At 69.0% G+C, this 55756-nt stretch carries 56 protein-coding genes, 1 tRNA gene and 1 pseudogene (1 of these 58 running past the window's edge); 23 read left to right on the forward strand and 35 right to left on the reverse strand.

Features of this window, described 5'->3' with window-relative positions; all coding sequences use genetic code 11:
• Positions 1-151 precede the first annotated feature (151 nt).
• Entirely contained in the window at positions 152-1255 is a 1104-nt protein-coding gene (locus tag B0I31_RS15360) for an FAD-binding oxidoreductase (RefSeq protein WP_106616085.1), read from the forward strand.
• A gap of 287 nt (positions 1256-1542) precedes the next feature.
• Here B0I31_RS15360 and B0I31_RS15365 read toward each other — a convergent pair whose 3' ends face one another.
• From B0I31_RS15365 to dnaK, 5 genes are all read right to left on the reverse strand, one after another.
• Positions 1543-2220 carry an alpha/beta fold hydrolase gene (locus B0I31_RS15365; RefSeq protein ID WP_106616086.1) on the reverse strand — a complete coding sequence of 226 codons (678 nt, stop codon included), beginning with the start codon at positions 2218-2220 and terminating at the stop codon, positions 1543-1545.
• 142 nt (positions 2221-2362) lie between these two features.
• Positions 2363-2791: a heat shock protein transcriptional repressor HspR gene (locus tag B0I31_RS15370; protein ID WP_106616087.1), complete on the reverse strand. Its 429-nt coding sequence runs from the start codon at positions 2789-2791 to the stop codon at positions 2363-2365.
• Positions 2788-3957, reverse strand: a complete 1170-nt coding sequence (dnaJ, locus tag B0I31_RS15375) for a molecular chaperone DnaJ (protein WP_106616088.1) — start codon at positions 3955-3957, stop codon at positions 2788-2790. Before dnaJ ends, B0I31_RS15370 begins: the two co-directional genes overlap by 4 nt.
• 17 nt (positions 3958-3974) lie before the next feature.
• Complete coding sequence (gene grpE, locus B0I31_RS15380; protein WP_106616089.1) at positions 3975-4697, reverse strand: nucleotide exchange factor GrpE; 723 nt, start codon at positions 4695-4697, stop codon at positions 3975-3977.
• On the reverse strand, positions 4694-6547 hold the full coding sequence (gene dnaK, locus B0I31_RS15385; protein ID WP_106616090.1) for a molecular chaperone DnaK: 1854 nt from the start codon (positions 6545-6547) through the stop codon (positions 4694-4696). The genes grpE and dnaK overlap by 4 nt, the downstream gene beginning before the upstream one ends.
• A 169-nt stretch (positions 6548-6716) precedes the next feature.
• Between dnaK and B0I31_RS15390 the strand changes: the two genes are divergently transcribed.
• Positions 6717-7280: a DUF5655 domain-containing protein gene (locus B0I31_RS15390; RefSeq protein WP_106616091.1), complete on the forward strand. Its 564-nt coding sequence runs from the start codon at positions 6717-6719 to the stop codon at positions 7278-7280.
• Here the strand turns inward: B0I31_RS15390 and B0I31_RS15395 are convergent.
• The 4 genes from B0I31_RS15395 to B0I31_RS15410 all read right to left on the reverse strand — a co-directional run bounded on the left by B0I31_RS15395 (position 7277) and on the right by B0I31_RS15410 (position 9741).
• Entirely contained in the window at positions 7277-8065 is a 789-nt protein-coding gene (locus B0I31_RS15395; RefSeq protein WP_181320184.1) for a DUF4097 family beta strand repeat-containing protein, read from the reverse strand. The two genes, B0I31_RS15390 and B0I31_RS15395, sit on opposite strands and share 4 nt — an antisense overlap.
• 230 nt (positions 8066-8295) lie before the next feature.
• Positions 8296-8865 carry a hypothetical protein gene (locus B0I31_RS15400; RefSeq protein WP_106616093.1) on the reverse strand — a complete coding sequence of 190 codons (570 nt, stop codon included), beginning with the start codon at positions 8863-8865 and terminating at the stop codon, positions 8296-8298.
• A 23-nt stretch (positions 8866-8888) separates the two neighbouring features.
• Positions 8889-9419 carry a TetR/AcrR family transcriptional regulator gene (locus B0I31_RS15405; RefSeq protein ID WP_106616094.1) on the reverse strand — a complete coding sequence of 177 codons (531 nt, stop codon included), beginning with the start codon at positions 9417-9419 and terminating at the stop codon, positions 8889-8891.
• On the reverse strand, positions 9409-9741 hold the full coding sequence (locus B0I31_RS15410; protein WP_106616095.1) for a DMT family transporter: 333 nt from the start codon (positions 9739-9741) through the stop codon (positions 9409-9411). The genes B0I31_RS15405 and B0I31_RS15410 overlap by 11 nt, the downstream gene beginning before the upstream one ends.
• Positions 9742-9880: 139 nt before the next feature.
• Between B0I31_RS15410 and B0I31_RS15415 the strand changes: the two genes are divergently transcribed.
• Complete coding sequence (locus B0I31_RS15415) at positions 9881-12154, forward strand: (Fe-S)-binding protein (protein ID WP_106616096.1); 2274 nt, start codon at positions 9881-9883, stop codon at positions 12152-12154.
• 130 nt (positions 12155-12284) lie between these two features.
• Here B0I31_RS15415 and B0I31_RS15420 read toward each other — a convergent pair whose 3' ends face one another.
• Positions 12285-12662 carry a phage holin family protein gene (locus tag B0I31_RS15420; RefSeq protein ID WP_106616097.1) on the reverse strand — a complete coding sequence of 126 codons (378 nt, stop codon included), beginning with the start codon at positions 12660-12662 and terminating at the stop codon, positions 12285-12287.
• 34 nt (positions 12663-12696) lie between these two features.
• On the reverse strand, positions 12697-13989 hold the full coding sequence (locus tag B0I31_RS15425; protein WP_146173853.1) for a hypothetical protein: 1293 nt from the start codon (positions 13987-13989) through the stop codon (positions 12697-12699).
• Between the two features lie 116 nt (positions 13990-14105).
• Between B0I31_RS15425 and B0I31_RS15430 the strand changes: the two genes are divergently transcribed.
• A complete protein-coding gene (locus B0I31_RS15430; protein ID WP_106616099.1) occupies positions 14106-15092 on the forward strand; it encodes a cation diffusion facilitator family transporter in 987 nt (328 codons plus the stop codon).
• On the opposite strand, the gene dcd is transcribed toward B0I31_RS15430, so the two are convergent.
• Positions 15089-15670, reverse strand: a complete 582-nt coding sequence (gene dcd / locus B0I31_RS15435; RefSeq protein ID WP_106616540.1) for a dCTP deaminase — start codon at positions 15668-15670, stop codon at positions 15089-15091. The two genes, B0I31_RS15430 and dcd, sit on opposite strands and share 4 nt — an antisense overlap.
• Positions 15671-15741: 71 nt before the next feature.
• Here dcd and B0I31_RS15440 point away from each other — a divergent pair.
• The 4 genes from B0I31_RS15440 to B0I31_RS15455 all read left to right on the forward strand — a co-directional run bounded on the left by B0I31_RS15440 (position 15742) and on the right by B0I31_RS15455 (position 18523).
• A tRNA-Gly gene (locus B0I31_RS15440) sits at positions 15742-15815 on the forward strand.
• Positions 15816-16147: 332 nt separating this feature from the next.
• The gene (locus B0I31_RS15445; protein ID WP_245949944.1) at positions 16148-17245 is read left to right on the forward strand and encodes an IS630 family transposase; all 1098 of its coding nucleotides are present in this window, start codon (positions 16148-16150) and stop codon (positions 17243-17245) included.
• 133 nt (positions 17246-17378) lie between these two features.
• Positions 17379-18101 (forward strand): DddA-like double-stranded DNA deaminase toxin, encoded by a 723-nt coding sequence (locus B0I31_RS15450; RefSeq protein WP_106616101.1) that lies wholly within the window; start codon positions 17379-17381, stop codon positions 18099-18101.
• A 2-nt stretch (positions 18102-18103) separates the two neighbouring features.
• A complete protein-coding gene (locus tag B0I31_RS15455; protein ID WP_181320185.1) occupies positions 18104-18523 on the forward strand; it encodes an Imm1 family immunity protein in 420 nt (139 codons plus the stop codon).
• 34 nt (positions 18524-18557) lie between these two features.
• Here the strand turns inward: B0I31_RS15455 and B0I31_RS15460 are convergent.
• Positions 18558-19381: pseudogene (locus B0I31_RS15460) on the reverse strand (IS5 family transposase).
• A 1367-nt stretch (positions 19382-20748) separates the two neighbouring features.
• Here B0I31_RS15460 and B0I31_RS15465 point away from each other — a divergent pair.
• Together B0I31_RS15465 and B0I31_RS40015 are read left to right on the forward strand one after the other, a co-directional pair.
• Positions 20749-21126, forward strand: coding sequence for a hypothetical protein (locus B0I31_RS15465; protein WP_106616103.1), 378 nt, complete (start codon positions 20749-20751; stop codon positions 21124-21126).
• A 248-nt stretch (positions 21127-21374) separates the two neighbouring features.
• Positions 21375-22394 carry a hypothetical protein gene (locus B0I31_RS40015; RefSeq protein ID WP_146173854.1) on the forward strand — a complete coding sequence of 340 codons (1020 nt, stop codon included), beginning with the start codon at positions 21375-21377 and terminating at the stop codon, positions 22392-22394.
• Positions 22395-22966: 572 nt separating this feature from the next.
• On the opposite strand, the gene B0I31_RS15470 is transcribed toward B0I31_RS40015, so the two are convergent.
• The 6 genes from B0I31_RS15470 to B0I31_RS15495 form a co-directional block, all read right to left on the reverse strand.
• The gene (locus tag B0I31_RS15470) at positions 22967-23920 is read right to left on the reverse strand and encodes a phosphotransferase family protein (protein ID WP_181320186.1); all 954 of its coding nucleotides are present in this window, start codon (positions 23918-23920) and stop codon (positions 22967-22969) included.
• A gap of 32 nt (positions 23921-23952) precedes the next feature.
• Complete coding sequence (locus B0I31_RS15475; RefSeq protein ID WP_106616105.1) at positions 23953-24351, reverse strand: DUF5313 family protein; 399 nt, start codon at positions 24349-24351, stop codon at positions 23953-23955.
• Positions 24348-24800 (reverse strand): MarR family winged helix-turn-helix transcriptional regulator, encoded by a 453-nt coding sequence (locus B0I31_RS15480; RefSeq protein ID WP_106616106.1) that lies wholly within the window; start codon positions 24798-24800, stop codon positions 24348-24350. The genes B0I31_RS15475 and B0I31_RS15480 overlap by 4 nt, the downstream gene beginning before the upstream one ends.
• Positions 24801-24822: 22 nt before the next feature.
• Complete coding sequence (locus B0I31_RS15485; protein ID WP_106616107.1) at positions 24823-25614, reverse strand: class I SAM-dependent methyltransferase; 792 nt, start codon at positions 25612-25614, stop codon at positions 24823-24825.
• Between the two features lie 29 nt (positions 25615-25643).
• A complete protein-coding gene (locus B0I31_RS15490) occupies positions 25644-26030 on the reverse strand; it encodes a hypothetical protein (protein ID WP_245949945.1) in 387 nt (128 codons plus the stop codon).
• 92 nt (positions 26031-26122) lie between these two features.
• Positions 26123-27637, reverse strand: coding sequence for a sodium:solute symporter family protein (locus B0I31_RS15495; protein WP_106616109.1), 1515 nt, complete (start codon positions 27635-27637; stop codon positions 26123-26125).
• Between the two features lie 331 nt (positions 27638-27968).
• Between B0I31_RS15495 and B0I31_RS15500 the strand changes: the two genes are divergently transcribed.
• Positions 27969-28601 carry a response regulator transcription factor gene (locus tag B0I31_RS15500; RefSeq protein WP_245949947.1) on the forward strand — a complete coding sequence of 211 codons (633 nt, stop codon included), beginning with the start codon at positions 27969-27971 and terminating at the stop codon, positions 28599-28601.
• A gap of 193 nt (positions 28602-28794) precedes the next feature.
• Entirely contained in the window at positions 28795-30633 is a 1839-nt protein-coding gene (locus B0I31_RS15505) for an acyl-CoA dehydrogenase (protein WP_106616541.1), read from the forward strand.
• Positions 30634-30828: 195 nt separating this feature from the next.
• On the opposite strand, the gene B0I31_RS15510 is transcribed toward B0I31_RS15505, so the two are convergent.
• The 7 genes from B0I31_RS15510 to B0I31_RS15535 form a co-directional block, all read right to left on the reverse strand.
• Positions 30829-31617, reverse strand: a complete 789-nt coding sequence (locus B0I31_RS15510; RefSeq protein WP_245949950.1) for a DUF1206 domain-containing protein — start codon at positions 31615-31617, stop codon at positions 30829-30831.
• 68 nt (positions 31618-31685) lie between these two features.
• Positions 31686-33923: a VanW family protein gene (locus B0I31_RS15515; RefSeq protein ID WP_245949953.1), complete on the reverse strand. Its 2238-nt coding sequence runs from the start codon at positions 33921-33923 to the stop codon at positions 31686-31688.
• A 100-nt stretch (positions 33924-34023) separates the two neighbouring features.
• Positions 34024-34317 carry a GroES family chaperonin gene (locus B0I31_RS15520; protein WP_073886419.1) on the reverse strand — a complete coding sequence of 98 codons (294 nt, stop codon included), beginning with the start codon at positions 34315-34317 and terminating at the stop codon, positions 34024-34026.
• Positions 34318-34353: 36 nt separating this feature from the next.
• Positions 34354-36213: an NHL domain-containing thioredoxin family protein gene (locus B0I31_RS15525; protein ID WP_245949954.1), complete on the reverse strand. Its 1860-nt coding sequence runs from the start codon at positions 36211-36213 to the stop codon at positions 34354-34356.
• Between the two features lie 81 nt (positions 36214-36294).
• The gene (locus B0I31_RS15530; RefSeq protein WP_106616111.1) at positions 36295-36672 is read right to left on the reverse strand and encodes a PIN domain-containing protein; all 378 of its coding nucleotides are present in this window, start codon (positions 36670-36672) and stop codon (positions 36295-36297) included.
• Between the two features lie 423 nt (positions 36673-37095).
• On the reverse strand, positions 37096-37242 hold the full coding sequence (locus B0I31_RS40630; protein WP_170211556.1) for a hypothetical protein: 147 nt from the start codon (positions 37240-37242) through the stop codon (positions 37096-37098).
• A gap of 252 nt (positions 37243-37494) precedes the next feature.
• Complete coding sequence (locus tag B0I31_RS15535) at positions 37495-38688, reverse strand: ATP-binding protein (protein WP_106616112.1); 1194 nt, start codon at positions 38686-38688, stop codon at positions 37495-37497.
• A 122-nt stretch (positions 38689-38810) separates the two neighbouring features.
• Between B0I31_RS15535 and B0I31_RS15540 the strand changes: the two genes are divergently transcribed.
• Entirely contained in the window at positions 38811-39434 is a 624-nt protein-coding gene (locus tag B0I31_RS15540; protein WP_106616113.1) for an SIMPL domain-containing protein, read from the forward strand.
• A 66-nt stretch (positions 39435-39500) separates the two neighbouring features.
• Here B0I31_RS15540 and B0I31_RS15545 read toward each other — a convergent pair whose 3' ends face one another.
• Together B0I31_RS15545 and B0I31_RS15550 are read right to left on the reverse strand one after the other, a co-directional pair.
• Positions 39501-40631, reverse strand: coding sequence for an OmpA family protein (locus tag B0I31_RS15545; RefSeq protein ID WP_106616114.1), 1131 nt, complete (start codon positions 40629-40631; stop codon positions 39501-39503).
• A gap of 65 nt (positions 40632-40696) precedes the next feature.
• Positions 40697-41965, reverse strand: a complete 1269-nt coding sequence (locus B0I31_RS15550; protein ID WP_106616115.1) for an acetyl-CoA C-acetyltransferase — start codon at positions 41963-41965, stop codon at positions 40697-40699.
• Between the two features lie 87 nt (positions 41966-42052).
• Here B0I31_RS15550 and B0I31_RS15555 point away from each other — a divergent pair, with 87 nt between their 5' ends.
• Complete coding sequence (locus B0I31_RS15555; RefSeq protein ID WP_106616116.1) at positions 42053-43369, forward strand: 3-oxoacyl-ACP reductase; 1317 nt, start codon at positions 42053-42055, stop codon at positions 43367-43369.
• A complete protein-coding gene (locus B0I31_RS15560) occupies positions 43369-44169 on the forward strand; it encodes a MaoC/PaaZ C-terminal domain-containing protein (protein WP_106616546.1) in 801 nt (266 codons plus the stop codon). Before B0I31_RS15555 ends, B0I31_RS15560 begins: the two co-directional genes overlap by 1 nt.
• Here B0I31_RS15560 and B0I31_RS15565 read toward each other — a convergent pair.
• Complete coding sequence (locus B0I31_RS15565) at positions 44159-44590, reverse strand: MarR family winged helix-turn-helix transcriptional regulator (RefSeq protein WP_181320187.1); 432 nt, start codon at positions 44588-44590, stop codon at positions 44159-44161. The two genes, B0I31_RS15560 and B0I31_RS15565, sit on opposite strands and share 11 nt — an antisense overlap.
• A 127-nt stretch (positions 44591-44717) precedes the next feature.
• Between B0I31_RS15565 and B0I31_RS15570 the strand changes: the two genes are divergently transcribed.
• The gene (locus B0I31_RS15570; RefSeq protein WP_106616117.1) at positions 44718-45644 is read left to right on the forward strand and encodes an alpha/beta hydrolase; all 927 of its coding nucleotides are present in this window, start codon (positions 44718-44720) and stop codon (positions 45642-45644) included.
• On the opposite strand, the gene B0I31_RS15575 is transcribed toward B0I31_RS15570, so the two are convergent.
• Positions 45641-46354: a TetR/AcrR family transcriptional regulator gene (locus tag B0I31_RS15575; RefSeq protein WP_106616118.1), complete on the reverse strand. Its 714-nt coding sequence runs from the start codon at positions 46352-46354 to the stop codon at positions 45641-45643. The two genes, B0I31_RS15570 and B0I31_RS15575, sit on opposite strands and share 4 nt — an antisense overlap.
• Positions 46355-46455: 101 nt before the next feature.
• Here B0I31_RS15575 and B0I31_RS15580 point away from each other — a divergent pair, with 101 nt between their 5' ends.
• Complete coding sequence (locus B0I31_RS15580; protein WP_106616119.1) at positions 46456-47100, forward strand: SCP2 sterol-binding domain-containing protein; 645 nt, start codon at positions 46456-46458, stop codon at positions 47098-47100.
• A 7-nt stretch (positions 47101-47107) separates the two neighbouring features.
• Positions 47108-48322, forward strand: coding sequence for an acyl-CoA dehydrogenase family protein (locus B0I31_RS15585; protein ID WP_106616120.1), 1215 nt, complete (start codon positions 47108-47110; stop codon positions 48320-48322).
• Between the two features lie 21 nt (positions 48323-48343).
• Here B0I31_RS15585 and B0I31_RS15590 read toward each other — a convergent pair whose 3' ends face one another.
• From B0I31_RS15590 to B0I31_RS42925, 3 genes are all read right to left on the reverse strand, one after another.
• A complete protein-coding gene (locus B0I31_RS15590) occupies positions 48344-48604 on the reverse strand; it encodes a tyrosine-type recombinase/integrase (RefSeq protein WP_245949956.1) in 261 nt (86 codons plus the stop codon).
• A gap of 201 nt (positions 48605-48805) precedes the next feature.
• A complete protein-coding gene (locus tag B0I31_RS42585; RefSeq protein ID WP_281262298.1) occupies positions 48806-48928 on the reverse strand; it encodes a hypothetical protein in 123 nt (40 codons plus the stop codon).
• Positions 48925-49593, reverse strand: a complete 669-nt coding sequence (locus tag B0I31_RS42925; RefSeq protein WP_342751484.1) for a hypothetical protein — start codon at positions 49591-49593, stop codon at positions 48925-48927. The genes B0I31_RS42585 and B0I31_RS42925 overlap by 4 nt, the downstream gene beginning before the upstream one ends.
• A 260-nt stretch (positions 49594-49853) precedes the next feature.
• On the opposite strand from B0I31_RS42925, the gene B0I31_RS15600 reads away from it, so the two are divergent.
• From B0I31_RS15600 to B0I31_RS15610, 4 genes are all read left to right on the forward strand, one after another.
• Positions 49854-50696: a GntR family transcriptional regulator gene (locus B0I31_RS15600; RefSeq protein ID WP_181320188.1), complete on the forward strand. Its 843-nt coding sequence runs from the start codon at positions 49854-49856 to the stop codon at positions 50694-50696.
• Positions 50693-51424 (forward strand): HAD family hydrolase, encoded by a 732-nt coding sequence (locus tag B0I31_RS15605; protein ID WP_106616122.1) that lies wholly within the window; start codon positions 50693-50695, stop codon positions 51422-51424. Before B0I31_RS15600 ends, B0I31_RS15605 begins: the two co-directional genes overlap by 4 nt.
• A gap of 46 nt (positions 51425-51470) precedes the next feature.
• The gene (locus B0I31_RS40020) at positions 51471-51968 is read left to right on the forward strand and encodes a hypothetical protein (RefSeq protein WP_146173855.1); all 498 of its coding nucleotides are present in this window, start codon (positions 51471-51473) and stop codon (positions 51966-51968) included.
• Between the two features lie 899 nt (positions 51969-52867).
• Positions 52868-53236, forward strand: coding sequence for a VOC family protein (locus tag B0I31_RS15610; protein ID WP_106616123.1), 369 nt, complete (start codon positions 52868-52870; stop codon positions 53234-53236).
• A 3-nt stretch (positions 53237-53239) separates the two neighbouring features.
• On the opposite strand, the gene B0I31_RS15615 is transcribed toward B0I31_RS15610, so the two are convergent.
• Positions 53240-54148, reverse strand: coding sequence for a helix-turn-helix domain-containing protein (locus B0I31_RS15615; RefSeq protein ID WP_106616124.1), 909 nt, complete (start codon positions 54146-54148; stop codon positions 53240-53242).
• Positions 54149-54271: 123 nt separating this feature from the next.
• Here B0I31_RS15615 and B0I31_RS15620 point away from each other — a divergent pair, with 123 nt between their 5' ends.
• The gene (locus B0I31_RS15620; protein WP_106616125.1) at positions 54272-55654 is read left to right on the forward strand and encodes a pentapeptide repeat-containing protein; all 1383 of its coding nucleotides are present in this window, start codon (positions 54272-54274) and stop codon (positions 55652-55654) included.
• Between the two features lie 17 nt (positions 55655-55671).
• On the opposite strand, the gene B0I31_RS15625 is transcribed toward B0I31_RS15620, so the two are convergent.
• On the reverse strand, positions 55672-55756 hold the 3' portion of the coding sequence (locus tag B0I31_RS15625; protein WP_106616126.1) for a dihydrolipoamide acetyltransferase family protein. It continues 1274 nt past the right edge of the window; the window shows 85 of its 1359 coding nt (coding positions 1275-1359); the start codon falls outside the window, past its right edge; its stop codon occupies positions 55672-55674.

Here is a 55756-nt window from a genome sequence, read left to right on the forward strand (position 1 = left end):
CCTCGTCGGGGATGGAAGCTTGACGAGGACGTAGCGCCCTTGCTGGCGCCGCCAGAAACGTGGAGACTGCGCCCGGACCATGACTGCGAACGCCGTGTTGAGCCCCATCCCGAGCCCGCCACACCGAGAACCTCCTCCTGGTGTCACCGCTATGGTGCGGATGATCCGGGAGAGCTTCGCGGTGGTGGAGCCGCGCGCCGAAGAGGTAGCCAAGTTCTTCTACGGCATGCTCTTCAGCCTCGCGCCGGCGACCCGTGAGATGTTCCCCGCGAACATGGAGGTCCAGCGCAGCCGCCTGCTGCGCGCCCTGGTCCACGTCGTGCAGATGGTGGACAGACCGGACGACCTGATCCCGTTCCTGCGGCAGCTCGGGCGCGACCACCGCAAGTTCGGCGTGGTGAACGTGCACTACGAGTCCGTGGGCACGGCGCTGCTGGCGGCGGTGAAGAAGTTCGCCGGGGCCGCGTGGACGCCGAAGGTCGAGATGGCGTGGGCCGAGGCGTACACGATCATGGCGCGGGCGATGCAGGAGGCGGCGGCGGCCGACGACGGTCCGGCCTACTGGCACGCCACCGTGCTGGAGCACCAGCGGGTGAGCTGGGACCTGGCGGTCGTGCGGCTGCAGCCGGATCACCCTGTCGGGTATCGCGCCGGGCAGTACGTGAGCGTCGAGACGCCGCAGCGCGCTCGGCTGTGGCGGTACTACTCGCCCGCGAACGCGCCCCGTGACGACGGCATCATCGAGTTCCACATCCGGTCGGTCGAGGGCGGGTGGGTCAGCCGGTCCGTCGTCGGGCACACCCAGCCGGGTGACGTGTGGCGCATCGGGCCGCCGATGGGTCGGCTCAGCGTCGACCGCAAGTCCGGGCGGGACGTGCTGATGGTCGCCGGCGGGACGGGTGTGGCGCCGATGCACGCGATCATCGACGAGATGGCGCAGTGGGGCGAGAACCCGCGGGTGCACCTGTTCATGGGTGGGCGGACCCGTGAGGACTTGTACGACTTGGACAACCTGCAGCGGTTCGCCATGACCAACCCGTGGCTGACCGTCGTGCCGGTGCTCGAGTCGGATCCCGGTGCGCGCGGCGTGGAGCAGGGCACGCTCGCCGACGTGGTCACGCGCTACGGGGCGTGGGAGGACCGGGACGTGCTGGTGTGCGGCTCACCGTCCATGATCCGGGCCACCGTGTCCCGGATGCTGGTCGCCGGCACCCCGCTCGACCGGATCAAGTACGACCCGTTCACCCTGGACTAACCCACTTCGCGAAACTTCTTCACGTTCGCCGCACGCCCGTGACCCGCCCCGGCCACCACCTGACCGCACAGCCGCTCACAACGCCGCAGGCGCCGATTCCAGCTGCGGCTGGCTGATTCGCGCCGGGTCACACCTGATTCGCGCACCGGGTCACGGCCGGTATACGCGCCGAATCACGGCCGGTTTGCGCGCCGGGTCACGGCCGGTTTGCGCGCCGGGTCACGGCCGGTTTGCGCGCCGAGTCGCTGCTGGTCACGCGCCGAGTCGCGGTTGGTTGACGCGCCGCGTCACGGCGGCCCGGGCCACGCCGCGCCCAGCACGGCCGCCAGGGTCTCCGGCCGACTGGTCTGCGGGCAGTGCCCGCCGTCGACCTCGATCGCCTCGACCCCGAGCCGCTCGCGCGCCGCACGCCGCATCCACGACGGCCGCAGCGTGCGGTCCTCGCGCGGCTGGACGTAGGTCGACGGCAGGTCGGGCACCTCGTGCACCTCGCGGTACGTCGCGGCGGGGTAGAACAGGCGCAGCGTCCGCAGGCCCGCGCGCACGCCGGCCAGGTCGCAGTCGTGGAACAGGAAGTACGAGGCCACGACGGGGTCCGCGGTGGGCGGGTCGGTGAGGGACCGCCACTCCGGGTTGAACATCTCGCCCGTGTCGACGGCCAGCTCGTCGGCCAGGGAGACCGGGCCGGGGATCATCGCGGCGATCCAGGCCAGGTGCGAGGCGCCGACGGCCCGGGCGATGGCGGGCATCAGCAGGCCGGCGCCGGAGTGGCCGACGAGGACCGGGGCCAGGGCGTCGCCCGCTTGGGCGCGGGCGATCGCGGCGTAGTCGGCGGCGCGCAGTTCGGGGCGGTCGGTCGGCAGGTCCACGGCGACGGTGCGGTGGCCGCGTTGGCGGAGCAGGTCCTCGACCGGGCGCCAGGCGGCCGGTGACTGGGTGGTGCCGTGCACGAAGACGTAGTCCACGTCGTCCAGTCTGGCGCGGGTTCGGCGTCGCGGGGTTCCTCATGGCTAACCGAGGTACGGGAACGGTGTTTCCGTACATTTTCGGGCGATGATCACCCTATCGAGCGACACCTGGGACACCGGCGGTGCCGCGGGCCCGAGGTCAGCGCTTGGAGTTCGGCTTCCAGACGACCAGGGCCGTCTCGTGGCGCACCGGCACCAGGTCACGTCGGTACGAGGCGTGCACGGACGCGGCGGCGTGCTCGGCGGCGGCCATCGCGGAGGCCACTTGTTCGGTCAGCTCCTGCACCTTGGCGCGCAGCGCGCCGACCTCGTTCTCCAGCTCGATGATCCGCTTGATGCCGGCGAGGTTCACGCCCTCCTCCTGCGAGAGGCGTTGCACCTCGCGCAGCAGCACGATGTCGCGCATCGAGTACCGACGCCCGCCTCCGGACGTGCGGCCCGGCGACACCAGGCCGAGCCGGTCGTAGGCGCGCAGCGTCTGGGCGTGCAGACCGGACAACTGGGCCGCCACGGAGATGACGAAGAACGGAGTGTCCTCGTCAGTGCCGGGCGGGAACGGGAAGCTCACACCGACCTCTTCTCCAACAGGGCGTTGAGCTCTGCGCGCGGGTCGTGCTTCGCCGTCGCCGACGCGTAGTTCTCCAACGCCTCCCGGGCTGCGGCATCCATGTTGTTCGGCACCGCCACGGTCAACGTGATGAGCAGGTCGCCGACCTGGCCGTCACGCTTGGCGATGCCCTTGCCCTTCGCCCGCAGCACACGACCGCTGGCCGTGCCCGCGGGCACCTTCAACGTCACCTTGCCCTCCAGCGTGGGCACGGTCAACGTGGTGCCCAGCGCCAGCTCGGGGAAGGTGACCGGCACGGTCACGGTCAGGTCGTTGCCCGACCGGCCGAAGATCGGGTGCGGGTTGACGTGCACGCGCACGAACAGGTCGCCCGCGGGACCGTTGTTGCGGCCCGGCTCGCCCTGCCCGGCCAGCCTGATCCGCTGGCCGTCGTCCACGCCCGCCGGGATGCGGATGGTCAGCGTCCTGGTCTTCGTGCTGACGCCGTCGCCCTCGCACTCCGGGCACGGGTCGTCGACGATCCGCCCGGTGCCGCGGCAGTCGGCGCACGGCTCGGAGAACGCGAACGCACCCTGGCTGCGGGTCACCAGGCCGGCGCCGGCGCAGTTCGGGCAGGTCCGCGGTGACGTGCCGGGACGCGCACCGGAGCCGGAGCACGTGCCGCAGGTGGCGGGGCTGGACAGGCGCATGGGCACGGTCGCGCCCTTCACGGCTTCGGTGAAGTCGATCCGGACGTCGGTCTCCACGTCCTCACCGCGCCGCGGCCTGGTCGCGGACGCGGACCCGCCGGCACGGCGGTTGAACAGCCCGCCGAGCAGGTCGCCGAGCCCGCCCATGCCACCGGGCTGGGCGCCCTGGCGGCCGAACAGGTCGCCGACGTCGAACCCGCCGCCGCCCGTGCCGAACCCGCCGGGGAACCCGCCGCCTCCGGAGAAGAGGCGGCGGGCCTCGTCGTACTGCTTGCGCTTCGCGGTGTCCGACAGCACGCCGTACGCCTCGGACACCGCCTTGAACCGCGCCTCGGCCTTGGCGTCACCGGGGTTGGCGTCGGGGTGCAGTTCCCGCGCCAACTTCCGGTACGCCTTCTTGATCTCATCGGCCGAGGCGTCGGAGGTGACGCCCAGCTCGCGGTAGAAGTCCTTCTCGATCCAGTCGCGAGCGCTCAACGGACGCCGCCCCCTTTTCAGTCTTGCTGCTGTTGCTCTACGACCGGCTTCTCGACGGCCTCGTCGGCCACGGGCTGCTCGGCGGCGGGCTCGTGGTCGGTCACGGCGACCAGCGCGGGCCGCAGCACGCGCTCGCCGAACCGGTAGCCGCGGCGGAGCACGGCGGTGACGGTCGGCCCGCTGACGTCCGGCGAGGTGCCGTGCTGCACGGCCTCGTGGACGGACGGGTCGAACTCCTCGCCCTCGTGCCCGAACGGCTCGAGCCCGGTGCCGTGCAACGCGCTGACCAGCTTGTCGGCCACCGCCTTGAACGCGCCGGTGAGGTCGCCGTGCGCGCCGGCCCGCTCGATGTCGTCCAGCACGCCCAGCAGCTCGCCCGCCACCTGCGCCTTGGCCGTGGTGATCACCAGTTCCCGGTCGCGCTCGACGCGCTTGCGGTAGTTGGCGTACTCCGCGGTCAGCCGCTGGAGGTCGGCGGTCCGCTCGTCCAGCTGAGCCTTCAGCTCGACGGTCGGGTCGACGGCCACGGCCTGCGCCTCGTCCGGCGCCTCGGGGGCGGCGTGCTTGCCGCCGCTCTCCGAGGAGTCGGGTTCGGCGCCCGGCGGCAGGTCGGTCTGGGACGCGCCGGCCTCCGGCTGCGGGTTCTCGTCGTGCTCGGGCTCCCGCACCTGACCCGTCTCCGGGTCGATGCGCCTGCGGTCGCGCACCACCACGTGGGGCTGTTCCTCGGGCTGGGTCACTTCTTCTCGTCCTCGTCGACGATCTCCGCGTCCACCACGTCGTCGGCCTTCGGCGCGTCACCGGCGGTCGTGCCACCGGCGGCGCCCGCGGCGTCGGCCGTGGGTGCGGCGTTGGCGTACAGGGACTGGCCGATGGCCTGGGACTCGGTGGCCAGCTTCTCCACCGCGGCGCGGACCTTGGCGATGTCCTCGCCCTTGAGCGCCTCGGTGGTCTCGGCGACGGCCGCGTTGACCTTCTCCTTGACGTCGGCCGGGATCTTGTCCTCGTTCTCCTTGAGGACCTTCTCCGTCTGGTAGACCAGCGTCTCGGCCTGGTTGCGGACCTCGGCCTCGTCGCGGCGGCGCTTGTCCTCCTCGGCGTGCGCCTCGGCGTCCTTGATCATCCGCTCGATGTCGTCCTTCGGCAGCGCGGAGCCGCCGGTGATCGTCATCCGCTGCTCCTTGCCCGTGCCCATGTCCTTCGCGGACACGTGCACGATGCCGTTCGCGTCGATGTCGAAGGTGACCTCGATCTGCGGGACGCCGCGCGGCGCCGGCGGCAGGCCGGTCAGCTCGAACATGCCGAGCTTCTTGTTGTCCCGGGCGAACTCGCGCTCACCCTGGAACACCTGGATCTGCACGGACGGCTGGTTGTCGTCGGCGGTGGTGAAGATCTCCGAGCGCTTGGTCGGGATCGTCGTGTTGCGCTCGATGAGCTTGGTCATCACGCCGCCCTTGGTCTCGATGCCCAGGGACAGCGGGGTGACGTCGAGCAGCAGGACGTCCTTGACCTCGCCCTTCAGCACACCGGCCTGCAGGGCCGCGCCGACCGCGACGACCTCGTCCGGGTTCACGCCCTTGTTCGGCTCACGGCCGCCGGTCAGCTCCTTGACCAGCTCGGCCACCGCGGGCATGCGGGTGGAACCGCCGACGAGCACCACGTGGTCGATGTCGCCGACGCTGATGCCGGCGTCCTTGATCACGTTGTTGAACGGCGCGCGGGTGCGCTCCAGCAGGTCGTTGGTGATGCGCTGGAACTCGGCGCGCGACAGCGTCTCGTCCATGAACAGCGGGTTCTTGTCCGCGTCCACGGTGATGTAGGGCAGGTTGATGGAGGCGTTGTTCGAGCTGGACAGCTCGATCTTGGCCTTCTCGGCGGCCTCGCGGATGCGCTGCAACGCCATCTTGTCCTTGGTCAGGTCGATGCCGTTGGTCTGCTTGAACCGCTCGACCAGCCAGTCGACGATGCGCTGGTCCCAGTCGTCGCCGCCGAGGTGGTTGTCACCGGAGGTCGCCTTGACCTCGACCACGCCCTCGGCCAGCTCCAGCAGCGAGACGTCGAACGTGCCGCCACCGAGGTCGAAGACCAGGATGGTCTGCTCCTTGTCGCCCTTGTCGAGGCCGTAGGCCAGGGCGGCGGAGGTGGGCTCGTTGACGATGCGCAGCACGTTGAGGCCCGCGATCTGGCCGGCCTCCTTGGTGGCCTGGCGCTGGGCGTCCTCGAAGTAGGCGGGGACGGTGATGACCGCGTCGGTGATCTCCTCGCCCAGGTAGGCCTCGGCGTCGCGCTTGAGCTTCATCAGCACGCGCGCGCTGATCTCCTGCGGCGTGTACCTCTTGCCGTCGACGTCGTCGGTCTTCCAGTCCGTGCCGATGTGGCGCTTGACGGACCGGATCGTCCGGTCGACGTTGGTCACCGCCTGGTTCTTGGCGGGCTGACCGGTGAGCACCTCGCCGTTCTTGGCGAAGGCGACGATGGACGGGGTGGTGCGCGACCCCTCGGAGTTGGCGATCACCGTCGGCTCGCCACCCTCGAGAACCGCGACGACGGAGTTGGTCGTCCCCAGGTCGATGCCGACCGCTCGCGCCATTGGATTCCTCCTGGTAGTGCGTCTGTGAGAGCCCCGCGTTGAGCGGTACCGGCTCAAGTTTAGCCGGCGCTGGCGGACTTGAGTCCACCCGGCTCAATCTTTCTGCCTGTCCAACGGACGGGGTGGTCGCGGTGTTCCCGGATCGAGGTGATCCGGGACACTCGACGACATGGAGTCACCCGCCGACATGATGGCCGCCCTCAGCGCGTCGATGCTCGCGCGCACCGGTCGCACGCTGGACGAATGGGTCGCGCTGGTGGAGGCGAGCACGCTCGACCCGCTCGACCAGAAGGCCGTCCGGGCGTGGCTGCGGGACGTGCACGGGGTGAAGCAGAACTCGCAGTGGACGATCGCGGACGCGGCGGCGCGGCGGGCCGGGTGGGTGGAGCCGACATTCGCCGAGTACGTCGACTCGCAGTACTCGGGGCGCAAGGAGGCGCTGCGCCCGCTGTTCGACCGCATCGCGACGCTGGCCCTCGGGCTCGGCGAGGACGTGCGGGCCGAGGGCCGTGCGACCTACGTGCCGTTCGTGCGGGGGCGGCAGTTCGCGGCCGTGCGGGCGCTGGCGTCGCGGGTCGACCTGGGCCTGCGGTTCACCGACGTGCCGGAGAGCGACCGGTTGACGCCCGGCGGCCCCGGCCAGGCGACGCACAAGGTGTCGCTGACCGGGGCCGACGAGCTGGACGGCGAGGTGGAGGCGCTGCTGGTGGCGGCGTACGAGCAGAACGCCTAGGCGGCGGTGCGCACGGTCACGTCGCCGCTGCCGGCGCGCAGGACCAGCTTGGCGGCGGCGTCCGGGTCGTTCTCGACCTTGATGTCCCGCTCGCCGCTGCCCGCCTCGACGTCGATCTTGTAGGCGCCTTCCGGCACGTCGACGGTCAGGTCGCCGCTGCCCGCGTCGGCCGTCACGGACGTCACCGCGGCGAGCCGCACGGTCACGTCACCGGAGTTGCTGTCGATGGTCACCGCGCCGCGCATGTCCGACAGCCTCGTGGTGCCGGAGCCGACGTCGCCGGTGAAGTCGCCGCCCACGCCGGCCACCTCCAGGTCGCCCGAGCCGTTGTCGACCCGGACCACGCCGCTGACGTCGCGGACCGTCGCGTCGCCGGAGCCGACCTCGATCTCGACGCCGGCCACGCCTTCGAGGCGGACGTCGCCCGAGGAGTTCTCGCCGGTGATCCGGACGTCCTTGGACGGCACCGTGACCTCGTAGTTCACCGTGCAGCGGCTGCCGCAGCCGTCGAGGACGAGAGTGGAACCCTCCAGGCGGTGAGAGACGCCGGTGGGCTTGTCGGCGTCCTTGGGGTACTCGACGCGCCGGCGGATCTCCGTCTCGGTGGCGCCTTCCTTGCCGCGCACGGTGACGTTGCCCGAGCCGTTCTGCAGCCGGACCTCCGTGACCTGGTCGGACACCGTGTGCTTGTCGTCGAAGCCGTGCTGCACGAGCCGCACGCACGACGTGAGCGCCAGCGTCGCGGCCACCGCCACCCCGACCACCAACGCGATCCGCTTAACCACCGCTGCCCCCTCAGGCGTCAAGGTTGTCGCCGTTCAAGTTAGGGGTACGCGGCCGACCGGCCCACCAGGAAGACCCCCGACCGGATACGGGGGCTGTCCCTACCCCTCCGATCAGCGATCGGTCAGCGAACGGTGTCCTGAGCGTTGAACTCGGGTGTTCCGAACGTAGGACACGCGCGATGTGGGCGTTGGACTCTCGAGGGCTGGGCGTTGGACTCTCGCGAAGCCGGTCAGGCGAGGGATTCGACGACGGCGCGCAGGGCCGGGGCGGAGCGGGCCGGGTCGACCAGGAAGCGCTGCGAGGCGATGACGTGCGTGTCGGTCATCCGCTCCCACACCATGCCCTGCACCGGCACCTCGGTGATCACCAGCCGGAACGGCCGCACGTACCGCCCGAGCCTGCCCTCGACGCCGCGCACCACCTCGCCGATCGGCAACGCGCCCCGGGACGTCACGTACCGCTCGTCGTACTCGGCCGCGGCCGGGGCCAGCGCCAGCACCGCCGCCCGCAGCGCGGGCCTGACCTGCAACGACGGCCCGCTCGGGTCGTCCGGCGCGCCACCGTGCAGCTCGGCGCGGGCGTGGTCGAGCACGTCGGCCCACCAGCCGAGCCACTCCTCGGCCGCCGCTGCCCGGTCGACCCCCGCCGGGACCACGACCGGCACCGACGGGTCGAGGCCGGGCAGTTCGGGCACGGTCTCGACGGAGAGCGCGAGCGTGTCCCGGACGAACAGCGCGGTGTTGACCGTCTGATTCGTCCCGTGCGACACCTGCCACGACTCACGACCGGCGAACCTCATGACACCAGTGTCCCGCGCGAAGGTCATCCGCCAAGCATCAGAAGGGACACGACGGGCTCCAAGTCCTCCGCCATTGGGGGGAAATCCGCGATCAACGCCTGGATCAGCAGCCCGTCGAGGCCCGCGAGGACCGCCCGCAGCGCCACCGGGTCCCACCCGGTGGCGACCTCGGCCATGAGCGAGATCCACCGCCGGGCCGCCGCGCGCAGCTCCGGGCGGCGCGCCGCCAGCAGGTACAGCTCGTACTCGGCGAGGGTGCGGCCACGGTGCTCACCGGCGGCGTCCGCGATGAACCGCGCCACGGCGGCGGGCGTCAGCGGCACCTCGCGGAAGCTCGCGGCCATCTCCTCGGCCGACCACGTGAGCGTGGCGATCAGCAGGTCGTCCAGCGTCGCGTAGTAGTAGGTGGTCGACGTCGTCGGCACGCCCGCCTCACGGGCCACGGAACGGTGGCTCACCCCGGCTACGCCGTCCCGCTCGACGACCCGCAGCGTCGCGGCCAGGATCTCCCGCCGACGCCGGTCGCCCCGGACCCGGCGCCCGTCAGGCGGCACCGCTGCTGCCCACCTCGATCGCCACCACGCCCGCGATCACGAGCAGCAGCCCGACCACCATCGTGGCGTTCAGCGGCTCCTTGAACACCACCACCCCGATGCCCGCGACCGCCGCGATCCCGAAGGCGCACCAGATCGCGTACGCCACGCCGATCGGCATGCCCAGCTGGAGCACCTTGCTCAACGCGCCGAACGCGACCACGTACCCCACGATGACCACGACCGAGGGGATCGGCCTGCTGAAACCCTCCGACAGCTTGAGGAACACCGTGGCGGTGACCTCGCCGATGATCGCCACCGCCAGCGCCAGGTACACGAGCACGTCCCGCCCCCAGAAAGTTGAACGTTTGTTCCACTACTCTACGGGCCCTATGTGATCGACCACGTCCAAGTGGTTACCGGCCAGTAATCGGGCGTAGGCTGCCCAGCCAGGAGAACGGACGAGAAAGGCCGCCACCACAATGGGAGCCCTCCAGCTCACCCTCGGCGCCATCGGCGTCGCCGTCAGCGTGTTCGCCTGGGGTCTGTTCGTCGCCGGTGTCCTGCGGATGATCAAGATCATCCGCCTCGGCCAGCCGGACTCGACCCGCAACGGGCCGTTCGCGCCCCGCCTGCGCACGCTGATCGTGGAGTTCGTCGCGCACACCAGGATGGCCAAGTTCCGCAAGGTCGCGCCCTGGCACTGGATGGTGATGTGGGGCTTCCTGATCGGCTCCGCGGTGCTGTTCGAGGCCTACGGCGAGATGTTCCAGCCCGGCTTCCACTGGCCGATCATCGGCACCTGGTCGCCGTGGCTGCTGCTGGTCGAACTGCTCGGCATCGGCACCGTCGTGGGTGGCGTCGCGCTGGCGATCATCCGCCAGCTCAACCACCCGCGCCGCGCCGACCGCGTGTCCCGGTTCGCGGGCTCGGACTTCAAGTCCGCGTACTTCGTCGAGGCGGTCGTGATCATCGAGGGTCTCGGCATCCTCGGCGTGAAGGCGTTCAAGCAGGCCTCCGGCCTGGAGGACCCGCCGCTGTGGTCGTCGTTCGTCACCGCGCCGCTGGCCCAGATCCTGCCCGCGAGCCCCGACTGGGTCTCGATCATGGCGTTCACCAAGCTGCTGTCCGGCATGATCTGGCTGATCGTGGTGTCGAAGAACCTCACCATGGGCGTCGCCTGGCACCGGTTCAGCGCGTTCTTCAACATCTACTTCAAGCGCGAGGACGACGGCGGTGTCGCGCTCGGCGCGCTCAAGCCGATGATGAGCGGCGGCAAGGTCCTCGACCTGGAGGAAGCCGACCCCGACAAGGACGTGTTCGGCGTCGGCAAGGTCGAGGACTTCTCCTGGAAGGGCTGGCTGGACTTCAGCACCTGCACCGAGTGCGGCCGCTGCCAGTCCCAGTGCCCCGCGTGGAACACCGGCAAGCCGCTCTCGCCCAAGCTCGTGATCACGCAGCTGCGCGACCACGCGTTCGCCAAGGCCCCGTACCTGCTGGCCGGCGGCAGCAAGGACATGGCGGGCGACGAGGTCGGCCTCACCGAGGACAAGTACGAGGACTACAAGAAGCGCCTGGAGTCCATCGACGTGCTGGCGCTGGCCGAGTCCGAGCGACCGCTGGTCGGCGGCGCGGACGAGCTGGGCGTCATCGACCCCGAGGTGCTGTGGTCGTGCACGACGTGCGGCGCGTGCGTCGAGCAGTGCCCGGTGGACATCGAGCACGTCGACCACATCGTCGACATGCGCCGCTACCAGGTGCTGATCGAGTCGAACTTCCCGTCCGAGCTGGGCGGCATGTTCAAGAACCTGGAGAACAAGGGCAACCCGTGGGGCCAGAACGCCAAGGACCGCCTCGCGTGGACCGAGGGCCTGGACTTCGAGGTGCCGGTGTTCGACGGCGAGCTGGGTGACGCCGAGTACCTGTTCTGGGTCGGCTGCGCGGGCGCGTTCGAGGACCGGGCGAAGAAGACCACCCGGGCGGTGGCCGAGCTGCTGCACACCGCGGACGTCAAGTACACCGTGCTCGGGCCGGAGGAGACCTGCACCGGCGACCCGGCGCGGCGCGCGGGCAACGAGTTCCTGTTCCAGATGCTGGCGCAGCAGAACGTCGAGGTGCTCAACACCGTCTTCGACGGCCGGCCCGCCGGTCAGCGCAAGATCGTGGTGACGTGCGCGCACTGCTTCAACACGCTGGCCAACGAGTACCCGCAGGTCGGCGGCCAGTTCGAGGTCGTGCACCACACGCAGCTGCTCAACCGGCTCGTGCGCGAGCGCAGGCTGGTGCCGGTGGCCGAGGTCGCCGAGGACGTCACCTACCACGACCCGTGCTACCTGGGCCGGCACAACAAGGTCTACGAGGCGCCGCGTGAGCTGGTCGGCGCGTCGGGCGCGACGCTGCGCGAGATGCCGCGCCACGAGGAGCGCTCCATGTGCTGCGGTGCCGGTGGTGCTCGCATGTGGATGGAGGAGCGGATCGGCAAGCGCATCAACCTCGACCGCGTGGACGAGGCGCTGGGCACCGCGCCGTCGAAGATCGCGACGGGCTGCCCGTTCTGCCGCGTGATGCTGACCGACGGCGTCACGGCCCGGCAGAACGAGGGCACGGCGGGCTCGCACGTCGAGGTCGTGGACGTGGCGCAGCTGCTGCTGACGTCCGTGCGCCGGGGCCTGGCCCTGGAACGCGGCGACATCCCGACCGACGAGACCCCGACCGGCACGCCGTTGCCGGACGAGGACAAGGCCGCGTCGAACTAGCCGCTGCGAGGTCGCGTCGGTCGTTCGCGCCTCATTTCCCGGCGATCACGCTTTCGATCGTCGGGAGATCAGGCGCGAACGACCGACTTCCGGGCGACCGAGCCGCCGTCTGCGGAGCAGCGGCCATGTTTCAGTCGGTCACGCGGTCGTAGACGAGGTTCAGGACCCAGCTGGTGAGGGCGACGATGATCGCGCCCCAGAACGCGGGCCAGAAGCCGGTGACGTCGAACGGCAGGCCGAGCTCGTTCGCCAGCCAGCCGGTCAGCCAGAACAGCAGCGCGTTCACCACCAGGCCGATCAGCCCCAGCGTGACCAGGTAGAACAGGCAGCCGAAGAACTTCACCAGCGGCTTGACCACCGCGTTGACCAGACCGAAGAGCAGCGCGACGCCGAGCAGCGTGCCGATCTTCGCGGGCGTCGACGCGCCCTCCCCCAGGTCGATGCCCGGGATGAGCGTGGCGACCCAGACCGCCACCGCCGTCAGCAGTACGTGCACCAAAATGCCCATGCCGCAGGCTAGCGGTGGCGGTCGTCCGAACGGGTCAGGCGCGACGACGCCCGCGTGCCACCAACAAGGCCAGCGCACCTGCGCCGAGCAGCAGGCCACCGATCGCCAGCCACGGCAGCGGCGTCGCGCCGGTGCTCGCCAACCCGTTGCCGTCGCCACCCGCCACCTGCGCCACGGACGGCGCGGTGGTGGTGGTCGGGCTGGTGGTCGTCGTCGGCGCGGTCGTGGTGGTCGACGTCGGCTGCTCGCCGGTCGTGTACACCAGCGGCACGACCGCGTGGTTGTCCGCGAAGTTCGTCTCCTCGTGCCCGAGTGCCGAGAACGGCCGGATGAGCAGGTGGAACTCGTCGAACTCCGGGTCGTCCAGCCGGTAGGTCAGCCGCACGTCGACGGTCGCGCCGACCGCCATCGGCCCGCTCAGCCGGAACTCCTGGCCGGGCCTGGTCACGGTGACACCGTCACCGGCGCCGACGAACTCCGGCGTCGACCCGAACACCACCATGTCCGGGTTGTCCGGCGCCTCACCCCGGTTCGTCACCGGCACGACCAGCGTGACGACGTCACCCACCCGGTAGGCGTCGGCGGCGGGCTCCAGCCGGGGCGTACCCGCCACGAAGTCGGCGTCCAGGTGGGTGTACCGGACGTCGACGCGCGTCGTCTCGCCGGCGCGCACCACGATCTTCTTGTCCCGCGTCACCGGGTCGATGTCGAACTCGGAGACCTTCGGCGCGAGCTTCAGCTCCGGCGCCTTGTCCGCGACGATCGTCACCTGGTCGCCGACCGGGACGTCGGTGAACTCGTACTCGCCGTTCACCCCGCGCGTCGCCGGTTTCACGTCGACGATGCCGTGGATCAGCCGCACCGTCGGCACGCCCGGGACGTCCCCTTCGTGGGTCTGCCGGACGCCGTCGCGGTTGCGGTCCTGGAACGAGAAGCCGCGCACCGTGCCGCCGCGCACGCCGAAGTCGAACGTGCCACCGCCGCTGACCGGGTTGAACGTCGACTTGGTCGTCGCCTCGAAGATGTCGGTGTTGTGGTTGTAGATCGCGAGCGGGACGTCGGGCAGGTCCTCGACCCGGTAGCGGCCGTTCGCGTCCGTGCCGTACTCGCCGATGAGCTGCTTGGTGGTGGCGTCGAAGACCCGCACACCGCGGCCGTTGGCCAACGGCGGCTCGCCCGCGTCCACCACGCCGTCCGCGTCGCGGTCGAACCACACCAGGCCGTCCAGCACCACGGTGTTCTCATCCGCCACCGCGAGCGGGCTCACCAGTGCCGCCACGCCCACCGCGGCGACGACGGCCGCGAACCGACCGGTCAAGGTTCTCACCTGGAAATCCCCCCAAAGGCCTGCTCTGTCACCTCGTCGTCGCAACGGAGATCATGATCGTTTCGTGACGGCGGTCACGCCGAGCGGATCACCGCGCTCCGGCCTAACGTCGGCGCATGGCAGCTGAGCACTCGAAGGGCGGCGGCGAGAGCACGCTCACCGTCCTGCTCGCCCTCGCGGTGAACTTCGCCATCGCGGTGATGAAGGCGATCGCCGGGGTGATCACCGGGTCGGCGGCGATGATGGCGGAGGCGGGGCACTCGGTCGCCGACACGTTCACGGAGGGCCTGCTGCTGACCGCGTTGCGCCGGTCCACCCGGCCCGCGGACCGCAGGCACCCGTTCGGGTACGGCAAGGACCGGTACTTCTGGTCGCTGCTCGCTGCCGTGTCGATCTTCGTGTCCGGTGCGGTGTTCGCGTTCTACGAGGGGTTCCGGACCGTGTTCGGCGCGCCGCAGGAGCAGGGCAACCCCGTCGTCGGGTACGTGGTGCTGGCGCTGGCGTTCGCGCTGGAGTCCGTGTCGTGGACGCAGGCCGCGCGCCAGGTGCGGCGGGAGGCGCGGGCCCGGGATCGGTCGGTGCTCGCCTACCTGCGGGTGTCGGACGACCCCACGGTGAAGACGGTGTTCCTGGAGGATTCGGCCGCGCTGGTCGGGCTGGTGCTCGCGTTCGGCGGGCTCGGGCTGCACCACCTGACCGGGTCGTCGGTGTGGGACGGCGTGGCGTCGTTGGCGATCGGCGTGCTGCTCGCGTTCGCCGCGTACACGTTGGCGTCGACCAACCGGGGGCTGCTGATCGGCAGGCAGGCCGACCCGGTGCTGGTGCGGGCGGTGTGGTCGTGGCTGCGGGAGGCGCCGGAGGTCGAGCAGGTGGTCGACCTGCTGACGATGGCCGTCGGCACGGACCGGGTGCTGGTGTGCGCGCGGCTCGACTTCGACGACGCGCTGGGCGCGGCCGACCTGGAGCGGGCGTGCGTGCGGATCGACGCCGAGCTGCGTGCCGCGCACCCCGAGCTGGACGAGGTGTTCCTCGAGCCCGTGCCGCGGACGGACCCGGAGCTGCGGTCGCGGGTGCTGGCCAGGTACGGGGACCTGAAGCTCTAGCGGCGGGTGTCCGTGCGGTGGAAGTTCAGGTAGGCGCGTGACGGCGTCGGACCGCGTTGGCCCTGGTAGCGGGAACCGGCCTGGGCCGAGCCGTACGGGAACTCGGCCGCGCTGCTGAGCCGGAACAGGCACAGCTGGCCGATCTTCATGCCGGGCCACAACGTGATGGGGAGGTTGGCGACGTTCGACAGCTCCAGCGTGATGTGGCCGGAGAAGCCGGGGTCGATGAAGCCCGCCGTCGAGTGCGTGAGCAGGCCCAGGCGACCCAGGGACGACTTGCCCTCGAGCCGTCCCGCCAGGTCGTCGGGCAGCGTGACCAGCTCGAACGTCGAACCGAGCACGAACTCGCCGGGGTGCAGCACGAACGGCTCTTCGTCGGCCGGCTCGACCAGCGAGGTCAGGTCGTCCTGCTGCATGGCGGGGTCGATGTGGGTGTAGCGGGTGTTGTTGAAGACCCGGAAGAACCGGTCCAGCCGGACGTCGATGCTGGACGGCTGCACCATGACGTCGTCGAAGGGGTCCAGCACCAACCGGCCGGACTCGACCTCTTTGCGCAGATCGCGGTCACTGAGCAGCACGGGCACAGCCTAGGTGACGGCACCGGACCACCCGCGCACCGGCTTTGTGTATGATCGGTGCCGCACACCAGGCGGGTGTAGTTCATTGGTAGAACGACAGCTTCCCAAGCTGTAGAGGCGGGTTCGATTCCCGTCACCCGCTCCAAAGTAGTCATAGGGGAACCCGCAGCGACCAGGGAAAACCCTGCGACCTGCGGGTTTCCTGCGTCTGGGGCAGCCCTCAGGACGCGCCTGGGGGTCGTAGGAGCCGTCTGGGGCCGTCCGGCCCGCTCGGAGCGAGCACGGGCGCCCGTGACGTTCTGTTAGCCAGCTGTAGCACAGCGTGACCGACCTCGCTGGGCTCGGGCGTCACTTCAACGAAGCCGTCCGAGTCAACCAAGATGCGGTCTAGTGCTGCATCTCGGAACGTTGACCCGCTAATCGGCCCGGTTGGCTGACAGGCCAGGCTGGTCCTCCCATGTCGAGCGGGAGGTGGTTGTGGGTCGTCGTCCGGAGGTGTTCGTCCGGTCGTTGTCGATGGAGGAGGGCCGGAAGCTGGCCCGGATCGGCAGGACCGCGAAGGACCCGGTGCGGTTGCGTCGGGCGATCGTGGTCCTGATGTCCGCTCAGGGGCAGGCGGTCCCTGACATCACGTCGTTGATGCAGGTCAGCGCCGACTATGTGCGTGATGTGATCCACGCGTTCAACGAGCGCGGGTTCGCGGCGCTGGACCCAAAGTGGAGCGGGGGACGTCCCAGGACGATCGGTGAGGCGGTCCGTGAACGGATCTGCCTGATCGCCCGGACGTCTCCCGCCTCCTGGGGCATCACCGCGTTCTCGACCTGGTCGCTGTCGAAATTGCGCGCCCATCTGCTCGACCGCGGCACCGTGGCCGCGATCAGCCGGGAAACCCTGCGCCGCGTCCCGCACGCCGGCGGCGTGTCCTGGCAGAGCACCTCCACCTGGAAGGCGTCCAGCGACCCGGACTTCGTGACGAAGATGCACCGGATCCTGGACCTCTACGACCGCCCACCCGCCGACGGCCGGGTCATCTGCGTGGACGAGTTCGCACCACTCAACCTGATGCCACGCAAGGGCAAAGCGTGGCGCCCGGTCGGGTCACCGCGGCGATTACGGGCTACATACAACCGCCGGCACGGCGTGATGCACATGCTCGCCGCACTCGACCTGACCACCGGGAAGATCCACTACCGCATCCGGCGCCGCAAACGACACGGCGAGTTCCTCGACCTGCTCAAGGCCCTGCGCGCCCGGTGGCCTGAGCAGAAGCTCTACATCGTGGCCGACAACTTCTCGCCGCACCGCCACCCCGACGTCCTGGGCTGGGCTGCGGACAACGACGTCGAGCTGGTGTTCCTACCGACCTACAGCTCCTGGTTGAACTGGATCGAGGCCGAGTTCACCGCTCTACGCTACTTCGCCCTCAACGGCACCGACCACCGCACCCACACCGAGCAGAACACCGCCGTCGCCGCCTACATCCGCTGGCGCAACGCACGAGCCCGACCCAAGACCGGCTTCGCCACCGACTCACCCATCCGCACCTGGACCAATTACCCGACCAAGGTTGCGTGACGCAGCACTAGTCGCCCGTGGCCTGGTGTTGCCGTCTCCACCAACTGGCGAAGTCCCTAACGACGAGCGTTAGGCCGTGCCACCATCAGGGCCGACCTAATGGCAGGGAGCGGGCTCGGCGAGCGTCGGTGACGTGGTGGCCGCACTGCGCCAGGCGGTCAAAGACCTGCCGTTCACGCCACTGGCTGACGCGCTCGACCTGGCCGAAGACGCGAAGGCCCTCATCGAGTTGGCCGCCACGGGTAGCGGGCAAGACGAGTTCCTACAGGTTGTCGCCCGGTTCGATGAAGTGGTCAACGGCATCGGTGAACTTCAGAAGCTCTTGACCACGATCCAGCAGACCGCCACGGCGGCAGCCAGTCGGCTTGAGGGCGCAGCCGCGCCGCAAACCGTTACGCCACAACCAAAGCAGACCGAGCCTAATCAGCCCGCGGCGGCTCAGCCAGACAGTCCTAAGCCGCCGGACCGAGTACGTGAGCTACTGAGCAAGCTCCCTGTCCGCGATAGCTCCAACCAGAAGACCCACGGCTATTGGCTTGACGGGCAGGGCAACGCGCACGGCCCCCTACCCAGCGGCCGGGACGAGTTGAGTGAAGCCGCTACGGCCGAGCTGCGCCGTCTCGGTATCGCGCCGTCGCGTGGTGCCCTCATGACAGCCGACCACGTTGAGGTCAAGCTGGCCGTTAGCCTGCGCGCCAGCCCAGAGCAAGAGGTGACGGTGGTCATCAACAACGATCCCTGTGCGCGCGGTCCGTTCTCTTGTGACCGCCTGCTGCCCCGGATACTGCGGCCGAACCAGGTCGTTACGGTGTACTGGCCGGGTGGCGTGAAGACCTACCGGGGAAGGGCCGTCTGACCGTGAGCTATCACCTCGAAGTCGCCTACCACAACGACCAGGCGGTGACCGAGCTGCGGACCCGAGACGACGTTGACCGGTTCGTGGACGAGCTGCTTGCCGCCGGACCCGACCACACCGCCGCCACCGCCTACGCCATCGACCCGGACGAGGGCCGGGAGTTCCCTAACCATGAGCTGACCATCGGCGCCAGCGCGCAGACTGGCCTCGGGGCTGTGCGGTACTCCGGTGAAGAAGGGGCGTACTACCTCAAGGGCGCGCAGGCTAACCCGGACGGGGTGACGTTCGCCTACTTCGGCACGGCCCACGAGTTCCCGGCCGATGCCGAGGTGCCTCTAAGCCTGGTCCGCCAAGCTCTTTGGGGACTGCTAACGAGCTGCGGGGAGCGGCCGAGCGGCCTGAGCTGGACTGAGACCGACTGACTCGTTCGCCGGTCGACCCGCGCTTTAAGAGCTCCTAACGTAATGACTGGTGGCGTTGGAGTCGTCGCCAGCAGATGATCGAGCAGGCGAGGCTGAGGAAGGCCTCGTGGATGTCGTCGCGGACTTCCCAGCGGATGCGCAGGCGGCGGAACCAGTGCAGCAGTGCCAGGGTCTGCTCCACCACCCAGCGGTACACGCCCAGACCCGAGCCGTGCTCGACGCCGCGGCGGGCGATGACCGGCCGGATGCCCTGGGTGCGGAGTTATCGGCGGTACTTGTCGTGGTCGTAGGCCCGATCGGCGAACAGCTGTTCGGGCTTACGCCGTGGCCGTCCCACCCGTCCGCGTACGGGTGGGACGGCGTGGAGCAGTGGCATCAGCTGGGTGATGTCGTTGCGGTTCGCGCCGGTCAGCGTCACGGCCAGGGGAACGCCGCCGGCGTCGGTGATCAGGTGGTGCTTGGAGCCCGCTCGGGCACGGTCGACCGGGCTCGGCCCGGTTTTGGGCCGCCCTTCACCGCCCTGATCGAGGAGGAGTCCACCACGGCACGCGACCAGTCCAATGCCCCCGCGGACTGCAGCCGGGCGAGCAGCAGCTCGTGCAGCCGAGGCCACACCCCGGCCTCGGTCCAGTCCCGCAACCGCCGCCAGCACGTCATGCCCGAGCCGTAGCCCAGCTCCTGGGGCAGGAACTCCCACTGGATACCGGTGTAGAGCACGAACAGGATGCCGCACAACGCCTTGCGATCGTCCAACCGCCTACGACCGGGATACCGGAACCGCCGCTCGACCTTCGGCAACAGCGGCTCGATCAACTCCCACAGCTCGTCCTCGACCTCCCACGGCCGACGCCGGGCCACACCAACCTCCCACCGGACCACACCACATCCGACAAGATCAAAGCATAGCCAAGATCATTCTGTTAGGACCTCTAAGGGCACAGCCACCCGAAGCCACCAAGAGAGACCCGACCAGGACGGCGGCCCACCCCTCGCGCTCTCCGACCAAGAGCCACCCGTACACCAGGCTGCAGGTACTGCCGAAGACACCCGCAAGCGCCAGCCAGGTGACGTACTCGCTCCGTCGGTACGTGACCAACTTGACATACGGCGCGCGGCGTCCCTGCGCGCAAATGAGACATTACAACTCCTTCTTCGTTTGTTCCGGGCCACTGACGCTGGCTGCGGCAATGGCCCGGCACAAACGCGGAGTTATTACCTACAATAAAACAATAGGCAGGTTACCGCAAGACTTAAGCTGCTTCGGAGAGCAGTATTTCCTGTTGGAGCCCTTCCGAATCACCTCGCAGTCTCAAGACCTGTTCGTCGGTCAAACATGTTGAGAGCAGCCTAGGTATTCCAAGCTTGTCAGCGCGATTACGCACCCACCACACCGGTTTCACTAGGTCTCTCGCCATATGCGGGAATCCAACAGGTTCCCCAGCACTGGGCCAAACAGGATCACGGAAGCTAAGACCGGTGACAGCTTCGATCTTCAAGAGGTATTTACGGCTCACGGCTCGACTACCGTCGTCCGGTCTCCCATAGTAACCAGGCATGAAGCACTCCTGATCCTTCCACGTCCAACGCCAACGGCCTTTGGATCGCTTCGGTCTGACAGCTCGCTTTAGGTCGAAGAGCAACCACTCGTGACCGAATGGCAACTCTGCACGGAATTCGTCGTCGGCTACGACGATACCGTCTGCACCTTTGGCCAGCGCCAGAACTGTTAGGTCAGCCTTTTGCCCCTGCGGGGCTAGATAGAGCCGTCCTTGCTTCATCAGCTTCTCGAACTTCGGGCGGTCAGTCGGGTGGAGCATATCCAAAAGTTCTGGATCACCCACATACCGCACTTCGCGGCATGGACCAAGCCTCGGCCACGCCTTCAGGGAGCTGCCAACTCCCATCAGCCAGTCATAGGCACCCGGCGCACCCGGACGCCATACTCGACGCATGACGTTGAGCACGTCCACTACAACCGTACGCGGCCTGATAGGCAAGATATCCGTCACGTGACCTACTCCAGAGGTTCGGCGTCATAGGCAACTCCTAAGTAATTGGTGCGTTAACTTTCCGGTCACCCGGCCTGGCTGTGCCACGGCCGCAGGTGCCACCTCATAGCGTAGAGCGACGATTCCAGGTGAGTACGTCACACGATCGGGTGAATGAGCTAACACGGCTGTAGGCAGGGCCGACACTCCTGGTACAGCACCACAAGGAGGTGGGCCATGCGATCTTTCTTGGTCATGGGCCTGGCTATCACTGGGTTTACGCTGATCTTGACCGGAGCGTTCTTGATCGCTTACCGGTCGATCAAGCGCGTGCGGGTGGAGCTTGTCGTCCCAAAGATTCCGCCCAAAGCTCCGGGCGGTGGCGGTGGCGGTGGCGGTGATGGTGGCGATGGTGACGGCGACGATGACCGGACACAATTCCTTTTCGGGTCAGGACGCCAAGCCTTCAACCCGCTGACCTACGCCGAGCCGATCTCCAAGCTTAGGTCCGGTGATCGTCTAATCGCCTGGGGCTTGGTGCTTCTCGTGCTGGCTTGCCTGGTGAGCGGATTCCTGGATGTCAGTGTGGGCGAACTTGCCACCGCTGGCGAGTAAGGCCAGCAGTGAAACGGGGCGGGTAGCCATGCGATTATGAAGAGCCCGGCTTTAGCTGGCAAATATAAGCTCCTTCCGGTGACGCCGAGGGTCTTCTGAGATGAAAAACCGCTAGATTCGCCTAGTTCACCAAGCCGCCAGGGAAGCGCCATGAAGCTAGTGTGTATTCTTATTGGCAAGTGTAAAGTATAGGCATTAATCGGGAATCTACAAGATGCACACCGGCGATATTTAAGCCTGGAGTTAACATGTCCGAGGACGACGCGACCGGACCTGTGACACAGAAGCCCGTATCAGGATTGCAGGTAGGCGTTGTTATCTCGCTAGTTTTCCTAGCGGGGATTGCTTGTTATGTCGCGGCCTACTTGCTGTTTCCCCTTGGGTTTTGGCACGGCTTCTTCCATTCCGCAGGAGAGGCGCTTGTTGTAGCGTTTCTGGTAGCCATACTGGGCGACTTGTACCTGCGCTTCCGGTCCCGCGAGGAGGCAGTCCGTCGCGGCGTGCAGGAAGCAATTGCCGAGATATTCGGGTTCCTCGGGCCATCTCAGCCGCGCCCGTTGCAAGAGGCGGTCAAAGAGTTCGGCAAGCAGGCTTACTATGCACATGAAGTATCCTGGAGGCTGACATTTGATTGGAAAGACGATTCAAAACGTGTAGTTCGAGTTCTCTTGAGCGAACACCATACCGCTCATAATCTTGATCCTTATGGGCTCGTTCCGACAGGCAGGGCCTGGGTAATGGAATCCACCTTTGGTGAGGACTCAAGCTTTTTGGCTTATCGGGTGGAATGCGCCCAGGCGAGGATTGGTGACGTAGACTTGCGCGGGCAGGATCTTGCTCCCTATGTACTGCCGGAGAGGCATGGAAAGGTTGAGCTGGACCTGGATAGAATGTGGCGCGAGAGGGGAAAGGGGCGTCGGATCGACTACGGAATGGACTACTCAGTTGCGGTGCAAACACAGGTGTTTCGAGACTCGTCCAGCTCTCTTCCCCTAACGCTTTCAATGTTCGCCATCAGCCTAAATGTCGAGTTTGACGGCAATGCACTGAATGACCTCTCGTTCTCACTGTTTGTTCCATCACAGCTCGTTCGCCAAAAAGGAACGAAGCCGGACCATTGGCGTTTTGTCGGACGTAATACTGGAGGACGCATACATCGGGAGTGGCGCAGCGTGACTCCGTGGCAGGCGGTTATTGTGAGCTGGTGGCCCTCACCACCGATTGAACCTGAAGTGCCAGATCCTGCCTTGGAGAACCGGTCACAGTAACCATGCATAGTGTCGTTCTCCCTGGACTGCGATGTGGCCAGATAAGTAAATGCCCCGCCTACTGACGTAGACAGGGCTTCGGTCGATCTGACGATCAGCCGTGGTTGAGGGGTTGCCCCCAGCGGTTGAGGGTGAGCCTCTTAGTTGCTCCACCCGCCTTTAGCCAGGTCGTGTAATGAGCCTGGTTCGCAAAGGTACGACCAGGGCGTACGGCTTCACCGCAGCCACAGGCACAAGGGTTTTTAGGTTCGCCGTCGGCCTTGGGCGTGACGTGGTGCAGCTTAGCTGCAAGCTTCTTTGCGCCGCCCTCACGCAGCCAGAACACTTGATGTTCCTGGTTAACGAACGAGCGTTTCGGGGGTACAGCAGTGCCGCAGCCGCACAGGCACAATTTTTGATCTTGGTTGGAGCCGTCCGGGGTCGTCCGCTGGGTGCGCAGGCGGGGGAGCCCTGGTCAGCCGGGCAGTCTGCCGGGCGTTGTAGGTGTTGTGCAGAATTTCTAGTAGGTGCTCAAGTGAACGAAGGGCCCAGGTCGTGGTGACCTGGGCCTTCGTTCGTCCCGGGCCGCGCGGTCAGCGCAGGCGGGTGGTCCAGGTGTCCAGGTTGGTCAGGGACGTGCGCAGGTCGGACAGCAGTTCCAGGGCGTGGGTGTGCGCGGCGGCGCGTTCGGGTGGGGTGACCGGGCGGTGGCCCAGGGCGCGCCAGACCATCCACGCCGCGCCGCGCAGGTAGACGTCGAGCAGGCCCGCGAACGACGCCGGTGATGCCGGTGGTCGCCTGCCGCCGGCCGTCTCGTAGGACGTGATCACGCGGTCGAACGCCGAGCGGTCCTGTCCCAGGTCGCTGAAGTAGACCGCCGCACGGGTCAGCTCCCACTCCGCGTACTCCGGGCCCGCGCCGTCCCAGTCCAGCAGCAACGGGCCGCGCGAGGTCTGCAAGACGTTGTCCGGCTTCACGTCGCGGTGCGTGTTCACCGGCGTGAGGCCGGCCGTGGCGGTGACCAGGGCACGCGCCTCGGCGATGTCCGGCAGGTAGGCGCGAACGGCGGAGGTGAAGTCGTTCGGTGCCTCGTCCAGCCACTCGCGCCACTCCTCGACCGGGTGCGGTGGCGAGTCCTCGGGCGCAGGACCCGCGGGTAGGTCGTGCAGGGCGGCCAGGGTGGTGCCGACCCACGCCGACACGTCCTCGGTCGCCGGGCCGCCGTCGTGCCACTCGTGCACGAGGTAGCTCTCGACGTCGTCACCCGCTCGGACGTCGGCGAGCAGCGGCGCCGCCGGTTCGAGCGGGTGCACCGGGCGTGGCATGGGGAAACCGCGTTCCCAGGCGTCCAGCTGGACCTGCGCGGACACCAGGTAGTCGCGCATCCACCAGTCCTCGCGCGACCGGTTCAGCCGCTTGACCGCCCACGTGCCGCGGGACGTGCGCAGGCGCCACACCAGGTGCGAACGCCCGCCCGCCACCGGCACCCACGGCTCCGCCACGTCACCGAGCCCGAACGCCGCCGCCACCGCCGCCTGCCACTCCACGCCGCCAGACGTTAGGGCACCCGACCCCGTGGTCAGGACTCGTTTTCCGCCGACGTCCGCCACACCCGCTCGTAACGCTCCTGATCGCGCGCCGTCCGCTCCTTGCGCACCGCCGCGGCGGCACCGGCCGGGTAGCCGTACTTCGTCATCCGGTGGTCGGTGCTCTCGATCGCGTACGACACGCCGAAGTACACGCCGACCACCAGCCCCAACGACCCGCACGCGATCGCCAGCGGCAACGGCGAGCCCAGGCCGAGCACCAACGCCAGCGCGATGACCACCGTCAACGGCAGCACCTGCAGGAACATCCGCACGCCGAACCAGACCAACCACGTCGGCTTGGTGGCCTGCCGGAACACCCACTCCCGGTGCTCGAGGGGCAGCCTGCCGCCGAGCAGGTACCAGACCCGCAGCGGCACGGACGGCGTCACGTCCGCTCCGTCGCGGCGATCACGCCGGTCAGCACGGCGTGCAGGTCGCGCAGCTCGTCCAGCGACATGCCGAGCTTCGCCACCACCGCGGGCGGGATGGCCAACGCCCGCTCGCGCAGCGCCGCGCCCTCCGCGGTCAGCGTCACGGCCAGCTGCCGCTCGTCCGCCGCGTCCCGCGACCGCGTCACGTACCCGATCGCCTCCAGCCGCTTGAGCAGCGGCGACAGCGTCGCGGGCTCCAGTGCCAGCATCCGGCTCAGCTCCTTCACCGACAACGGCGCGCGACCCCACAGCGCCAGCATCACCAGGTACTGCGGGTGGGTCAGCCCCATGGGCTCCAGCAGCGGCCGGTAGACGGCGACCACGTTCCTGGACGCGACGGACAACGCGAAGCAGACCTGCCGTTCCAGGGCCAGCGGGTCGTCCTCGACACTTTGCGCACTAATCATTAGTACACACACTACCCGACGGTCAGCCGCGCCGAGCCACCGTGATCAGGTGAGATGACGCACCGAGCACCGACTCCTCCTGCTCGACCTCGCGCAACGACCACATGAGGTAGTCCACCAGCTCCGGGTCGGCGTAGGCGGCGTCCAGGTCGGCGTTGGACCGCAGCCACGCGACACCCTCCACCGCGAACGTGCCGACCACGTCCAGCCCGGCCTCCCGCGCTTCCGCGGCCGCCTCCTCGGGACGGTGCAGGTACGCGGTGGTGAACCAGGACGTGTCCGGCGGCGGCCGGTGCTGCCCGGTCCGCAGCCCGTGCGTCACGAGGTCCCGGTACCGCGGGTCGAGCACGAAGTCCTTGCGCAGCCCGTCGAGCAGCGGCGCGAACCGCCCGATCACGGCGCCCAGCACGACACCGCCGGGCCGCACCACGCGCAGCGCCTCGCGCCACGCCCGCAGCCGGTCCTCCCGCTCCACCAGGTGGTACAGCGGCCCGAACAGCAGCACCGCGTCGAACGGGCCGTCGACCGGCAGGTCACGCGCGTCGCCCACGACGGCGGACACCCCGGGCAGCGCGCCGGCCACCTCCACGTGCGACGGCATGGCGTCGACCACGACCACGTCGTGCCCGTCCTCCGCCAACCACCCCGCGTGCACGCCGGTCGCGCCGCCGACGTCCAGCACCCGACCCGGCTCACCGACGAACCGCCGCACGATCTCCTGCGTGCGCAGGAACTCCAACCGCCCGTCACCGCCGACGCGCAGGCGCTCGTCCTCGTAGCCCCGCCCGTAGAACTCCCTGATCTCCCGATCCATCTTCCGACCGTAGGGACCGGGGCAATCGGTTATCGGGCTTCCAGCTCCGCCCAGCCACCGCCGCGGGCCAGCACCGCGCGCACCTCGGCGAGGTGTTCGACCGCGCCCGCGAGGTCGCTGTGCAGCAACGCCGCCCGGTCCGCGTCGACCGGCAGCGCGTCGTCGCGCCACAGGTCCAGCGGCAGGCTCAGCACGAACACCACCGAGTCGACCAGTCGCAGCACCGCCGCCGTCCGTTCACCGGTGTACGCGCCGCGGATCCCGGCGCACTCGGCCAGCACGGCGCGCAGCCCGCCAACGGCTTCCGCCGGTGTGCCGTCCCACTCGGCGGACGGCCACAGCCGTCCGCTCAGCGCGAGCCACAACCGCCACCCGGCGGCGGACTCGGCCTCGTCCCGCGGTCGCCAACCCTCCACCACCCCACTGTGCGGGCGCTGCAGAGCGCCCGCACAGCGGAGATGACCCATCACACAGGGCAACGCAGCCCACAGAGCAATACCGCACACACTCAGGCCCGCGTGGGCACCTTCTCGTCGTCGGGGTCGGACTGCAGCGAGTCGACCAGCGCCTCCCGTTCCGGCGACGGCTCCGGCTTGATCACCAAGCCGACCACCAGGTACAGCACCAGCGACACCAGCAGCGGCCAGGACACGATCACCGCCTGGGTGACGAACTCGACCTTGTTCTGCTGCATCACGTACAGCACGGCCCACGTGCCGAGGCCACCGATCACCGACGAGGTCGCGGCGGTCGGGCCGACCTTCTTGAACCACGGCAGCATGCCCAGCATCAGCGGGATCGCGATCGGGCCCATCGTCGCCGCCACCAGGGCGATCACGACCTTGAGCACGAAGCCCTTGGTGTCCGCGGTCAACGCGATCGTCATGCTCAGCCCGATGAACAGGAACGTGGTGATCCGCGCCAGCTGCAGCTGCGCGGCCTCACCCAGCCGCGTCACGCCCTTCCACAGCTTGGGCAGCATGTCCCGGGTGATGACCGCGGAGATCACGTTGGCGTCGGACGACACCATCGCCATGGTGTGCGAGAAGAAGCCCGCCAGCACCAGGCCGACCATGCCCGCGGGCAGCATGGCCTTGCCCATCTCGACGTAGGCCTGCTCGGCGTTGGCCTCCATGCCGGGCACGATCAGCGGCGCGGCCCACATCGGGAAGAACAGGATCAGCGGCCACACCAGCCACAGCACGCTGGACAGCAGCGCGGACCGCTTGGCCGCGGCACCGGACGGCGCGGCCATGTAGCGCTGCGCCAGGTTCCACATGCCGCCGTTGTACTCCAGCGTCTTGATCAGGAACAGCGCCATGAAGAAGATCAGCGTGTACTGGCCGGACAGCGGCTCGGAGTGCGACTCGGGCAGCTTGTCCCAGATGGTCCACATGAAGTCGAGCCCGCCGAAGTGCGCGGCGACCGCGACGAACATGGCCACACCCGCGAGGCCCTGGATGATGAACTGGCCGAAGTCGGTCAGCGCATCGGCCCACAGGCCGCCCATCACCGAGTAGACCATGGTGACGACGCCGACCAGCGTGATGCCGAGCCAGATCGGCACGCCCGCGAAGCCCTGCAGCAGCAGCGCGACCGCGACCCACTTGGCCGCGATGTCGACGACCTTCAGCGCCGCGCCCGCCCACGCCATGATCTGCTGGGTCGGCACGTTGTAGCGCCGGGCCAGGTACTCCAGCGGCGACTTGACGCCGTGCTTGGAGCGCAGCCGGTTCCAGGTGCCCGCCCACAGGAACGCGCCGATGCCGACACCGACACCGATCGTCAGCGCCCACCAGATGTAGACGGTCAGGCCGAGGCGGTAGGCCTCGGCGGCGAAGGCCACGAACATGACCGCGCTGTAGCCGGACATGTGGTGCGAGATGCCCGACAGCCACCAGGGCATCTTGCCGCCCGCGGTGAAGAAGTCGGCGATGTTCTTGATGCGCCCGCGTGACCAGTAGCCGATCGCCACCATCACGAAGAAGTACCCACCGACGACGACCCAGTCGAGGGTTTCCATGAGGCCTCCACGAGTGTTCGGCCCACGGGTGGCAGCGCGTGTTCGGGCGGCGGCGGTGCGCGGCGTCCCACATGGGTGTGTGACGTACGTCTTACGAGGCTGTTGCGCCCGGCGGAAGGCCACGCACGGTCATTGAGTCACATTCGTGACTCTTGTTCACATACATGACCGAGGTGGAGCCGCGGATCTACGGAAAGTAGTTCGGCGAAACCGCGTCATGGCTGGTCGCGGACGTGGTCGCACCGGTATGCGAACCGGTGTCAACGTGCGCCCTCCTCTCCGGCCAGACGGGGATCGGCGCGTTCCCGCTCCCGGGCCGGGGGTCGCGCTGGTGGACCCCGTACCCCTGTTCCGCGAAGGACTGGCCGCCGTGGTCCGGCGCACGCCCGCCATGCACTGGCTGGGCGCCACCGGGCACCTGCACACCGCCGTGCGGCTGCACGAACGGCTGCGGCCCGACGTGCTGCTGGTGGACTCCGTCCTCGACCCGCAGGGGCACCTGGCCACGCTGCTGACCGGCAACGACTCGTCGTTGGTCGTCGTGTCCCTGGTGCGCGAACCGCACCGGACGGCGAAGTTCGTGCGCTCGGCCCTGACCGCGGGCGTGCGCGGCATGGTGCCGCGGGAGGCCGGGGTCAACGAGGTGCTCCAGGCCATCGCCCGCACGCACGCCGAACGCACGTACCTGGATCCGACGCTCGCACCCCTGGCGGCCGGCTTCACGCCCACCGCCGAGGCGGGCACGCGGCGTTCGCTGTCCCGCCGGGAGTACGAGGTGCTGCAGCTCATCGCGGACGGCATGGAGAACCAGGCCGTGGCGAACGAGCTGTACGTGTCCGTGGAGACCGTGCGCACGCACGTGAAGAACATCCTGCGCAAACTCCACGCCCGCGACCGAACACACGCCGTGTCCCTGGCCTACCAGGCGGGCCTGCTGTCCGGGGGCGCGGTCCGGCTGGTCTGACCCGGGTTCGGTGACCTGACCCCGGTCCCCGGGACCGAAGGCACGAGTCGATCTCCGATCCGGAAACCGCTGCTCAGCGACGTCTGGTTCGCCACACCCGGCACCTCGGCCTTGCCGGGGTTACTGACAGGTAATACTCTGTTGTTACCGGTCAGTAGGGGACCGCCCCGACCAGCATGGAGTGAGCGACGAGATGGGTCACTACAAGAGCAACGTCCGGGACCTCGAGTTCAACCTCTTCGAGGTCTTCAACGTGCAGGACCACCTCGGCACGGGGCCGTTCGAGCAGTCCGACGAGGACACCGCGCGCGGCGTGCTTGCCGAGCTCAACAACCTGGCGGTCGGGCCGCTGGCGGAGTCCTTCGCCGACGCCGACCGCAACCCGCCGGTCTTCGACCCGAAGACCCACTCGGCCACGCTGCCGGAATCGTTCAAGAAGTCCTACCAGGCCGTGTGGGACGGCGAGTGGTACCGCCTGTCGCTGCCGAACGAGCTGGGCGGCTTCGGCATCCCGCCGTCGGTCCAGTGGGCGGCCTCCGAGCTGATCCTGGGCGCGAACCCGGCCATCTACATGTACCTGGCCGGCCCGAACTTCGCCTCGGTCGTCCACAAGAACGGCACCGAGCGGCAGAAGCGCTGGGCCGAGATCATGATCGAGCGCGGCTGGGGCGCCACCATGGTGCTGACCGAGCCGGACGCCGGTTCCGACGTGGGCGCGGGCCGCACCAAGGCCACCCTGCAGGAGGACGGCACCTGGCACATCGACGGCGTGAAGCGGTTCATCACCTCCGCCGACCAGGACATGACCGAGAACATCATGCACCTGGTGCTGGCCCGTCCCGAGGGTCCCGGCATCGAGGCGAAGCCCGGCACCAAGGGCCTGTCGCTGTTCCTCGTGCCCAAGTGGCACTTCGACCCGGAGACCGGCGAGTCGACCGGTGAGCGCAACGGCGCCTTCGTCACCAACGTCGAGCACAAGATGGGCCTCAAGGTCTCGACCACGTGCGAGCTGACGTTCGGCCAGCACGGCGTCCCGGCCAAGGGCTGGCTGCTCGGCGAGGTGCACGACGGCATCGCGCAGATGTTCCAGGTCATCGAGTACGCCCGGATGATGGTCGGCACGAAGGCCATCGGCACCCTGTCGACCGGCTACCTCAACGCCCTGTCCTACGCCAAGGAGCGGGTGCAGAGCGCCGACCTGACCCGGATGACGGACAAGACCGCGCCGCGCGTCACCATCACCAACCACCCGGACGTGCGTCGCCTGCTGATGCTGCAGAAGGCGTACGCCGAGGGCCTGCGCGCGGTCTACCTCTACACCGCGACCCAGCAGGACAAGATCGCCCTGGGCGGCCCGGACAAGGAGCTGGCGGAGAAGGTCAACGACCTGCTGCTGCCGATCGTCAAGGGCGTCGGCTCGGAGCGGGCGTACGAGCAGCTGGCGCAGTCGCTGCAGGTGCTCGGCGGTTCCGGCTTCCTGCAGGAGTACCCGATCGAGCAGTACATCCGGGACTCGAAGATCGACTCGCTGTACGAGGGCACCACGGCGATCCAGTCGCTGGACTTCTTCTTCCGCAAGATCATCCGCGACAAGGGCCAGGCGCTGGGCTTCCTCAACGGGGAGATCCAGCAGTTCCTCGACAACGAGGGCGGCAACGGTCGGCTGAAGGAGGAGCGGGCGCTGCTCAAGCGGGCGCTCGAAGACCTCCAGGGCATGCTCGGCGCGATGATCGGGTTCCTGACCAGCTCGCAGGAGGACGTCCGCAACCTGTACAAGGTCGGCCAGAACACCGTCCGCCTGCTGATGACGGCGGGTGACGTGCTGGTCGGGTGGCTGCTGCTGCGCCAGGCCGACGTGGCGCTGGCCAAGCTCGACGGCCAGGTCTCGGCGAAGGACAAGGCGTTCTACGAGGGCAAGGTGGCGGTGGCGTCGTTCTTCGCCAAGTCCGTGCTGCCCGAGCTGACCGCCCGCCGCAAGATCGCCGAGGCCACCGACAACTCGCTGATGGACGTGGACGAAGCGTCGTTCTGACCCGGCCGACCAGCCGGAATTGTCGTACCCCTCGGGCAGAATGAAAGCAGGGGACCCCCTGGGCGGGGACCTCTGCGGAAGCTCGGCAGACGGCAAGCTCGGCAGACGGCAGTTCAGCGAACGGAAGTTCCGCAGACGGCAAGGGCGGCATCCCCGGGAAGTGGGGGTGCCGCCCTTCTGCCGTGCTCGGCTCGATCAGCCCTTGTGCGCCTTGGCGGCGGCGAAGCAGTACGCACCGAAGCCGAGGAAGCCGATCGCGATGATCGCCAGCGCGAAGATGCCGTACGGCTGCGCGGCCAACGTGTGCAGGGCCTTGTCCATCCCGCCGGACTCGGACGGGTCGGCGTTGATCGCGGCGAACGCGACCAGGACGCCGATGAGCGCGTACGACGCGCCCTTGCCGATCCACCCGATCCGCCCCAGCCGCTCGACCCACATGCGGGTGCCGGCGGGCAGTTCGGACATGTTCAGGTCGTCCTCGAAGGACTTCTTGACGCCCTTGCGCGCCACCATCACGCCGAGACCGATGACGAACAGCGCCACCAACCCGACCAGGATCTGCCCGAACGGCAGCGCGAGCACCCGCGCCGTCCACGTCTGGGACTGCTCGGTGCCGCTCTTCTGGGACGTGCCGGTCGCGTAGTTGATCGCGGCGATGGCGATGACCGTGCCGGTGATCGCACGGCCGACCGAGCCGCACCGCCGGTACACGCGCTTGCGCTTCTTGGTGACCCACCCGTAGCCGCCCGCGGCCATGGTGAGCTGCCACAGGGCGAACGCGAACAGGCCGATGGCGAGGATCCACAGCAGGACCGGGCCGAACGACGTCTGGGCCAGGGTCGCGACCGCGCCCTTCTGGTCCGTCTTCTCCCCGGTGTCACCGAGGACCACCTGTGCCGTCAACGCCGCCAAGAGGACGTGGACGAGCCCGTAGCACACCATCCCGGCGCGGCCGAAGGCCTGCACCGCCGGATGTCTCCGCACCTCTTGCACGTTGGTAGCCACGAACGGGTGATACCCGTTCGTGGCTACCGCGAACCCCGAACTGCTGGTCAGCCGCCGGGCGGTGGCGGCGGCGGCTCGCAGACGATCTTGTACTGCGGGTCGTACCGGACGGTCCGGCTCTCCTGGCGGGTCTGCCCGGTGCGGCGGTCGGTGATGGTGCGCGTGTCGGTCACCGAGAAGCCGCGCGCGCCGGCGCTCGGCTGGCAGTCCGGCTTGTCGACCTTGCGCTCCTGCGGCTCGGTGTGGTTGAACTCGGCGCTGGTCGAACCGGTCACGTCGTAGTTCTTGGTGCCCCAGAGCACGATCTTGATCGAGGACGGGGTCCAGATCGTCTGGATCGCCACCCCGGTGTCGTCCGGGTTGGTGAACTTGATGTCGATCAGGCTGTTGCCCGCGCCGTCCATGAACACCGTGGCCTCGCGACCCTTCGGGTACCGCGAGATCCAGTAGCTGTGCTCCTTGTGGCCCGCGTCCTTCATGCCCGCGTGGTAGGCGGCGTTGTAGAGCGTGGTGGCGAACTGGGAGATGCCGCCGCCGACCGCCTTGCCGGGCACGCCGTTCTCGATGATGCCCGCCTCGACGTAGCCCTGCGCGAGACCGCGCGGACCGGTGTGGCCGTTCAGGCTGAACGTCTCGCCCGGCTTCACGATCGCGCCGTTGACCTTCTCGGCCACGACGCGGATGTTGGTGCCGGACGCGGCCACGAAGCCACCGGTCTGGAACTCGCCGATGACTTCCTTGATGCCCATCTTGTTCGCCTGCTCGGTGGTCACCTTCGCGGGCGTGTGCTTGTACTCGGCCTTGATCGCGCGCTCGTTGTCGCGCTTGAGCACGTCGAGCGCCGTGGCCAGGGACTTCTCCCAGTCGATGCCGCGGCCGTCGACCGACTCCTTGACCACCGGCCGGCCGCCCTCGAACACGATCTGGGCGTCCTTGCCCTCCTTCTCGGTGTCCTTCAGCTGCGGGCCGGCGTGCTCGACGAGCTTGGCGTTGTCGACCTTCGCGGTCAGGCCGCCGTCGTCGGCGGGCTCGAACACCAGCACGGTCGCCAGCATCTCGGGAGTGAGGGTCGCGTCCTTGCCCTCGCCCTGGATGATCAGCGGCGCGGACGTGGCGGGCTTGGCGACCTCGGCCAGCGCCTTCTGCACGCCCTCCTTGGTCGTCTTGACCGGGGTGGTGGCCACCGGCAGCTCGACCGTGCCGCCGTCCGCCCAGTCGGCGAGCAGGCTCTGCGTCGCGCCGGCCACGTCCAGCTTCTGGCCCTGCTTCGGGTCGACCGCGACCGGCGTCGCGCCCTCGAAGCGGATGGTGCCCTCGGCGGGCTCGTGGTCGGTCTGGGCGCGCAGCGCCTCCAGCGCGGCGGCCAGCTTGGCCTCGTCGCTGCGAGTCGCGAAGCCGACCTCGCGCGAGGTGAAGAACGAGGTGACGCGGGTGATCGGGGACAGCGGCTGGCTACCCGCGCGGTCCAGCGTGGCGGTCCAGTCCAGCTCCAGGCCGGCCGCCTTGGGGTCGACGGTGGTCTCCACGTCGCCCGCGCGCGCCTTCACCGGCGCGGCCAGGCGGGGACCGATCTCGTCGTGCAGCTTCTGCTCGGCCTCGGGGTGGCTCATGCCGCCGACGTCCACGCCGGCCACGGTCACGCCGCGCGGCACGTTGCCACCGGAGATGACCAGGTCCAGCCCGTACAGGACGACCAGCACGCCGAGCACGGCGGCGGCGATCAGGCCGCCCTTGCGCAACCGCTTGCGGCGGGTGTCCGCGTCGTCGGCCTCCGGGTCGCCGTCGACCATCACCGGGCCGTAGACGGTCGCCTCCGGCTCCGGGGCGGAGACCGGCGTGGCGAACACCGTGGTGGCCTCCGACGACGAGGGCTGCGGCTGCGGCTGCGGCTGCGGCCGGCCGAAACCGCCGGGCGGCGTGGCGATCACCTGGGTCCGCTCGGCGGGCGAGGCGAGGGCGCGCGTCCGCTCGGCGGGCGGCGTGATCGCCTGGGTGGCGTCCGCGCCCCTCGGCGGGTTCTGCTGCGCGTTGCGCGTCGGGTGTTGCTGCGTCACGTTGTGAGAGACGCCCGGCGGGGCGTCCGCGTTGTCAGCGGTGGTGGACGGCGGCGTCACGTTGCGGACCGTGGCCGAGGTGTCCGGCTCCGCGTCCGGCTCCTCCCGCGGCCACTCGGCCTCGCCGGCCGTGAGCTTCGACGTCCGTTCCGCAGCGGTGCCCGACGGGCGGACGGGCTCCATGGCCCTGGTCCGCTCAGCGTCGTACTCCGGTCGCTGGTTCTCCGGCACCGCTCCCCCTCTTGCCTCTCGCAAGGTCCTGGGACTGCTTACCCGAACGTCGTCACACGTCGATCACGGTCGGGTGGTTCACAGGTCTCAGCCGTTCTGGTCACAGGTAAAGGCCGGTCCCGTGTTCGGTCCGCTCGGTCGCGGTCGCGTGCACGTCCCGTTCCCGCATGACGAGGTAGGTGCTGCCCTGCACCTCGACCTCGAACTGGTCCTCCGGGTTGAACAGCACCCGGTCGCCGACCTTGACGTGCCGCACGTTGGTACCGACCCCGAGCACGTCTCCCCAGGCCAGGCGCTTCGCCATCTGGGCGGTCGCCGGGATCACGATGCCACCGCTGCTGCGGCGTTCGCCGTCCTCCGGGGAGATCCGCACCATCACGCGGTCGTGCAGCATCTGGATTTCGAGCTTGACATCGGGCACCAGCAGAGTCTAGATGGCTTCGTCGAGGCCACCCATCATCAGGGGTAGCCGCCGGGGGCCGTCCTTTACCACGCGGATCGGAACGCCCCAGTCCTGGCGGGCCAGCTTGCACACCGGGTGCTCGACGCTCGGGTCGTCGGTGCAGCTCGCGGCCTGGGCGACGACGTGCAGGACGCCCTCGGTGAAGCCCTCGGCGACGTGCAGCACGCGGACCAGGTCCGTGCCGACGCCCGCGCCCGAGGCCAGCAGCTCCGGCGGGGAGCTGGTGATCTCCAGGCGGGTGGACGGGCCGAACCGGTCGTCCAGCTTCTGGCCGGTCGGCGGGGTGAACACGACCGCGAGCTCGACCTCGCCCGACGCGATCACCGAAGGCGGCCTGCGCACCTGGTGCGCCTGCCCGCTGACCAGCTTCGCACCGGGTGCGACCGGCCGTTCCAGGCGGTGCGCGGCGGAGGCGACGACGACCAGCTCACCGTCGACCAGGACCGCGTCGGACGGCTCGGCGATGTCCGTGGCCAGGGTGGACACCTCGCCGGTGGCCGGGTCGTAGCGGCGGATGGCGCCGTTGTAGGTGTCGGCGATCGCGACCTGGCCGCCGGGCAGGACGGTGACGCCCAGCGGGTGCTGGAGCAGCGCCTGGTCGGCCTGGCCGTCGCGGTGGCCGAAGTCGAACAGGCCCTTGCCGATCACGGTGCGCACGGTGCGGTCGGCGTCCAGCCGGCGCAGCGCGGAGGTCTCCGAGTCGACCAGCCAGAGCCGGTCGCCATCGGCGGCCAAGCCGGAGGTCTGCGCGAAGAACGCCTCCGCGGCCGGGCCGTCGTGCAGGCCTTCGACGGTGGTGCCGGCGAGGCGCTCGACGCGGCGTTCCCGCGGCTTGAACAGGCCCAGCGTGTGGTTGCCCGCCATCGCGATGACGACGCCGCCCGCGGGTTCCCACCACGTGACGTCCCACGGGCTGGTCAGGTCGATCGCCTCGGCCGGGCCGTCCGTGTCGCCGTCGCGCCACTGCTCGCCCGTGCCCGCGACGGTGGTGACCTCGCCGGTGTCCAGGTTCAGGCCGCGCAGGAGGTGGTTGACCGTGTCGGCGACGACCGCGTGGTAGCCGACCTCGGCGGCGACGTCGTCGGGCAGCAGCGCGATGCCGGCGGGTTCGGAGAAGGTGGGCTCCAGGCCGTCGCGGCGACCGCGCTCACCGGTGCCGATGCGCCGGACCACGGTCTCGCCGTCGAGGTCGAGCTCGACCAGGCCGTGGTGCGCGGAGTCGCTGACGAGGAGGGTGTCGTTGCCGGTCAGGACCGCTTTGGCGGGGAAGCGGAGTTCGGTCTCGCGGGGCGGTGGCGCGACGTACGGGCCGTCGCCGCGGTGCAGCGTGCCCTTGGCGTCGTGCTCGGCGACGATCTCGGACACGATCTGGCGCAGCGCGTCCAGGTGGCCCTCGCCGGAGGCGACGTGCACGACGTAGCCCTCGGGGTCGACCAGGACGAGGGTCGGCCACGCCTTCACCGCGTAGTCCTGCCACGTCGTCAGCTCGGGGTCGTCCAGCACGGGGTGCTCCACCTCGTACCGCTCGACGGCCGCCTCGAGCGCCGCGGCCTCCGCCTCGTGCGCGAACTTGGGCGAGTGCACGCCTACGGTGACCAGGACGTCGGCGAACTCGGCTTCGAGCGGGCGCAGCTCGTCGAGCACGTGCAGGCAGTTGATGCAGCAGAACGACCAGAAGTCGAGCAGCACCACCTTGCCGCGCAGGTCCGCCAGCCTGATGTCCCGCCCACCGGTGTTGAGCCAACCGCGGCCCACCAGCTCGGGGGCGCGGACACGGGCACGGCGTCGTTGTGCGGTCGTCACGTCCCGATCCAACACGACTCGCACACCGACATGTTCCCGCGTCCACCGGATGGGACGAGTGCCACGTGGGGGTGTCTGCGCAGCCGTGGGTGTTCGTCGAATCCGCTAGCCGGGGCGGCGGATCGTGCGCGGGCCCAGGATGTCGGCGTTCAGGGCTGCCACGCGGTCGCGGAGGGCGCGGTCGGCGGTGACCACCGTGCACGGGCGGTCCGGGTTGGCGCGGACCACGTCGACGATCGCATCGTCGCCCGAACCCGGCGCGGAGACGACGCGCACGCCGGGCACCGATTCGACGTGCCGCGCCTTGCCCTCGACCACCAGGACCACTTCCAGCGGGCCGGGGAGGGTCGGCAGGCCGTGCTCGGCCACGGCGACGAGGTCGTCGCGCAGGCGCGCGGCGGCTCCGGCGCGGTCGCGCCACCAGCCGTCCGGTACCGAGCCGACGACGTTGGCGGCGTCCACGACCAGGAGCGGGTGCGTCATCGGATCATGCTCTCAGCAAACCCTCATGAAACTGTCGTCCCCCGATGGCACCATGGAGTGGTCCGTTGGGGGACAGACATGAACACGCAGGGGGACATTGTGGAGATCAAGCACGCCCGCAGGAAGACGGACGACACCTGGAACGGCTCGGCCACGGCCAAGTAGCCGCCGATGGGAAACCCCGCGGTGCTGCCAGGTCGGGGGTCCGACAGCACCGCGGGGTCACTGGGAACATCGATACCCGATCGGGCACCGTTACATCCCCTATCGGGTGTGACAGGGATCACATTTTGAAGTGACGAAGCCCTGCCGCGCGGGAGGTGCGGCAGGGCTTCGTCGTTCCCCCTTCGCCAGAGCGCGGACGACGGGGCGCGCACCCGGTGTCGATCGGGTGGTCGTCACGCGCGCCGGAGGAAGGTCCCCTCAGCGGAGGGTCGTCACCTGAGCCTGGGCGATCGCCATCAGCTCGTGACGCATGGCCGGGGTGGGCGCCATGTCGATCGCACGGGCGACGGCCTTGCGGTTGCGAGCCTCGACACGACGAGCGCGGAGCTTCGCAGTGAAGTTCATCGGGGGTTCATCCCTCTCAAAGTTCTTCCTCGGTGTGTGCCTCAAGTATGCACCCTCGCACGCTCGAAAGCACCCGATTATCCGGTGAGGTGCCGCACATGCCGACGAATCATCGGCCGCCACCTCGTGTCCCCTGATGATTCGCCTGGAAGACACCTACTGGACCGGATGTGCCACCCAGGACTCTCTAGCGTGCACGCTAGAACACCCAATGCGACCGAAGCGAACGAATAACCGCAGGTCAGCCGAAGTTCAGTCCTCGCGGCCGAGCAGGAACCGGCCGAAGTGCGGCACGGTGAACGCGATCTGCCCGCGTTCGGCCGAGTACACGAGCCCCTTCTTGATCAGGCTGTCCCGGGCGGGCGACAACGACGACGGCTTGCGCCCCAGGTGGTCGGCCACCTGCGCGGTGTTCACGCCCGCGTCCTTGCCGTCGGTCAGCTCCGCCATCGCCCGCAGGTACTCCCGCTCGGCGGGCGTCGCCCGCTCGTACCGCGACCCGAAGAACCCGACCGCCAGCTCGGCGTCCGCCTCGGGCGCGGCCACCGCCACGTCCATCGCCGTGATCGGGTCGGCCGGCGCCGCGTCCCACGCCGCCTTGCCGTAGGCCTGGATGAAGTACGGGTAGCCGCCTGAGGCGTCGAACAGCGCGTCCAACGCCTCCGGCTCGATGCCCGCCTCCTCCCGGTCCACGGGCGCCAGCACGGCGCGGTCGGCGTCCTCCCGCGAGAGCCGGTCGATCCGCACGTACCGGAACAGCCGCTCCGAGTACGACTTCGACGCCGACAGCACGGCGGGCAGGTGCGGCAACCCGGCGCCGACCACGACCAGCGGCGCGCCCGACTGCGACAGCTCGTGGCACGCCGCGCACAACGCCGAGACGTCATCCGCCGGCACGTCCTGCATCTCGTCGATCAACAGCGCCACGCCGGTGCCCACGTCCTGCGCCAGCTCGGCGACCTCGGTGAACAGCTCCACCAGGTCGATCTCGATGTCACCGGAGTCGGCCCGGCCGACCGCCGCGGGCACGTCGATGCCCGGCTGCCACCGGTCGCGCAGCTTCGCGTCCTCGGGGTTGGACCGCAGCGCGAACGCCTTCAGCACACCGAGCACGGCCTCCACCCGGTCCGGAGCGCGGTGCCGCACGGCCAGGTCGCGGATCGCCCGGTGCAACGCGGCCGACAGCGGGCGGCGCAGCCCGGCCTCGGGCCGTGCCTCGATCTTCCCGGCGCCCCAGCCGCGCTTCATCGCCATCGACCGCAGCTCGCCCAGCAGCACGGTCTTGCCCACGCCGCGCAGCCCGGTGAGCACGAGGCTGCGTTCCGGCCGGCCGCGCGCCACCCGTTCGAGGACGACCTCGAACGCGCCCAGCTCCTTGTCGCGCCCCGCCAGCTCGGGTGGCCGTTGGCCCGCGCCGGGGGCGAACGGGTTGCGCACCGGGTCCATCCTCGGAAGGTATCGAGGTGTCTACAGCGGATCCAATACTCACGCCGTGTCGGCAGGTATTCGTGTATCTAGCTTTGAAGCTATATAGCGCTATCGAGCGACATGGGCGGTAGCGTCGTGCCATGGCTGAGGTAGTGACCAAGGGCGTCGGCAAGGTGGAGCGGACCGCTGACCGCGCCGAGGTGAGCGTGAGCTTCGAGACGCTGGGCTCGACGCGGCAGGAGGCGGTGGAACGGCTGACCGCGCGGATCGCCGGCGTCGAGCCCGCGCTGGAACGCCCGGGCGTCGAGGTGCGGTCACGGCAGCTCAACGTGCACGACAACTGGGACGGCCGGCGCCGTTCCGGCAGCCGTGCGACGCAGAACTACGTGGTGCGGGTCGACGACGTCACGGCGCTCGACAGCCTGCTGGGCGCGCTCGTGACCGCCGAGCCGACGTGGCTGCACGGGCCGACGTGGCAGCTCAAGGACGACGCGGACGCCGTCCGGGAGGCGCAGCGCGAGGCCGTGCTGGACGCGCGCCGCCGTGCCGAGGGCTACGCCGGAGCACTCGGCGCGCGGCTGGGGCCGTTGCACCGGCTGACCGACGGCGACGCCGAGGGCTGGGCGGTCGAGTCGACCCGGATGAGGACGGCGGCCTACGGCGGTGCGCCGGGCGTGCCGCCGCAGATGGACGAGCTGAACCTGGAGGCGCAGCAGATCACCGTCACGGTCCGCTGCACGGCTTCGTGGGCGCTCCTCGACTGACGCCCCGCGTGTCCCGAACGTTCATGAACGTGGGACACGCGGGACGCGAACGTGGGACACGCGGGGTCAGCTGTTGGTTCTCGGTTCGGCCAGTTCGACGACGACCGAGCGGTTGCGGGCGGCGGCGTCGGCGATCAGGTCGCCGTAGCTGTCCAGGTCCGGTTCCAGGGGCGAGGCGAAGCCCGCACCGCGGACCTCGGTGAACGCCGCCCGGCTCACGCCCAGCTCGACCAGCGTCGACACCACCCGCTCGCCGCGCCGCTGGGTCAGGTTGACCGCCGACGCCGCCGACGCCGAGCTGGCCGTGCGGGCGACCACCCGCGCGGTGGTGCGGCCGTCGAACTTCTTCGCCACCTCCGCCAGCACCTCGCGCGCACCCGGTGCCAGCTCGTCGCTGCCCGCCTCGAACAGCACGGAGTTCGGCAGGTGCACCGAGGTGTCGGAGTGCACCACCTCCCCGATCCGCACGGTCGGCACCTCGGCCCGGCCGATCGACGCGCCACCGGGCACCGGCTCCGTGTCGTGCGTGCAGCTCTTCGCGTGGAACTTCGCGCAGATCCCGAGCCACAGCTGGACCAGCGCCTCCCGCGCGCCGGGCGGCAACTGCGGCTGCTCGCCCGTCACCTGGCCCAGCCCGGAGAAGATGACGTCCTTGTCGGTCAGCTCGGGCAGGGTGTCGTCCGGCACCGACGCCACCACGGCGGACACGTCGAAGTCGAGGCCCAGCCGGGTCAGGTCGAGCGGGTCGGTGGTCTGCAACCCGCTGGTCTGCAGCACGAGCACCGCCGGCCCCGACGCGGACGCCATGTCCGCCAGCACGGACAGCGGGTCGAGGTCGGTGCTGGTGCCGCCGAGCTGGCTGAGCTGTCCCGTCAGCCGGTTCAGGTTCTGCTCGAAGCCGAGCTCGCGCAGCGCCGCGTCGCTCTCCACGTCGTTGCCGTCCCGAACGGTGAAGTCCTCGTCCACGTGCGCACCGCCGGAATCCTCACCCTGCCGGTACACGACGACCCGGGTCACGCCCTGGTCGACCGCCTCGGCCAGGCGGTCGACGACGGTCTTGGTGAGCTCGACCCGGGGCTCGTTGGCCGACGCGGTCACCCCGATGCGCACGGTGGTGGTGTCGCGGGACGTCTCCCCGCAGGCAGCGCAGGACGCCGCCACCAGCACGACTGCGGCGAAGAGCCGTGAGTGGTTCATGCATTGGAAACGGAACGGGAACGCGTTGTGTTACCAATAACACCCGTTCGGCCTAACGATCAGCCTCATCGCTCCACGATCGCCGTAACGCCCTGACCACCCGCCGCACAGATGGAGATCAGCCCGCGACCCGAGCCGCGCTCCGCCAGCAGCTTCGCCAGGGTGGCCACGATCCGCGCGCCGGTCGCGGCGAACGGGTGCCCGGCGGCCAGCGACGAGCCGTTGACGTTCAGCTTCGACCGGTCGACCGGGCCGAGCGGCGCGTCCAGCCCGAGCCTGCCCTTGCAGAAGTCCGCGTCCTCCCACGCCTTCAACGTGGCCAGCACCTGGGACGCGAACGCCTCGTGGATCTCGTAGAAGTCGAAGTCCTGCAACGACAGCCCGGCGCGCGCCAGCATCCGCGGCACCGCGTACGCGGGCGCCATCAGCAGGCCCTCGCCACCGTGCACGTAGTCGACGGCCGCCGTCTCGGTGAACGTGAGGTAGGCCAGCACGGGCAGGTTCCTCGCGGCGGCCCACTCCTCCGACGCCAGCAGCACGGCCGACGCGCCGTCGCTGAGCGGCGTGGAGTTGCCCGCGGTCATCGTCGCGCCCTCGCCCCGGCCGAACACCGGCTTGAGCTCGGCCAGCTTCTCCACCGACGAGTCCGGCCGCAGGTTCTGGTCCCTGGTCAGGCCCAGGTACGGCGTCACCAGGTCGTCGAAGAACCCCCGGTCGTACGCGGCGGCGAGGTTGTGGTGGCTCGCGGCGGCCAGTTCGTCCTGGTCCTCGCGCGCGATGCCCCACTCGCGGGCGGTGATCGCCGCGTGCTCGCCCATGGACAGGCCCGTGCGCGGCTCGCCGTTGCGCGGCACGTCCGGCACGACGTGCTTGGGCCGCAGCTTCAGCGCCGCCTTGACCTTGGCGCCGGCGCTGCGGGCCCGGTTGAACTCCAGCAGCACGCCGCGCAGGTCCTCGTTCACGCCGATCGGCGCGTCGCTCGTGGTGTCCACGCCGCCGGCCACGCCCACCTCGATCTGGCCGAGCGCGATCTTGTTGGCCACCGCGATCACCGCCTGCAAGCCGGTGCCGCACGCCTGCTGCACGTCGTAGGCGGGCGTCTCGGCGGACAGCGTGCTGCCCAGCACGGCCTCGCGGACCAGGTTGAAGTCGCGGCTGTGCTTGAGCACCGCGCCCGCGACGACCTCGCCGAGCCGTTCGCCCTGCAACCCGAACCGGCTGACCAGACCGTCCAGGGTGGCGGTGAGCATGTCCTGGTTCGACGCCGTGGCGTAGGGACCGTTCGACCGGGCGAACGGGATGCGGTTGCCGCCGAGGATGGCTACTCGGGCCATGTCGTCCTCCAGGATCGTGGTCGGGTGGCACCCAATGTTACCTACTCATCAGTAGACTTACTAGCGAGTAGGGAGTGTGATGTCGGCATGGATCGTTACCAGTCGTTCGCGAGGTCCGGCCTCGGGCGGTTCGTCGTGGGCAGGCTCGGCCTGCCCGACCCGTACCCGCTGCGCCGCCACTCACCCGGAAAACCCCCGCTGGACGGACCCGTGCTGATCGGTGGCGGCGGCCGGCTCGCCGATCCTGTCGGCGCGGCGGTGAAGTCGCTCGGCCTGGACGTGGTGTCCGGGCCGGCCGAGGGCGAGAGGTACGGCGCGCTGGTGTTCGACGCGTCCGGCATCGACTCGGTCGAGCGGTTGCGCGAGCTGTACGAGTTCTTCCAGCCGGTGATCCGGTCTCTCGGGCCGTGCGGCCGGGTCGTCGTCTTCGGCACGCCACCCGAGCGGGCCGAGTCGCAGATCGCGCAACGCGCGCTGGAGGGGTTCACGCGCAGCGTCGGCAAGGAGCTCAAGCGCGGCGGCACGGCCCAGCTCGTGCACGTCGAGCCCGGCGGCGAGGGCGCGATCGGGTCGACCGTCCGGTTCCTGCTGTCGGGCCGTTCGGCGTACGTGTCCGGGCAGGTGATCAGGATCGGCGCGGCCGAGGTCGAGGCGCCGTCGGACGCCGACCGGCCGCTGACGGGGAAGGTCGCGCTGGTCACGGGTGCGGCCCGGGGCATCGGCGCGGCGATCGCCGAGGTGCTGGGTCGCGACGGCGCGACCGTGGTGTGCCTGGACGTGCCCGCGCAGGGCGACGAGCTGTCCGCGGTGGCCAACCGGGTCGGCGGTACCGCGCTCCAGCTCGACATCACCGCATCCGACGCGCCCGCGCGGATCGTCGAGCACCTCACCCAGCGGCACGGCGGCGTGGACGTCGTCGTGCACAACGCGGGCATCACGCGTGACCGCACGCTCGGGCGGATGGACGCGGGCCGGTGGGACGCGGTGGTCGCGGTGAACCTGGCGTCCCAGGAACGGGTCAACGACGCGCTGCTCGCCGCCGACGCGCTGCGGCCCAACGGGCGGATCGTCGGCGTGTCGTCCATCGCGGGCATCGCCGGGAACGTCGGCCAGACCAACTACGCCACCACCAAGGCGGGCGTGATCGGCATGGTCGACTCCCTGTCGCGGCGGCTCGCGGGCCGCGCCACGGTGAACGCGGTCGCGCCGGGGTTCATCGAGACCAGGATGACGGCCGCGGTGCCGTTGTTCATCCGGGAGGCGGGGCGGCGGATGAACAGCCTGTCGCAGGGCGGCCTGCCGGTGGACGTGGCCGAGGCGATCGCGTGGTTCGCGCACCCGGCGTCGGCCGGGGTGAACGGCAACGTCGTGCGCGTGTGCGGGCAGAGCCTGCTGGGGGCGTGATGGTGAACCTGACCCTGCTTTACGCCAAGGCCGCGCTGACCGGGTTCACCCGGCGCGGTGGGGAGCTGCCGACGTCGTCCCTGGACGCGCAGGTCACCGTGGACCCCGAGCACCTGGCCCGGTACAACAAGGTCTGCGGGTTCGGCGTGCGCGACGAGCTGCCGATCACCTACCCGCACGTGCTCGGGTTCGGGCTGCAGATCCGGCTCATGACCGGGCCCGGCTTCCCGTTCCCGCTGCCCGGCCTGGTGCACGTGGCCAACCGGATCCGGCAGCACCGGCCGCTGCGGGTCGCCGAACCGCTGTCGCTGCACGTGGCGTTGGCGGACCTGCGGCCGCACGAGCGGGGCCGTCAGTTCGACGTGGTGACGACCGTGTCGGTGGACGGCGAGGAGGCGTGGGTCGACGTGTCGACATATCTGCGCCGGGAGGGCGGGGCCGCGAAGGAGTCGTCGCCGCGGGCCGAACCGCCTTCGCCCACGGCGCGGTGGCGGCTGCCCGGCGACCTCGGCAGGCGGTACGCGGCCGCGTCCGGCGACCGCAACCCCATCCACCTGCACCCGTTGACGGCCAAGGCGTTCGGCTTCCCCCGGGCCATCGCGCACGGGATGTGGTCGAAGGCGCGGTGCGTGGCCGCGTTCGAGGGGCGGCTGCCGGCCGCGTACGAGGTCGACGTGCGGTTCAAGGCGCCGGTCCTGCTGCCCGGGGCGGTCGACTTCTCGTCCACGCCCACGGGCGACGGGTGGCGGTTCGCGCTGTGGTCGGACCGCCCGCACCTGGAGGGCGTGATCAGCGGCTGACGTTGTCGGCCAACGTGCGCAGGAGGGCGCGCAGCCGGGCCGTGTCCTCCTCGCCCAGGTTCATCGCCTCGCCCATCGCGGGCGGCACGTCCTTGGCGCGTTCGCGCAGCTCGTCGCCCGCCTCGGTGAGCACGAGGCGGACCGAGCGCTCGTCGTCCGGACGGCGTTCGCGGAGGATCAGCCCCGCCGACTCCAGCCGCTTGAGCAGCGGGGAGAGCGTGCCGTAGTCGAGCTGGAGCGCGGCGGCGACGTCCTTGACCGGGACCGGGCCGCGTTCCCACAGCACCAGCAGCACCAGGTACTGGGGATAGGTCAGGCCGAGGTCGTCCAGCAGCGGCCGGTAGCGCGCGGTGACGGCCCGCGAAGCCGCGTAGAGCGCGAAGCAGAGCTGGTCGTCCAGCTCCAGGCTGAAGTCCCGCATGTCCGTCGTCCCTCCCACTGGTGATCGAGACCACGATACTCCCGCGCCCATCTAGATTGTGTGCGATGTAATCGCGTACTAGGTTTCATGGTGACAGGTTCGACCGCACGACATCGAGGAGCCAGTGATGACCGTCCTGGAACCGGCCGCCGCCGAGTTCGCCGCCGCGACCGCCAACCCGCCTTACCTGTTCGACCTGGGTCCGGTCGATGGTCGGCAGGCCGTGGACGAGGTGCAGTCCGGCGAGGTGTTCAAGCCCGAGGTCGACGAGGAGTGGGTGACCGTCGGCGAGGTGCCCGTCCGGGTCGTCCGACCGGCCGGCGCCACCGGCACGCTGCCCGTCGTGCTCTACGTCCACGGCGCCGGTTGGGTGTTCGGCAACGCGAAGACGCACGACCGGCTGGTGCGCGAGCTGGCCGTGGGCACGGGCGCCGCCGTGGTGTTCCCCGACTACAGCCTCTCGCCCGAGGCGCACTACCCCGTGGCGCTGGAGGAGAGCTACGCGGTCGCGCGGTGGATCGTCGCCGAGGGTGCCGCGCGCGGACTCGACGCGTCCCGCTTGGCCGTGGCGGGCGACTCGGTCGGCGGCAACATGGCGACGGCGCTGACGTTGCTGGCCAAGGCGCGCGGTGACGTGGCGTTCCGGCAGCAGGTGCTGTTCTACCCGGTCACGGACGCGTCGTTCGACACGCCGTCGTACCGGGAGTTCGCCGAGGGCTACTTCCTGCGGCGTGACGCGATGCAGTGGTTCTGGGACCAGTACACGACGTCCGAGGCGGAGCGCGCGGAGATCACCGCGTCACCGTTGCGGGCGAGCGTGGAGGAGCTGACCGGCCTGCCGCCAGCGTTGGTGATCACCGCCGAGGCCGACGTGCTGCGCGACGAGGGCGAGGCGTACGCGAACAAGCTGCGCGAGGCGGGCGTGCCGGTGACCGCGGTGCGCTACCAGGGCGTGATCCACGACTTCGTCATGCTCAACGCGTTGCGGGAGACGCACGCCGCCGAAGCCGCGATCAGCCAGGCGGTGGCCGTGCTCAAGGGTGCGCTGGCCTAGGAGGTCGCTTCCTTCTCCGGACCGGGCTCGCGGCCCGACTCCTGGCCGGTTCGGCGTGACGGCGGGTGCCAGACGTCGCCCGCCACCAGGTCCCCGAAGCCCATCCACACCAGGTTCATGAGCCGGGCGGCGACGACGCCGGCCGGCTCCTGGGGGTTGTCGAGCCACCAGTCGGCCAACGACTCGCCCGCCCCGACCAGCGCCGCGGCCAGCGACTCCGCTTCCTTGTCGCCCGCCCGCGGCACGTTGGTGAAGTCCGACGAGTGCACCAGCAGCGCCGCCACCAGGCTGATCGCCCGGCCCCGCATGTCGGCCAACTCCTCGGCGAACGGACCGCCCTGGGAGGACGCCTGCCGGTGCAGCACCTGCCAGCTGGCGCGGTTCTCGCCGACGAACCCGAAGAACGCCCGGAGTCCGCTCCACAGCTGGACGTCCGGCGGCTCCTCGGCCTCGACGCCGTTCGCGATCGCCTCCATCATCCGGGTCGCCTCACGACGGATGCAGGTGGCGAACAGCTCCTCCTTCGAGCCCAGGTAGGCGTACAGCATGGGTTTGGAGATGCCCGCGACCTCGGAGATCTCGTCCATGGACGCGGCGTGGAAACCCAACCGCGAGAAGACGTCGACCGCGGCGTCCATGATCTGCCGCTCGCGCACCGCGCGTGGCAGCCTCTTGGCCCGGCCCGGTCGGACCGGTTGCTCTGCGTGCATCGCACCCCCTGGATGGCTGGGACAAGATTACTCCGCGCCCCTTGCCGCCTTACCTACTCGCCAGTAGGCTTACCTGTCAGTAGGTAGCGGAGGTGCCACACATGACCATCGACCTCACCACCGAGGCGATCGCGAAGCTCAGCCCGCAGGAGCTGATCTCAACGCTCAGGCAGGTCGACCCGGCCGACCCGGCGCTCAACGACGTCGACATCGACGTCATCGCCCGCGGCATCGACCCGAAGAAGCTCGGCCGCGACGAGTTCGCCGACCTGCTGGACGCGCTGGGCGCGCTGGCCGACGGCGGCGCCGACCTCGACCTGGCCAAGATGGACCCGCAGAACTTCGCGCGGATCATCTCGCGCGCGTCCAAGGACCAGATCGAGGCCGTCACGTCGAGGCGCGGACTGCGCGAACGCGTGCTGGACGAGGTGTTCCGGCGCATGGAGGTGCACTTCCGCAGCGAACGCGCGGGCGCCACCCGTGCCGTCGTGCACTTCCGGCTGACCGGCGGGTTCGACGGCGACGACGTGTACGAGGCCGTGATCGAGAACGCCGAGTGCGCGATCAACAAGGGCGGGACCCGTGACCCCAGGGCCGTCGTGACGTTGGGACCGGTGGAGTTCCTGAAGCTCGCGACCGGCAACGCGTCGGCACCGGTGCTGTTCATGACCGGCAAGCTGAAGGTCAAGGGCGACCTCGGCTTCGCGGCCGGGTTCATGAGCTTGTTCAACATTCCGAAGGCGTGAGGGGACCATGGGCGGTTTTTCGCTGGAGCTCAACGAGGACCAGGTCGACCTGCGCGAGTGGGTGCACGGCTTCGCGAAGGACGTGATCCGGCCCGCGGCGGCGGAGTGGGACGAGCGCGAGGAGACGCCGTGGCCGGTGATCCAGGAGGCGGCGAAGATCGGCCTGTACGGGTTCGAGTCGCTGGCCACCTGGTTCGCCGACCCCATCGGGCTGTCGCTGCCGATCGCCACCGAGGAGCTGTTCTGGGGTGACGCCGGGATCGCGTTGGCGTTGATGGGCACCGGTCTGGCGGCGGCGGGCATCTTCGCGTCCGGCGAGCCCGAGCAGCTGGCCGAGTGGGTGCCCGAGTGCTTCGGCACGGAGGACGAGCCGAAGCTGGCGGCGTTCTGCGCGTCCGAGCCGCAGGCGGGGTCGGACGTGGCCGGGTACCGGACGCGCGCGGTGTACGACGAGGCCACCGACGAGTGGGTGCTCAACGGGCAGAAGGCGTGGGCGACCAACGGCGGCATCGCCAACGTCCACGTGGTGACCGCGGTCGTCGACCCGGCTCTCGGTGCGCGCGGCCAGGCCGGTTTCGTCGTGCCGCCGGGGACGCCCGGGCTGTCGTCGCCGGGGAAGATCCGCAAGCACGGGATGCGGGCGTCGCACACGGCGGACGTGTTCCTGGACGACGTGCGCGTGCCCGGCCGGTGCCTGCTGGGCGGCAAGGAGCGGTTGGAGGCCAGGCTGGCCCGGGCCCGTGAGGGTCAGAAGGCGGGCGGGCAGGCGGCGATGGCGACGTTCGAGACGACCCGACCGACCGTCGGCGCCATGGCCGTGGGCGTCGCGCGTGCGGCCTACGAATACTCGCTGGAGTACGCCAAGGACCGCGAGGCGTTCGGCCGCAAGATCATCGAGAACCAGTCGATCGCGTTCGACCTGGCGAACATGAAGATGGAGATCGACGCCGCCCGCCTGCTGGTCTGGCGTGCCGCCTGGATGGGCCGCAACAACGTCCCGTTCACCGCCGGCGAGGGCTCGATGTCGAAGCTCAAGGCGGGCGAGGTCTCGGTGTGGGCGACGGAACGCGCGATCCACATCCTGGGCGGTGCGGGGTACACGCGCGAGCACCCGGTCGAGCGAATGCACCGCGACGCCAAGATCTTCACCATCTTCGAGGGGACGTCGGAGATCCAGCGGTTGGTGGTGGCCAGGGCCATTTCCGGCATGCACATCAAGTGAGTTGATCTTTCCAGGCCGTCATCAGGCCGTCTGGGAGGCGGACGGGGTCTTCAGGACGCGGAAGACCCCGTCCACTGCTTTCCGGGCACGCTCGTGGCTGGACGGCATCAGGTGCGTGTAGGTGCGGAGCGTGAAGCCGGGGTCGGCGTGGCCCAGGTACTCGGCCAGCTCCTTGATGGACACGCCCTGCGCCAGGAGGACGGACGCGTACAGGTGCCGCATGGCGTGCATCCCATCCTGTCGCTTGGTGTAGGTCAGCCCGGCTTGCTTGAACGCGGGCACCCAGACGACCTTGTTGAACAGGTCGCCACTCCACGGCTTGCCGTCGTTTCCTCACCATGAGCAGATCGACCGTGACCGGTCGCCCATGCCTGCGCGCCCGCTGGTGTCAGCCGGTACAGCTACGGCCCAGGGAACGATGAGACAGCGCCCGACATCCGAGCCGCGTGGCCGGCCGCGACCGCGGCCGACCCCAGGTAGAAGTCACGCCACCGCCTCCGGCGCAGGCATCACCTTCACCAGTGCGTCATGCGCACCCTGCAACGTCGTGACAGCTCGCGCCCCGCGCCACAGCTCGTCTTGCGAAACGCGCTGGTCCTTGCTCATGTCCCGTCCTCGTCCGGGTTGACACGGGCACGCTCGATCCGCGCCCGACGATCGAACTCCTCCGCAGCGACGGCACAGGCGTGACGAGCCCACAAAGGCACACCCAGATCAGCGGCCAGAACCCGCCACGCCCACGCCACCGCCGCGTAGCCGTCAGCCAGCCGAAGCACTGGTAACCGACCGTCCGAACCGGACGCCGCGAACAGGGCCTCGGTCTGCTCCGCGTACGCGAGGTTCCACCGAGCGACCGCCTCACGAGACGGCCGCACCACCTCAAGCCGCCTTCTGCTCGCCCTGGGGCTTCTCCGCACGCTTCGGAGCAGCGCCCACCTGCGGCGACACGAGCCCGTAGCCCGGATCGTGAACCCCTGGTACTTGTACCGACCCCCCATCACCGGCGGCTCGACCGTCAGCCCCTCGAACGCCACCGGCCGCACCTTGACACCGGGCATCACCTGCACGGCCTGCGGCGGCACCGGCTGAACATCAGCCAGGATCGTCACCGTCACCGACGCGTCCCGCTCCTTCTCCGCCGACGGATCCGTGACCACGACCTTCCACTGCCGTTTGCCCGTGCGCTCGTCAACACGCTGCTTGGCCTGCCGACCGCGCCCCTTGTCCTCCGCGCTCATGTACTCCATGTCCGGCGTGACCTCACCGACCATCAACGCCCCTTGGGGGAAGACCTGGCCGAACGACGCCTCGAACCGAGTCCCGCACGGATCCGCCACCAGCCACTTCCGTCACTTTGCCAGTCCGCCTGTCCGAGCTAGACAAATCAAACCAGCTTAGCTAGACAGGTCATGCAAATATCGCTCGTTTGGCTGACCTAGCCAGCTCCCTAGGCGAGCTAGCTAGGCTGCCCTACCCTGATCCCAAAGTTGAGTAGGACTTGGTTGAGGTTGATCAACCCAGGGGAGACGAGATGGCGCTGGACCCGGATGACCCACGACCGCCGTACATGCAGGTGGCGAGCGCTCTCCGAGCCGCCATCCTGACCAAGGTCTTCAAGGCCGGAGACAAGCTGCCGTCACGCGCCGAGTTGGCGAAGAAGTACGACGTCGCACCGATGACCGTGCAGAACGCCCTGCGCGAGCTGCGTGACGAAGGCTTGATCGTCTCCCGACAGGGCAGCGGCGTCTTCGTCCGTGAACGCACCGAGCGGCCGGTCGGTCTGCGACCACACATCGAACGAGCCTTCGAGTCCGACCGCGTCACCATCGACTTCTCAGGCTTCTCCGGCGAAACCCTCCACGGCATCCTTCAAGAGCCGCTGGACAAGATCCGCATCGGCCGCCTCACCCCCGAGGCGATCCACGTGCGCATCCTCGTCCCGGACCCCACCGTCCCGTGGTCAGTCCCCTGCACCGTCGAGGACCAGGCCGACAGCCCGGCCTTCCGCGAACGCGCCGCCGAGATCATGCGCCGCCACACCCTCGCCATCGTGGACAACGTCGCCGAGCTGGCCGAACTCGGCCTGGTCAAGCACGCCACCGCAGAAGTCCGCGTCCACCCAGCCGCACCACTCTTCAAGCTCTACCTGATCAACAACAACGAAGCCTTCTTCGGCTTCTACCCCGTCCGCGAACACGTCCTATCCCTAGGCGGCCAGCCCCAAGCCTTCTACGACCTGATGGGCAAGGACGCCATCCTCTTCCACCACAGCACCACCGACGACGACACCAGCACCGGCAGCCAATACGTAGACCAAGCCCGCACATGGTTCGACAGCCTGTGGAACACCATCGCGACGGAGTACAAGCGATGACGACCGACCAAGTGCCCATAGACGACCCCGAGGCTCTACGCCGCATCCTGACTAACACCGAAGTTCTACTACTCGACTTCGACGGTCCGATCTGCTCAGTCTTCGCCGGCATTCCAGCCCATTATGTCGCGACACAGCTATGCGGAGTCCTCATTGACGGTGGCCACACCAACCTACCACTCGATATCGAGAAAACTGAAGATCCCTTCGACGTCTTCCGCTACGCCGCCACACTTGGCCGCGACGAGGCCCGACACGTTGAGGAAGCCCTGCGCGCTCACGAAGTAGAGGCCATTTTCGCCGCGTCACCAACAAGCGGTGCCCACAAGCTAATACGAGCCTGGCATCAATTTGGGCGAACACTCGGAGTTGTCAGTAATAACAGTGAAAAATCGATTCATGCGTACCTCCGCATGCATGACCTAATGAACTGCGTTGCCTTTGTAGTTGGTCGCTCCACTTCGGACGCGTCCGAGCTAAAACCAAACCCGCATATGCTTAACGTGGCCGTCCACACAGCACGCACTCCCCCCAGTAGGTGCACCCTGATCGGAGACTCCGCATCAGACGTAGTGGCTGCACAGACAGCAGGCGTGACTATAGTGGGGTACGCAAACAAGCCTAGAAAAATACCTCGCTTCAACACCCTTGGAGCCGACTTGATCATTACACGACTGCCTGATCCACAGCTGTATCACAGTTTTCGGAAAGTTGACTATGAGCCTTAACCAAGAAGTACGCGAGTGGGTTTTACGGCAAGGTTACCCTCTGGAAATGCAGGTGGCGCAAGAATTCCGCCGAGCTGGCACAAGCTATGTTGAACAATCCACGTACTACACTGACAGTACAAATGGTGTCGTTCGTGAGATAGACGTGCTTGCACAGTGGTTCGGCACCGCGCGCGGGAGTGCTTCAAGCGAAAATCTCAACATCTACTTCCCCATAGAATGCAAAAGTGGCGCTGCCCCATGGGTCGTATTTACCGGATCCGACGAACAGCTCGTGCCTTTTGATGCAGGAACTGCACTTGAGTTTATGCCTAGCCTTGGCCTAGACGCCAAGCTTGCTGACGACTTCATAGGCAACCTAGAAGCACACGAAGACGGATTCCTGGACGCCGCTTCAGACTGGCTCGACCCGGGATATCAAATCACAGAAAAGAGAAATACCGAAAAGGGCGGAAAAGACCCGGCGTACGATGCAGTACGCCAGGTGGCAAGTGGCACATTAGGTGCACTTAAGGAGATCGAGGAACTCCCAAGATACGTCTAATAGCCTTCCCTACAGTGGTCACCAAAAGTCCTCTATTTGAATGCTTCCTGGACGAAGATAATGGTGTACGGACACAACAGGTAGCAACGACTGCCGTGCAGATCCGACCAGACAATTACTCATACCCGATGTCGGTACGCATAGTAAATGATCGTTATTTGCATTCACTGGTGGAGGATTGTCAAGAGATCGTTAGATCACTAACTGTTCGATAGGTTTGCCGAACTTGGCTCTATGGGATCAAGGCGCGCGGCCTGCGGCGGCGCGCGGTGCGGGCGAGGCACGTTGGCACCGACTCCCCGAATCACGGCACGCAGGGCTCCCGCTTCGCTCCGCCCGTCGGCTGTGCGCGGAGTTCGGTGCACGTGGTCGGGTGGCGGCGCGCCATCACGGAGGCCGCCTGGACGACGAGCTACCAGCGAACACCTGTCGGGACGATCGCGCGGTCCTGCGGCTTGGTCGGGCTGGGCACGGCGATCGACGCCCGCCGACGCTTCGCGCCAGCGGCCAACGGGAAGTGGCCGGGCATAGAGGAGGGCACCACCTCGGCACGTGAGGCGTCGCGGTTGGCGACGGTGTGCCGGGGAGGTGCCCGTGGTGAGTGATCGGCTCTCAGGCCGTCTCCAGGCCGTGAGAGGTCGAGAAGGGTTGGTCAACGACGATAAACGTTGACCGGGTATGCGCAGGTCAAGCGACCATTCCAGGCGATGTGGGCAGGTCGGAGCCACCCCGGCGCAAAATCTTCACCATCTTCGAGGGGACGTCGGAGATCCAGCGGTTGGTGGTGGCGCGGGCCATTTCCGGCATGCACATCAAGTAGGTGATGTCCCGGGTTTGCCCGGGTCGGGGCGGGGTCTTCGGGACGCGGGAGACCCCGTCCGCTGGTTTAGGGTGAGGGCATGGTCGGGGTGTTGCAGTGCGTTGTGCTCGATTGTCCCGAGCCTCCGGTGTTGGCGGCGTTCTACCAGGGGCTCCTCGGTGGTGAGGTCGATCGGCCCGACCGGCGGTGGAAGTTGGATGACGATTGGTCGACGCTGCACACCGAGTCGCTGGTGCTGGGCTTCCAGCGCGCCGTGGACTACGTGGCGCCGGAGTGGCCCGATCCGCGCAAACCGCAGCAGTTCCACCTGGACATCGGGGTCGAGGACCTCGGCGTGGCCAAGGCCGAGGTCCTCCGGTTGGGCGGGACGTTGTTGGACGATTCCCACGACGTCTGGTGGGTGTTCGCCGATCCCGCCGGGCACCCGTTCTGCCTGGTGTGGGAATGAGCGTCAGCGGCCCGCTTCGACCAGCCACGCCCGCTCGGCCGTGGTGTCCGGGATCTGGGTCTCCCAGCTGTTGATCTTCGCGATCAGCTGCCAGTAGCGCTCGGCCCTCGGGTCGCCGAACTCCTCCATGCGGCGGGAGAGTTCGGGGCCCACGCCGGGCACGTCCAGCGCCGACGCCCACTTCTCGTTGATCCTGGCGATGACCGCCGCCGCCTCGGGCGAACGCGGGTCGACGCCGGCGTCCAGCGCCTCACGCGCCTGCGCGAACGCGTACTGGAACGCCTCCATCTGCGCCGGCGAGCTCGGCGACATGTCGGCGCCTTCCGCCCGCATCTCCTGGTGCCGCTGCGACATCCGCCGGATCGACGCCCGGAAGTCCGGGTCGCGCACCAGGTTCGCCAGCTCGATCCACGCCTCCAACTGCTCCGGCGACGGGTCGTCCGGCAGCTCGACCCGGACCGACCTCATGTGCTGCTCGAAGTTCGGATCCAGGTCGAACCCGCCGAACACGTCGTCGAAGAAGTCGTCCAGGATCGCCTGCCGCTCCTCCTCCGACAGCCGCGCCAACTCGTGCACCATCTCCACCTCCCCGTTTCGCGCCACGACCCGCAGCACGGCCCGGCGCAACCGGAGCGTGCGCATCTGCGCGTCGATGGCTTCCGCGTGCGTCCGCGCCACCTCGGCGACGGACACCTCCCGTGCCAGCACCCGTTGCGCCGTGGGCAGGTCAACGCCCAGGTCACGCAGGGTCCGCACGAGCTTGAGCCGCGCCAGCCCGTCGACGTCGTAGGTGCGGAACCCGCCCGCGGTGCGCCCCGCCACGGGGATCACACCGGAATCGGAGTAGAACCGGATCGTCCGCGTGGACAGCCCGGTCATCCGCGCCAGTTCGCCGATCGAGTAGTGCGTCACGGGGACCACCTTGGATTCTCCAGTCACTGGAACTTCAACCGATTAACGCACGATCGCGAGCACAACCGGCGAGCAAGCCGAACGACGACCGCCGCACCGCCCGATCGGGCACGATGACTGCTCGTGCCGTCGATCGATACCGCGTACCTGCCCGCCACGGCAGCGATGCTCTCCTTGCTGGGGCTGTGGTGGGTGGTCAAGCACAAGCCGAAGGTCTCCTTCCGGCGGCGACGTGCCGGCCGCGGGCACCAGGGACCGGTGTGGCGTTCGGTGGTCGCGTGGTTCGCGGTCGCACTGGTGGTCGGTGGCGCGGCGGGCGCGGGGCTGCTGTGGCTGCTCGGCTGGCCGAAGCTGCCGCAAGGTGTCGCCTTCAGCACCACCGAGGCCCTCGACGTGCTCAAGATCGGCTTGGCGGTGGTCGCCGGTTTCGGCGGTGTCGTCGCGCTCGCGGTCAACTACCGCAGGCAGCGGGTCACCGAGGCCGCGCACGTGCTGACGCTCAGCCAGGAGGAGCGCGAGCGCACCAAGCTGTTCAACGAGCGCTTCGCCGGCACGACCGCCCAGCTCGGCCACGACCAGGCCGCGGTCCGGATCGCGGGTGTGTACGCCCTGGCGGGCCTGGCCGACGACTGGGCCGCACAGCGGCAGACCTGCGTGGACGTCCTGTGCGCCTACCTGCGGCTGCCTCGCGAGAGCAACGAGGGGGAGAAGGAGGTCATCGCCACGATCTTCCGGGTGCTGCGCGCCCACCTCGGCACCCCGCACCGCGCCGGCCCCTGGTCGGGCCTGGACTTCGACTTCACCGGGGTCGAGTTCCACGACGCGGACTTCAGCGAGATCACCTTCGAGGGCAAGGTGGTGTTCGACGGCGCGGTGTTCAGCGGACCGCACACGTCCTTCGAGCGGACCGTCTTCCGCGCCACGACGCTGAGCTGCCACGGCACCACGTTCGAGTCCGACCAGGTCAGCTTCCGGGACGCCTTGCTCGACCACGCGACGGTGGAGTTCGTCGGCGCCGCGTTCACCGGCACCTCGGTCGACTTCACCGCGAGCCAGATCCAGGGCCGGACGATCTACTTCTACCGCGCGGTGCTGACCGGTTCGCGGATCAGTTTCCGCACCAGCGAGGTGGTCGGCACGACGATCCGCTTCGACCGGTGCGAGGTGAGCGACACCGAGCTGGACTTCTCCGACCTCTACCCCGAGATGGCGGAGAAGCGGTCGTTCGGCGTCCTCGTGGTGGAGGGTTCCTCGCTGCGCCGGGTGACGGTCGACCTGCGCGGCATCGCGTTCGAGGAGACCGACATCTGGTTCCTGGACAGCACCTTCCAGGAAGTGGTGGTGCCGGTCGACGCGCGGTTCGACGGGCAGAGGTTGAAGGTCCGCCGGGTGGCGCTGGTGGACACGGTCCTGCCCGCCGACCGCTCCGGCGGCACCCGGGCCGGTGACGCGGAAGGGCCGACGCCCGCGGTGGACGTCGGCCCTTCCGGTTCAGCCGATCAGTAGCTCAGTACGTCAGTAGCTCAGTAGGTCATCGCCACGCCGGGGTCGGCCAGGAGGGCGCCGACGTCGGCCAGGAACTGCGAGCCCTGCTGGCCGTCGACCACG

The organism is Saccharothrix carnea, assembly GCF_003014735.1.
Lineage (GTDB): Bacteria > Actinomycetota > Actinomycetes > Mycobacteriales > Pseudonocardiaceae > Actinosynnema > Actinosynnema carneum.

What these genes read in the sequence shown, in the direction of transcription:
- B0I31_RS15360 (WP_106616085.1), top strand. Translation starts at nt 152, where the DNA reads ATGGTGCGGATGATCCGGGAGAGCTTCGCGGTGGTGGAGCCGCGCGCC.
- dnaK (WP_106616090.1), bottom strand. Translation starts at nt 6,547, where the DNA reads ATGGCGCGAGCGGTCGGCATCGACCTGGGGACGACCAACTCCGTCGTC.
- B0I31_RS15390 (WP_106616091.1), top strand. Translation starts at nt 6,717, where the DNA reads ATGGAGTCACCCGCCGACATGATGGCCGCCCTCAGCGCGTCGATGCTC.
- B0I31_RS15400 (WP_106616093.1), bottom strand. Translation starts at nt 8,865, where the DNA reads ATGAGGTTCGCCGGTCGTGAGTCGTGGCAGGTGTCGCACGGGACGAAT.
- B0I31_RS15415 (WP_106616096.1), top strand. Translation starts at nt 9,881, where the DNA reads ATGGGAGCCCTCCAGCTCACCCTCGGCGCCATCGGCGTCGCCGTCAGC.
- B0I31_RS15420 (WP_106616097.1), bottom strand. Translation starts at nt 12,662, where the DNA reads ATGGGCATTTTGGTGCACGTACTGCTGACGGCGGTGGCGGTCTGGGTC.
- B0I31_RS15430 (WP_106616099.1), top strand. Translation starts at nt 14,106, where the DNA reads ATGGCAGCTGAGCACTCGAAGGGCGGCGGCGAGAGCACGCTCACCGTC.
- B0I31_RS15465 (WP_106616103.1), top strand. Translation starts at nt 20,749, where the DNA reads ATGCGATCTTTCTTGGTCATGGGCCTGGCTATCACTGGGTTTACGCTG.
- B0I31_RS40015 (WP_146173854.1), top strand. Translation starts at nt 21,375, where the DNA reads ATGTCCGAGGACGACGCGACCGGACCTGTGACACAGAAGCCCGTATCA.
- B0I31_RS15480 (WP_106616106.1), bottom strand. Translation starts at nt 24,800, where the DNA reads ATGATTAGTGCGCAAAGTGTCGAGGACGACCCGCTGGCCCTGGAACGG.
- B0I31_RS15485 (WP_106616107.1), bottom strand. Translation starts at nt 25,614, where the DNA reads ATGGATCGGGAGATCAGGGAGTTCTACGGGCGGGGCTACGAGGACGAG.
- B0I31_RS15495 (WP_106616109.1), bottom strand. Translation starts at nt 27,637, where the DNA reads ATGGAAACCCTCGACTGGGTCGTCGTCGGTGGGTACTTCTTCGTGATG.
- B0I31_RS15505 (WP_106616541.1), top strand. Translation starts at nt 28,795, where the DNA reads ATGGGTCACTACAAGAGCAACGTCCGGGACCTCGAGTTCAACCTCTTC.
- B0I31_RS15520 (WP_073886419.1), bottom strand. Translation starts at nt 34,317, where the DNA reads ATGCTGCACGACCGCGTGATGGTGCGGATCTCCCCGGAGGACGGCGAA.
- B0I31_RS15530 (WP_106616111.1), bottom strand. Translation starts at nt 36,672, where the DNA reads ATGACGCACCCGCTCCTGGTCGTGGACGCCGCCAACGTCGTCGGCTCG.
- B0I31_RS40630 (WP_170211556.1), bottom strand. Translation starts at nt 37,242, where the DNA reads ATGAACTTCACTGCGAAGCTCCGCGCTCGTCGTGTCGAGGCTCGCAAC.
- B0I31_RS15535 (WP_106616112.1), bottom strand. Translation starts at nt 38,688, where the DNA reads ATGGACCCGGTGCGCAACCCGTTCGCCCCCGGCGCGGGCCAACGGCCA.
- B0I31_RS15540 (WP_106616113.1), top strand. Translation starts at nt 38,811, where the DNA reads ATGGCTGAGGTAGTGACCAAGGGCGTCGGCAAGGTGGAGCGGACCGCT.
- B0I31_RS15545 (WP_106616114.1), bottom strand. Translation starts at nt 40,631, where the DNA reads ATGAACCACTCACGGCTCTTCGCCGCAGTCGTGCTGGTGGCGGCGTCC.
- B0I31_RS15550 (WP_106616115.1), bottom strand. Translation starts at nt 41,965, where the DNA reads ATGGCCCGAGTAGCCATCCTCGGCGGCAACCGCATCCCGTTCGCCCGG.
- B0I31_RS15555 (WP_106616116.1), top strand. Translation starts at nt 42,053, where the DNA reads ATGGATCGTTACCAGTCGTTCGCGAGGTCCGGCCTCGGGCGGTTCGTC.
- B0I31_RS15560 (WP_106616546.1), top strand. Translation starts at nt 43,369, where the DNA reads ATGGTGAACCTGACCCTGCTTTACGCCAAGGCCGCGCTGACCGGGTTC.
- B0I31_RS15565 (WP_181320187.1), bottom strand. Translation starts at nt 44,590, where the DNA reads ATGCGGGACTTCAGCCTGGAGCTGGACGACCAGCTCTGCTTCGCGCTC.
- B0I31_RS15570 (WP_106616117.1), top strand. Translation starts at nt 44,718, where the DNA reads ATGACCGTCCTGGAACCGGCCGCCGCCGAGTTCGCCGCCGCGACCGCC.
- B0I31_RS15575 (WP_106616118.1), bottom strand. Translation starts at nt 46,354, where the DNA reads ATGCACGCAGAGCAACCGGTCCGACCGGGCCGGGCCAAGAGGCTGCCA.
- B0I31_RS15580 (WP_106616119.1), top strand. Translation starts at nt 46,456, where the DNA reads ATGACCATCGACCTCACCACCGAGGCGATCGCGAAGCTCAGCCCGCAG.
- B0I31_RS15585 (WP_106616120.1), top strand. Translation starts at nt 47,108, where the DNA reads ATGGGCGGTTTTTCGCTGGAGCTCAACGAGGACCAGGTCGACCTGCGC.
- B0I31_RS42585 (WP_281262298.1), bottom strand. Translation starts at nt 48,928, where the DNA reads ATGAGCAAGGACCAGCGCGTTTCGCAAGACGAGCTGTGGCGCGGGGCG.
- B0I31_RS42925 (WP_342751484.1), bottom strand. Translation starts at nt 49,593, where the DNA reads ATGGTCGGTGAGGTCACGCCGGACATGGAGTACATGAGCGCGGAGGAC.
- B0I31_RS15600 (WP_181320188.1), top strand. Translation starts at nt 49,854, where the DNA reads ATGGCGCTGGACCCGGATGACCCACGACCGCCGTACATGCAGGTGGCG.
- B0I31_RS15605 (WP_106616122.1), top strand. Translation starts at nt 50,693, where the DNA reads ATGACGACCGACCAAGTGCCCATAGACGACCCCGAGGCTCTACGCCGC.
- B0I31_RS40020 (WP_146173855.1), top strand. Translation starts at nt 51,471, where the DNA reads ATGCAGGTGGCGCAAGAATTCCGCCGAGCTGGCACAAGCTATGTTGAA.
- B0I31_RS15610 (WP_106616123.1), top strand. Translation starts at nt 52,868, where the DNA reads ATGGTCGGGGTGTTGCAGTGCGTTGTGCTCGATTGTCCCGAGCCTCCG.